This window comes from Agrobacterium sp. FDAARGOS_525, from assembly GCF_003938925.1.
GTDB lineage: Bacteria > Pseudomonadota > Alphaproteobacteria > Rhizobiales > Rhizobiaceae > Agrobacterium > Agrobacterium pusense.
Genome location: NZ_RKIU01000003.1, coordinates 712,672 through 770,160, shown reverse-complemented (window position 1 = coordinate 770,160; position 57,489 = coordinate 712,672). Strand labels below are relative to the sequence as shown.

The following is a 57,489-nucleotide window of genomic DNA, read 5'->3' as shown; positions in this document are numbered from 1 at the left end:
CGCAGGCGGCGTTGCGGCCAATCAGCAAATCCGCCAGACGCTGCAGTCGCTTTGCGATACCCATGGCTTTCGTTTCGTTGCGCCGCCGCACCGGCTCTGCACCGATAATGCGGCCATGATCGCATGGGCCGGGCTGGAGCGAATGGCCGACGGCCGAGAAGCCGATCCGCTGGAAATCCCGCCGCGCTCGCGCTGGCCGCTCGACGGCAGTGCGGAGACATTGATCGGTTTCGGTAAAAGGGGAGCCAAGGCCTGATGCAGCGGGAGAAAATCGTCGTCATCGGCGCCGGCGCCTTCGGAACTGCGCTTGCCGTCGTCATCGCGCTGGAAAACCGGCACGACGTGATCCTGCTCGGCCGCGATCCATCCCTGATGGCCGACCTCAGGAGCGACCGCGTACATGAGGCGATGCTGCCTGGAGTCGAACTGCCGGATGTGCTTGAATTTTCCGCCGAGCCGGATGTTCTGACCAGTGCCGGCATCGTCCTCTTTGCGATGCCTTCGCAGGCTCATGCCGATGCGGCTCGTCATTATGGTCCTTATCTGGCTAATGACTCGATCGTCGTTACCTGCGCGAAGGGTATCGACCGGAGTTCCGGTCGGCTGCTCACGGAACTTCTGGAAGCGGAATTGCCCCGTCATCCGATCGCGGTTCTCTCCGGTCCGGGCTTCGCGGCCGATATTGCGCGAGGTCTACCGACGGCCATGGCGATTGCGGCGGAAGATGCAACAATAGCCGAGCGGCTTGCGACCACGATTTCCGGCAAGACCTTCCGGCTTTATGCCTCGACAGACCGCATCGGCGTGCAGCTTGGTGGCGCACTCAAAAATATCCTCGCCATTGCCGCCGGCATCGTTGAAGGCGCGGGCCTTGGTGATTCCGCCCGGGCGGCGCTGATATCGCGCGGGCTTGCCGAAATGTCGCGTCTCATCGTTGCCATGGGCGGCAAGGCCGATACGGTACGCGGCCTCTCCGGTCTTGGCGATCTGGTGCTGACCGCCACCAGCCACCAGTCGCGCAACCTGCGTTTCGGCATCGCGCTTGGCCGCGGTAACGGCAAGGACATGTCCGGCGGGCTGGTAGAGGGTGCCTTTGCGGCTGCCGTCGCCGCCCGGCTGGGAGAAAGTCACACCGTGGACATGCCGGTTACCGAAGCGGTGGCCGCTATCATCGACGGAAATCTGGATGTGGCGAGCGCCATGCAACAATTGATGACACGGCCCATCACAACCGAATAAGGCATAAGGAGACGAAAATGCTGTTCGCTTTTATCTGCAAGGACAAGCCCGGCCACCTGAACGTGCGCATGGAAACGCGCCCGGCGCATCTGGAGCATCTAAACAGGCTCAATTCCGAGGGCACGCTGAAGATCGCCGGGCCTTTTCTCGATGCCGAAGGCAAGCCGAATGGCAGCCTCGTCATCGTGGAAGCCGCCGATATCGATGCGGCCAAGGCTCTTGCCGAAGCCGATCCCTATGCAAAGGCTGGCCTGTTCGAAAGCGTGGACGTGAAGCCCTATAACTGGGTCTTCAACAATCCGGGAGCTTGAGCGGGCATGGCGAATTATTGGCTTTACAAGTCCGAGCCGTTCAAATGGTCGTGGGAGATGCAGAAGGCCAAGGGCGAGGCGGGCGAAGAGTGGACCGGCGTGCGCAATTATCAGGCGCGCAACAACATGCGCGCCATGAAGATTGGCGACAAGGGCTTCTTTTACCACTCCAATGAGGGACTGGATGTTGTCGGCATCGTCGAAGTCTGTGCGTTGTCGCATCCGGACTCGACCGCCGAAGGTGATCTGAAGTGGGATTGTGTCGACATCCGCGCCGTCTGCGATATGCCGCAGCCGGTTTCGCTAAAGGATGTTAAGGCCAATCCGAAGCTCGCGAATATGTCGCTTGTCACCTCCATGCGGCTTTCCGTGCAGCCGGTGACGGAAGAGGAGTATCTTGAAGTCTGCCGCATGGGCGGGCTCGCAAATCCTCCGAAATCCCCGGATTGAAGCGTCGGTGAGGACCGATCCCGAACGCTTCATCCTCGAAAATACCGGCATCATGCATCCGCCTCATGTGCCGGAACTCTCCCTTCATCTCGCGACCGAAGCGCATGAGCTCTGGCTGAAGACGGAAGAGGAACTGGAGCAGATTGGCCTGCCGCCGCCTTTCTGGGCTTTTGCCTGGGCCGGCGGGCAGGGTCTTGCCCGTTATGTGCTCGATCACACGGAAAGCGTAAGCGGCAAGCGTGTGGTGGATTTTGCCAGCGGCTCCGGGTTGGTTGCCATAGCTGCTGCAAAGGCCGGCGCTGCGACCGTGCTTGCCGCCGATATAGATCCGTGGACGGAAACGGCTGTTCGTATGAATGCAGGCCTGAATGGGGTTGATATCGGCTTTACCCACGCCGATCTGATCGGCCGTGCCATTGAGGCTGATGTCCTGCTGGCAGGAGATGTCTTTTACGACCGGGCCTTTGCGGATCTCCTCGTGCCATGGTTTATAAACCTGACTGACCGGGGCGTCAGCGTTCTCGTTGGAGATCCAGGCAGAGCCTATCTGCCGAAACAGCGTCTTGAGGCCCTCGCGACCTATCAGGTTACCGTCAGCCGTGCGCTGGAAGACAGTGAAGTGAAGAAGACCACCGTCTGGCGCTTCCTCTGATCAGGGGCGAATAATGCAGACACCATGCTGGTAAACGCAGGCATCATCCGCATTATCGGTATTCACGGTAATGATTTTTGCTCTGGGCGCCGGCAATAAACGGGGTCCGGTCGTGGCAATCTGCGGCGATATTCCGCTGCCGGTCGCGAAATAATTGCCGTTCCCTCGAACTCTCAGCGCGGAAATGCTTCCGACATAGGTGCCCCCAGGCAACGTGGACGGCAGGCCGTCGGTTGAAAAGCTGACTTGCGATTGACTGTGACGATAGGAATTCCGACTATGAAAATCGCCCGCCAAAGAGGGCAGCGCGTAAGTTGAAATTCCGCCTGAAACCATCATGACCAAGGCAACGATTCGGTGCTGTAACATGAGCTTCATGCTCCGGTTTTTTGAGTTAACCAATCGTAAATTACACCTTTTCGGAATTACGTAAACGTAAATATTTTGAGGGCGTAAATCTTGGAAACGCTCGATTTTTTATTTTCATGCAAAAAAATTCCAAAAAAAATTCGCGAACCAATCGATTAAATTGGAATCCGCCATGAAATGTGCTTGTGGTGATGCGCCCATGTGATTAAACGTCGCGGTTGGTGCAATGCACATTCTTTCGTCATGTGCTGTTGCTTGGGGGCGTCCTGTCTTGTGGACGCACGGGAAAACGCCGCGAGGTTCTGATGGCGAATGTGACAAATAACCGGCCTCTGTCGCCGCATCTTCAAATTTACAAGCCGATTCCGACGATGGTGGCCTCCATCATCCACCGCGTGACCGGTGGCGCGCTCTATTTCGGTACGCTCCTGGTCGCCTGGTGGCTTATCGCGCTGGCATCCGGTCCAGCTTATTATGACTGGGTCAGCTGGGCGATGGGCACCATCATCGGCAAGATCGTTCTCGTCGGCTACACCTGGGCGCTGGTTCACCACATGATCGGCGGCCTGCGCCACCTGATGTGGGACCTCGGGCACGGCTTCGAGAAGCACTTCACCACCAAGCTGGCAAAGGCCTCCTTCGTGGCGTCTATCTGTCTGACCGCGCTGATCTGGGTCATCGTCCTGATCGTGCGCTGAGGAGATACTTACATGGATATGCGTACACCTCTCGGGAAGGTTCGCGGTCTCGGCTCCGCCAAGGAAGGCACCGACCATTTCTGGCGTCAGCGCCTGACGGCCGTTTCGAACATTCCGTTGCTGACCTTTTTCGTTGTCTTCCTGATCAAATATGCCGGCGCGCCCTATCCGGAAGTCGTCGCTGCGCTTTCCAACCCGCTCGTCGCTGTCATCATGGCTCTGGTGCTGGTCTCCGGTCTCATCCACATGAAGCTCGGCATGCAGGTCATCATCGAAGACTACATTCACGCCGAAGTTCCGAAGCTCGTTCTTCTGATGCTGAATACATTTTTCGCGATCCTCATCGGTGGCCTGTCTGTCTTCGCCATCCTGAAAATCGCATTCGTAGGATAAGTTCGTCATGGCTTCGATCAGTTCACCTTCCCAGAATGGCAAGGCTTACACCTATGTCGATCACTCCTATGACGTGATCGTGGTGGGTGCCGGCGGCGCCGGTCTGCGCGCTACACTCGGCATGGCCGAACAGGGTTTCAAGACCGCCTGCATCACCAAGGTTTTCCCGACGCGCTCCCACACCGTCGCAGCACAGGGCGGCATCGCCGCATCGCTCACCAATATGACGCCCGACTGTTGGCAGTGGCACCTTTACGACACCGTAAAGGGCTCCGACTGGCTGGGCGATGTCGACGCGATGCAATATCTCGCCATGGAAGCGCCAAAGGCGGTCTATGAGCTGGAGCATTACGGCGTGCCTTTCTCGCGTAACGAAGAAGGCAAGATCTACCAGCGCCCCTTCGGCGGCCACATGCAGAATTACGGCGAAGGCCCACCGGTGCAGCGCACCTGTGCCGCCGCCGACCGTACCGGTCACGCCATTCTGCACACGCTTTATGGCCAGTCGCTGCGCAACAATGCGGAATTCTTCATCGAATATTTCGCGCTCGACCTCATCATGGCGCCGGATGGCCGCTGCACCGGCGTCGTTGCCTGGAACCTCGATGACGGCACGATCCACCGCTTCGCCGCCAAGATGGTGGTTCTGGCGACCGGCGGTTACGGCCGCGCCTATTTCTCGGCGACGTCTGCCCACACCTGCACCGGCGACGGCGGCGGCATGATCGCCCGTGCGGGCCTGCCGCTTCAGGACATGGAATTCGTGCAGTTCCACCCGACCGGTATTTATGGCGCGGGCTGCCTCATCACCGAAGGCGCGCGCGGCGAAGGCGGCTATCTCGTCAACTCCGAAGGCGAACGCTTCATGGAGCGTTATGCACCTTCGGCGAAAGACCTTGCCTCGCGTGACGTTGTCTCGCGCTGCATGACGATGGAAATCCGTGAAGGCCGCGGCGTCGGCAAGAACAAGGACCACATCTTCCTGCATCTCGATCATCTCGATCCGGCGATCCTGCATGAGCGTCTTCCGGGCATCTCCGAAAGCGCCAAGATCTTCGCCGGCGTTGACGTGACCCGCGAGCCGATCCCGGTCCTGCCGACGGTTCACTACAACATGGGCGGCATTCCGACCAACTATTGGGGTGAAGTGCTGAACGCCAATGCCGAAAACCCGGAGCGTATCGCGCCCGGCCTGATGGCGGTCGGCGAAGCCGGTTGCGCCTCGGTTCACGGCGCCAACCGTCTTGGCTCCAACTCGCTGATCGACCTTGTGGTCTTCGGTCGTGCCGCCGCGATCCGCGCCGCTCAGGTCATTAATCGTGACGAGGCGATTCCCGCTCTCGATACGGCTGCCTGCGACAGGATCATGGAACGCTTTGACAGCCTGCGTTATGCCAACGGCTCGACGCCGACGGCGGTGCTGCGTGATAAGATGCAGCGCGCCATGCAGGACGACGCGGCAGTGTTCCGCACACAGGAATCGCTCGAAAGCGGCTGCCGCCGTCTCTCGGCGATCTGGAAGGAACTGCCCGACGTCAAGGTCACCGACCGTTCGATGGTCTGGAATTCCGATCTGGTCGAAACGCTCGAGTTGCATAACCTCATGGCCAATGCCATCACCACGGTCTACGGCGCGGAAGCGCGCAAGGAAAGCCGTGGTTCGCATGCCCGCGAGGATTTCGTCGACGGTCCGTTCGGTGGTCGCGACGACGTGAACTGGCGCAAGCATACGCTTGCCTGGGTCAGTCCCGAAGGCGACGTGAAGCTCGACTATCGCCCGGTTCACACCGACCTGATCGCCGACGGCATCGATCCGAAAAAGATCGAGCCGAAGGCGCGTGTCTACTGATTTGAGGAACTGGATATGGTTGAACTTGCTCTCCCCAAGAATTCCCAGATCAACGAAGGCAAGGTCTGGCCGAAGCCGGATGGTGCCAAGAATGTGCGCGAATACCGCGTCTATCGCTGGAACCCGGATGACGGCCAGAACCCGCGCATCGACACTTTCTATATTGATGTCGATGATTGCGGACCGATGGTTCTCGATGCGCTTCTTTACATCAAGAACAACATCGACCCGACGCTGACGCTGCGCCGCTCCTGCCGCGAAGGCATCTGCGGTTCCTGCGCGATGAACATCGACGGCACCAATACGCTCGCCTGCACCAAGGGCATGGACGAGATCAACGGCACGGTGAAGGTTTATCCGCTGCCGCATATGCCTGTCGTGAAGGACCTTGTTCCTGACCTGTCGAACTTCTACGCCCAGCACCGCTCGATCGAGCCCTGGCTGAAGACGGTTTCGCCCACACCCGCCAAGGAATGGAAGCAGAGCCATGAGGATCGCCTGAAGCTGGACGGTCTTTATGAGTGCATTCTCTGCGCCTGCTGCTCCACGTCCTGTCCCAGCTACTGGTGGAATGGCGACCGTTATCTGGGTCCGGCCGTTCTGCTGCAGGCCTATCGCTGGCTGATCGACAGCCGCGATGAGGCGACCGGCGAGCGTCTCGACAATCTCGAGGACCCGTTCCGTCTCTATCGCTGCCATACGATCATGAACTGCGCGCAGGCTTGCCCGAAGGGCTTGAACCCGGCCAAGGCGATTGCGGAAATCAAGAAGATGATGGTTGAGCGCCGCGTCTGAGGACGAATCGCCGACCACAGAGATTTATCGGGCCGCGGTCTCGACCGTGGCCCTTTTTTCAACCCGGCGTGGGAAAATTCGGTAAAAATTGACCGAAATGGTAATTATCCCGGCCATCGCTTGCGCAAGATAAGGCTTTGGTAATAATTCAGCCTTCTTGTTTGATCATCGTCTTTCCGGAAGCGAGAGAATCGGGAGCTTGATATGCAATTCAGATATGTGGTGACGGGCCTTGCGGTTGTGATGAGCCTTGCCGGTTGCCAACGTACCTCCTACGATTACAACAACAACGCCAGCAACAATCCCGGTTATACGCCGCCCCTGCAGGCGCAGCCGGTGCCCTCCGTTCAGTCTGGCGCCCTGCCGCCGCCCGGTGGTGCCAATGGAAGCCAGTTCCCGTCGGCGCCTGCTTCGGCGACACCCGGCGGCACCAATGTTGCATCCGCTGCTCCACCGGCAACAGCTCTCGACGTGACCAAGGAATCCATGGTCGGCAACTGGCGCGTTTCTAATGGCGGGGCCAATTGCGATATGTTCCTGACGCTCACCAACCTGGGCAGCGGATCGCGTGGCGGCACGCGTGGTTGCTCCGGCGAGCTGACGGCGATGGGGTCCTGGGAAGTATCCGGCAAGATGGTCGTCTTCAAGAATCGCTCGGGTGACACTATCGGCCGCGTCTACAAGAGCGCAGACGCACGCTTCGACGGCACGACCAATAGCGGGCAGCCGCTCAGCCTCAGCCGATGAGTCGTTCCGGTGCAGCCGGAACGTTCATTCTGCTCTAAGCCATTCCATTCGTCGCGGGTTCCGTGCTGCATCCGCGACCGGGGCGTCTTTTCATGAAGCCATTGCCTGATTACAATCATAGTGTCGTTGAACAGCTCAACGCATTGACGGCAGCTGGCACCTTGCAGGCCGATGCCGCCCAGCTTGGTGTGGCGGCCCATCTCGACAGAATTCTCGCCGATCTGAAGGCCCGCAAGCCTGCCAAGAAGAAGAGCGCGCTCGGCTGGATGTTCGCACGCAAGGCCGGTCCAGCAACGACGGTGAAAGGGCTTTATGTCTATGGCAGTGTCGGCCGCGGCAAGACGATGCTGATGGACATGTTTTACGAAATGGCGCCCGTTTCTTCCAAGCGGCGTTGCCATTTTCATGAATTCATGGCGGATGTGCATAATCGTGTGCATGCGCACCGGCAGAAGCTGAAGAATGGCGAGACCAAACAGGCCGATCCGATTCCGCCTGTCGCCGCCCAGCTTCTGGCGGAGGCCGAACTCCTGTGTTTCGATGAATTTACCGTGACGGATATTGCTGATGCGATGATCCTCGCGCGGCTATTCAGCGAGCTCTTCGCCAATGGCTGCACATTGGTGACGACCTCCAATGTCGTTCCGGACAATCTCTACAAGGATGGTCTCAATCGCGGCCTGTTCCTGCCCTTTGTCGAGCTGCTGAAGAAGCATGTGGAGGTGGTGACGCTGGACAGTCCCACCGATTATCGGATGGAGAAGCTGGAAAGCCTGCCGGTCTATGTGACGCCGCTTGATGGCGCGGCCGATCAGGCGATGGATATGGCGTGGCGGCACATGACCGGCGGGCACCTTGTTGCACCAACCGAGATACCCATGAAGGGTCGTTCCATCCTGGTGCCGCGCGCCAGCGGCCGTGTGGCGCGTTTTTCCTTTTCCGACCTTTGCGAGAAGCCGCTCGGGGCTTCCGACTTCCTTGCCATCGCCAATCGTTTCGACACGGTCTTCATCGACCACATTCCATTTTTGAACGCGGACAAACGGAACGAAACCAAGCGTTTCATCATCCTCATCGACGCGCTTTATGATCACAGCGTCAGGCTGTTCGCGTCGGCAGCCGCTATGCCGGAAGACCTGCTCGGCAAACGCAAGGGAACGGAAGGTTTCGAGTTCGATCGCACCGCCTCGCGTCTGTTTGAAATGCGTAGCGCCGATTATCTGGCGCTTCATCAAGAAAAACGGCAGAAAGTTTGACACTTTCGTGACGCATTTTCTTACGTTTACGTAAGAAAATAATGATCTAAACGATTGAAAATACTCAGCAGAAAAGAATCTGTTGCCTATTTTGGCCAATGGGTCTAATCGGAGTGCGACAATTTGGCTGCCGGTTTGGCGCGGTGAAATTGAATTGAAGCTCAAGAGGAAGCATTCGATGGCTCGCAAAAAGATTGCACTTATTGGTTCTGGCATGATCGGCGGCACGCTGGCGCATCTGGCCAGCCTGAAGGAACTGGGCGATATCGTCCTCTTCGATATTGCTGACGGCATCCCGCAGGGCAAGGGCCTGGATATTGCCCAGTCCGGCCCGGTTGAAGGCTTCAATGCAAAGCTCACCGGCGCATCCGATTACGCTGCCATCGAAGGCGCTGACGTGTGCATCGTCACCGCTGGTGTTGCCCGCAAGCCCGGCATGAGCCGCGACGATCTTCTCGGCATCAACCTCAAGGTCATGGAACAGGTCGGCGCCGGCATCAAAAAATACGCGCCGAACGCTTTCGTCATCTGCATCACCAATCCGCTCGACGCCATGGTCTGGGCGCTGCAGAAGTTCTCCGGCCTGCCGAAGAACAAGGTCGTCGGCATGGCCGGCGTTCTCGACAGCGCGCGTTTCCGCCTCTTCCTCGCCGAAGAGTTCAACGTTTCGGTTGAAGACGTCACCGCCTTCGTTCTCGGCGGCCACGGCGACACCATGGTGCCGCTCGCCCGTTACTCCACCGTTGCCGGCGTTCCGCTGACCGATCTCGTAAAGATGGGCTGGCTGACCGCCGAGCGTCTCGAAGAGATCATCCAGCGCACCCGTGACGGCGGCGCCGAAATCGTTGGTCTCTTGAAGACCGGCTCGGCCTATTACGCCCCGGCTGCCTCGGCAATCGAGATGGCCGAATCCTACCTCAAGGACAAGAAGCGCGTTCTGCCCGCCGCTGCCCACCTTTCGGGCCAGTATGGCGTAGACGACATGTATGTCGGCGTTCCCACCATCATCGGTGCAGGCGGTATCGAGCGCATCATCGAGATCGAACTCAACAAGGAAGAAGAAGCTGCCTTCCAGAAGTCCGTCGGCGCTGTCGCTGGTCTCTGCGAAGCCTGCATCAACATCGCTCCGTCGCTGAAGTAACAACTTCAAGCGGTTCCAAACAGGGATTATTCCATGAATATTCACGAATATCAGGCCAAGGCTCTTCTGAAGGGCTACGGCGCGCCGGTTGCTGAAGGCGTTGCCATTCTCAAGGTCGAAGAAGCCGAAGCTGCTGCAAAGCAGCTTCCCGGCCCGCTCTACGTCGTCAAGAGCCAGATCCATGCTGGCGGCCGCGGCAAGGGCAAGTTTAAGGAGCTCGGCCCGGATGCCAAGGGCGGCGTTCGTCTGGCGAAGTCCATCGAAGAAGTCGTTTCCCATGCGAAGGACATGCTCGGCAACACGCTGGTAACGGCGCAGACGGGCGATGCCGGCAAGCAGGTTAACCGCCTCTACATCGAAGACGGCGCTGACATTGCCCGCGAACTCTACTGCTCGCTGCTGGTTGACCGTTCGGTCGGCCAGGTTGCTTTCGTGGTTTCCACTGAAGGCGGCATGGACATCGAAGCCGTGGCTCACGATACACCTGAGAAGATCCACACCATCGCCATCAACCCTGAAAAGGGCGTTTCCGATGCCGACGTTGCTGCGATCTCCAAGGCGCTTGAGCTCGACGGCATTGCTGCCGAAGATGCCAAGTCGCTCTTCCCGATCCTTTACAAGGCCTTCAGCGAGAAGGACATGGCTCTCCTCGAGATCAACCCGCTGATCGTCATGGAAAATGGCCATCTGCGCGTTCTCGACGCCAAGGTTTCCTTCGATGGCAACGCCATGTTCCGCCATGACGACGTCAAGGCGCTGCGCGACGAGACCGAAGAAGACGCCAAGGAAATCGAAGCCTCCAAGTGGGACCTCGCTTACGTCGCCCTCGACGGCAACATCGGCTGCATGGTCAACGGCGCAGGTCTTGCGATGGCCACCATGGACATCATCAAGCTTTACGGCAAGGAGCCGGCAAACTTCTGCGACGTCGGCGGCGGCGCCGGCAAGGAGAAGGTTGCGGCAGCTTTCAAGATCATCACTGCCGACCCGAAGGTCGAGGGCATCCTCGTCAACATCTTCGGTGGCATCATGAAGTGCGACGTTATCGCCGAGGGCGTTATCGCCGCGGTGAAGGAAGTCGGTCTGCAGGTTCCGCTCGTTGTTCGCCTTGAAGGCACCAATGTCGAACTTGGCAAGAAGCTTCTGAACGAATCGGGCCTTGCGATTACGGCTGCTGACGATCTGGACGACGCAGCCAAGAAGATCGTCGCGGCGATCAACGGCTAATTGAGGGACCGGAAATAATGTCTATTCTCGTTAATAAAGACACCAAGATCCTCGTTCAGGGTCTGACCGGCAAGACCGGTACCTTCCACACCGAACAGGCGCTTGCCTATTACGGCACGCAGATGGTCGGCGGCATTCATCCGAAGAAGGGTGGCGAAACCTGGACCGGTTCCAAGGGCGAAACCCTGCCGATCTTCGCAACGGTTGCCGAAGCCAAGGAAAAGACCGGTGCAGATGCATCCGTGATCTATGTTCCGCCGGCAGGTGCAGCAGACGCGATCATCGAAGCCATCGATGCGGAAATTCCGTTCATCACCTGCATCACCGAAGGCATCCCGGTCATGGACATGGTCCGCGTCAAGGCTCGCCTCGACCGTTCGAAGTCCCGCCTGCTCGGCCCGAACTGCCCCGGCATCCTGACGCCGGAAGAATGCAAGATCGGCATCATGCCGGGCTCCATTTTCCGCAAGGGTTCGGTCGGTATCGTATCGCGCTCCGGCACGCTGACCTATGAAGCCGTGTTCCAGACCTCCAACGAAGGCCTCGGCCAGACGACGGCTGTCGGCATCGGCGGCGACCCGGTCAAGGGCACCGAGTTCATCGACGTCTTGGAAATGTTCCTCGCTGACGACGCCACGCAGTCGATCATCATGATCGGCGAAATTGGCGGTTCGGCTGAAGAAGATGCGGCGCAGTTCCTGATCGACGAAGCCAAGAAGGGCCGCAAGAAGCCGATGGCCGGCTTCATCGCGGGTCGTACGGCTCCGAAGGGCCGCACCATGGGCCACGCCGGTGCTGTCGTTTCCGGCGGCAAGGGCGATGCGGAATCCAAGATCGCTGCCATGGAAGCAGCGGGCATCAAGGTTTCGCCTTCCCCGGCGCGCCTCGGCAAGACGCTGGTTGAAGTCCTCAAGGGCTGAGACCACATGAAACCGGTAACGGGCGGCGCGGCTTCAAGCTCGCGCTGCCCGATGCCGCAAGAAGACAAACAGACGGCATACCGCCCCGGCGGCAGACAGCAATAATCAAAGCGGCAGGCCGGTCGAACGGCCCTAACGGCATCGAGGAGGCGGACGGACAAGTCCGCAAGAACACAATGGCAAGGCAAGAAGCGAACGAGCAGTTTCAGATCACGTCGTTTCTGGACGGCGCGAATGCAGCCTATATCGAGCAGCTCTATGCCCGGTACGAAGAGGACCCCTCTTCCGTGTCGCCGGAGTGGCAGAGCTTCTTCAAGGCACTGTCCGATAATCCGGAAGATGTGAAGAAGGCGGCCAAGGGCGCCTCCTGGAAGCGTGCCAACTGGCCGATCCCGGCAAATGGCGACCTGGTTTCCGCACTTGATGGCAACTGGGCCACGGTCGAAAAGGCCATCGAAAAGAAGGTTCAGGCAAAGGCTGAGGCCAAGAGCGCCGATACCGGCAAGCCGGTCAGCGAAGCCGAAGTGCTGCAGGCGACCCGTGACAGCGTTCGCGCCATCATGATGATCCGCGCCTACCGCATGCGCGGCCACCTGCATGCCAAGCTCGATCCGCTCGGTATTGCCGTTGCCGTCGAGGACTATAACGAGCTTTCGCCGAAGTCCTACGGCTTTGAAGAAAGTGATTACGACCGCAAGATTTTCATCGATAACGTGCTCGGCCTCGAATATGCGACCGTGCGCGAGATGATCGATATTCTGGAGCGCACCTATTGCTCCACTATCGGCGTCGAATTCATGCACATGTCCAGCCCGGAAGAGAAGGCCTGGATTCAGGAGCGCATCGAAGGTCCGGACAAGGGCGTTGCCTTCACCGCCGAAGGCAAGAAGGCCATTCTGTCAAAGCTGGTCGAAGCCGAAGGTTATGAGCAGTTCCTCGACGTGCGTTTCAAGGGCACCAAGCGTTTCGGCCTCGATGGCGGTGAATCGCTGATCCCGGCGCTCGAGCAGATCATCAAGCGCGGCGGCCAGGAAGGTCTCGAAGAAGTCGTTCTCGGCATGGCCCACCGCGGCCGCCTGAACGTTCTGACCAACGTCATGGGCAAGCCGCACCGCGCCGTATTCCACGAGTTCAAGGGTGGTTCGTTCAAGCCAGACGACGTCGAAGGTTCGGGTGACGTGAAGTATCACCTTGGTGCCTCCTCCGACCGCGAGTTCGACGGCAACAAGGTTCACCTGTCGCTGACGGCCAACCCGTCGCATCTTGAAATCGTCAACCCTGTCGTCATGGGCAAGGCCCGTGCCAAGCAGGACCAGCTGGCCAAGGTGTGGGAAGGCGATGTCATTCCGCTTTCCGAGCGCGCCAAGGTTCTGCCGCTGCTTCTGCACGGCGATGCCGCTTTTGCGGGCCAGGGCGTGGTTGCTGAAATTCTCGGCCTCTCCGGCCTGCGCGGTCACCGTGTTGCCGGTACCATGCACTTCATCATCAACAACCAGATCGGCTTTACGACGAACCCGGCCTTCTCCCGTTCGTCGCCCTATCCGTCCGACGTCGCCAAGATGATCGAAGCGCCGATCTTCCACGTCAACGGTGACGATCCGGAAGCTGTGACCTATGCGGCCAAGGTTGCCACCGAATACCGCATGAAGTTCCACAAGCCCGTCGTCGTGGACATGTTCTGCTACCGCCGCTTCGGCCACAACGAAGGCGACGAGCCGGCGTTCACGCAGCCGAAGATGTACAAGGTCATCCGCGGCCACAAGACCGTCGCGCGCATCTATGCCGACCGTCTGATCGCCGAAGGCCTGCTCAGCGAAGGCGAATTCGAAAAGATGAAGGCCGACTGGCGCGCCCATCTCGAGCAGGAATTCGAGGCGGGGCAGTCCTACAAGCCGAACAAGGCCGACTGGCTGGACGGTCAGTGGTCCGGCCTGCGTGCCGCCGACAATGCGGATGAGCAGCGTCGCGGCAAGACCGGCGTGCCGATGAAGCAGCTGAAGGAAATCGGCAAGAAACTGTCGACCATTCCCGAGGGTTTCAACGCCCACCGCACGATCCAGCGTTTCATGGAAAACCGCTCGCAGATGGTCGAGACCGGCGAAGGCATCGATTGGGCGATGGCGGAAGCGCTTGCTTTCGGTTCGCTCGCCGTCGAAGGCCACAAGATCCGCCTCTCCGGTCAGGATTGCGAACGCGGCACCTTCTCGCAGCGCCATTCGGTTCTCTACGATCAGGAAACTGAAGAGCGTTACATCCCGCTCGCGAACCTCGCGCCGACGCAGGCCCGTTACGAAGTCATCAACTCGATGCTTTCGGAAGAAGCCGTCCTTGGTTTCGAATATGGCTACTCGCTCGCCCGTCCGAATGCGCTGACGCTCTGGGAAGCCCAGTTCGGCGACTTCGCCAACGGCGCACAGGTGGTGTTCGACCAGTTCATCTCGTCGGGTGAACGCAAGTGGCTGCGCATGTCCGGTCTCGTCTGCCTTCTGCCGCATGGTTACGAAGGCCAGGGTCCGGAACATTCGTCCGCCCGTCTGGAGCGCTGGCTGCAGATGTGCGCGGAAGACAACATGCAGGTTGCCAACTGCACGACGCCGGCAAACTATTTCCACATCCTGCGCCGCCAGGTGAAGCGCGACTTCCGCAAGCCGCTGATCCTGATGACGCCGAAGTCGCTGCTGCGTCACAAGCGCGCCACCTCTTCGCTGGCCGAGCTTGCAGGCGAGTCCTCCTTCCACCGTCTCCTGTGGGACGATGCTGAAGTCATCAAGGACGGCCCGATCAAGCTGCAGAAGGATTCGAAAATCCGCCGTGTCGTCATGTGCACGGGCAAGGTCTATTATGATCTGCTGGAAGAACGTGAGAAGCGCGGCATCGACGATATCTATCTGCTGCGTATCGAACAGCTCTATCCGTTCCCGGCCAAGGCGCTCATCAACGAGCTGTCGCGCTTCCGCAATGCGGAGATGGTCTGGTGCCAGGAAGAGCCGAAGAACATGGGTGCGTGGTCGTTTATCGACCCTTACCTGGAATGGGTCCTGGCGCATATCGACGCCAAGTACCAGAAGGTCCGTTACACGGGCCGTCCGGCTGCCGCCTCTCCGGCGACCGGCCTGATGTCCAAGCATCTGGCGCAGCTTGCTGCGTTCCTGGAAGACGCGCTGGGAGAGTGAGAACTCTCCCGCATCGCCCCGCAAAGAAGACACCTGAATAACGGAACTAGATCATGGCCACTGAAATCCGCGTACCAACCCTCGGCGAATCCGTCAGCGAAGCGACCGTCGGCACCTGGTTCAAGAAGGTCGGCGACACCGTCAAGGCCGACGAACCTCTCGTTGAACTGGAAACCGACAAGGTTACCGTCGAAGTCCCGGCGCCTGCCTCTGGCGTTCTGACTGAAATCGTTGCGCAGAACGGCGAGACCGTTGGGCTCGACGCGCTTCTCGGCCAGATCGCCGAAGGTGCTGCCGGCGCTGCGACCTCCGCACCGGCTGCCGAACCGGCAAAGCCTGCTGCTGCCGCGGCCGCCGCTCCGCCTCCCGCTGCTTCTGCCGCAAGCGCCATGCCGCCGGCACCTGCCGCTGGCAAGCTGCTTGCTGAAAACAACCTGTCTGCCGATCAGGTCGACGGTTCCGGCAAGCGTGGCCAGGTGCTGAAGGGCGATGTGCTCGCTGCTGTCGCCAAGGGCGTTTCGGCTCCGGCCGCTCCGGCTCCTGCTGCTGCACCGCGTCCGGTTTCCGCCGAACAGGATCAGGTTCGCGAAGAGCGTGTGAAGATGACGCGCCTGCGTCAGACCATCGCCAAGCGCCTCAAGGACGCGCAGAACACCGCCGCCATGCTCACCACTTATAACGAAGTGGACATGAGCGCGGTTATGGATCTGCGTAACCGTTACAAGGACGTTTTCGAGAAAAAGCATGGCGTCAAGCTCGGCTTCATGGGCTTCTTCACCAAGGCCGTGACCCACGCGCTGAAGGAACTGCCTGCCGTCAACGCCGAAATCGACGGCACGGACATCATCTACAAGAACTATTGTCACGTCGGCATGGCTGTCGGCACGGACAAGGGTCTTGTCGTTCCGGTCATCCGCGATGCCGACCAGCTTTCCATCGCCGGCGTCGAAAAGGAACTCGGCCGTCTTGCGAAGGCGGCGCGCGATGGTTCGCTCGGCATGGCCGACATGCAGGGCGGCACCTTCACCATCACCAATGGTGGCGTTTACGGCTCGCTGATGTCTTCGCCGATCCTCAATGCACCGCAGTCGGGTATTCTCGGCATGCACAAGATCCAGGAGCGTCCGGTCGCCATCGGCGGTCAGGTCGTCATTCGCCCGATGATGTATCTGGCGCTCTCCTACGATCACCGTATCGTTGACGGCAAGGAAGCCGTGACCTTCCTCGTTCGCGTCAAGGAAAGCCTCGAGGATCCGGAACGTCTGGTTCTTGATCTCTAATCGCTCTTGCTTTTCGTTTCAGCGGGGCTTCAAGTGAAGCCCCGCTGAAAGACTAACAGGGAGAGCAGACGTGCAGCCGACATTTCTAGCCGCTTCGCCTTTTTTGCCGCTTGTCGGTCTGAGCGTTCTTCTCCTCGTCGTGCACGTCATGTTGCAGGGGATGACGGCGACCAAGGAATTCGGGCTTGAATGGAATGCCGGCCCGAGGGATGGCAGCCGAGAGCCGAAGGGCAGGCTTTCCGGCCGTGCCTCACGCGCGTCTGCGAATTTCCGGGAAACATATCCGGCTTTTCTGGCGCTCGCTTTCGGGGTCATCATGGCGGGTGATCCTGCCGGTCTGGCGCTCACTGGCGCCTGGATCTGGCTGATCTGCCGGGTGATCTACATTCCGCTCTATCTGGCGGGCGTCCCCTATATACGGTCTTTCGTCTGGCTGGGGTCGATGCTCGGCCTGGCGCTCATGTTTGTCGTGCTGATGTTCTGAAGGCTGCTTTACGATGCATCAATATCTCATCGAACTTGCATCCCTGATGGCGATTTTCTCCTTCGCGATCGTGTCGCCTGGCGCCGATCTCGCCATGGTCATGCGTCAGGCGATGGTGCATGGGCGCAAGCAGGCCATTATCACCAGCTTCGGCGTCGGGACATCGCTGATGTTCCATGTCACCTATACGATCCTCGGCCTTGGCCTGATCATTTCCCAGTCGATCTATCTCTTCAACATCGTCAAATGGCTGGGTGTCGCCTATCTGATCTATATCGGCATCAAGGCGCTGCGCGCTGGCAAGACCGAATTGCCCGCTGCCGAAGGTGAAGACGTTCAGGCGAAAAGCAGTCAGACGGCGCTGAAGGCGTTTACGCTCGGTTTTGCGGCCAACGCGCTCAACCCCAAGCCGGTGTTTTTCTTTCTGTCGATCTTTTCGACGGTGGTTCACGCCCACACGCCGGTGGCCGTCAAATTCGGATACGGTCTCGTCATGGCAAGCTGCCTCATCCTTTGGTTCGTCGGCGTCAGCCTGTTCATGACGACACCACGGATGCGCGCCGCGTTTCAGCGCGCCAGCCAATGGATCGACCGCACCAGCGGGGTGGTTTTCATCGCCCTCGGTATAAAACTCGCAACGGAAAAAGCGGCCTGAGTTTCAGGTCAAATGGAAGCTGGGCAATGATCCGATATCTTGCCCCTATAAAGCAGGAACCAGAACATGGCATATGATGTAGTTGTAATCGGCACCGGCCCCGGCGGTTATGTTTGCGCGGTCAAGGCGGCGCAGCTGGGCCTCAAGGTCGCTGTCATCGAAAAGCGCGCGACCTATGGCGGCACCTGCCTTAATGTCGGCTGCATTCCCTCCAAGGCGCTGCTGCACGCGTCCGAAACCTTCGCACATGTTGCCCATGGTGTCGACTCGCTCGGCATCGAAGTTGCAGCGCCCAAGCTGAACCTTGAAAAGATGATGGGTCACAAGGACGGCGTGGTGAAGGCCAATGTCGATGGCGTTGCCTTCCTGTTCAAGAAGAACAAGATCGATGCTTTCCAGGGCACCGGCAAGGTTGTGTCTGCCGGCAAGGTTTCCGTCACCAACGACAAGGGCGAGACACAGGAAATCGAAGCAAAGAATATCGTCATCGCCACGGGTTCTGACGTTGCCGGCATTCCGGGTGTTCAGGTTGATATCGATGAAAGCGTCATCGTGTCCTCCACCGGCGCAATCGCTCTCTCCAAGGTTCCGGAAAAGCTGATCGTTGTCGGCGGCGGCGTCATCGGCCTTGAACTCGGTTCGGTCTGGTCGCGTCTCGGCGCCAAGGTTACCGTCGTCGAATATCTCGACAACATTCTCGGCGGCATGGATGCCGAAGTTTCCAAGCAGGCGCAGCGTCTGCTCGCCAAGCAGGGCCTCGATTTCAAGCTCGGCGCAAAGGTAACGGCTGTTGAAAAAACCGCTGCCGGCGCCAAGGTCGTGTTCGAGCCGGTCAAGGGCGGCGCTGCCGAAACGCTGGAAGCAAACGTCGTGCTGATCTCCACCGGCCGCAAGCCCTACACCGAAGGTCTCGGCCTTGCCGAAGCTGGTGTCGTGCTCGACAGCCGTGGCCGCGTTGAAATCGACGGCCACTACAAGACCAATGTCGATGGCATCTATGCGATCGGCGACGTGGTGAAGGGCCCGATGCTGGCGCACAAGGCGGAAGACGAGGGCGTTGCCCTTGCGGAAATCCTTGCCGGCCAGCGCGGTCACGTGAATTACGACGTCATTCCGGCAGTCGTTTACACGCAGCCGGAAGTGGCTTCCGTCGGCAAGACCGAAGAGGAACTCAAGGCCGCCGGCGTCGCTTACAAGGTTGGCAAGTTCCCCTTCACCGCCAATGGCCGCGCCCGCGCCATGCAGGTGACGGATGGATTCGTGAAGATCCTTGCCGACAAGGAAACCGACCGGGTTCTCGGCGGTCACATTGTCGGCTTCGGCGCTGGCGAAATGATCCACGAGATCACCGTACTGATGGAATTTGGCGGTTCCTCGGAAGATCTCGGCCGCACCTGCCATGCGCACCCGACCATGTCGGAAGCCGTGAAGGAAGCGGCGCTGGCAACGTTCTTCAAGCCGATCCACATGTGATCGGCATTTGAGCCCGACGCTCGAATATTAAATTTCCGTCATCTGCTGAACCCCGGCTTGCCATGCAGGCCGGGGTTTCTCATACTCGCGCTAAAGCCTGTCTAACCTTTTGATAAAAGGCAATAAAATGGCGCATTCCACTCAAGTTTCCTTCTCCATTCCGCAGCGTGTCATCCATTGGACAATGGCGCTTCTGATTTTCTTCAACCTCTTGTTTCCCGATGCCATGGCCCATGCCTACCGGCTGATGCGGCGGGGTGAAACACTGACGCCAGATCAGATTTCTTCTGCCAACATCCATGCCTATGTCGGCTTCGCCGTGCTGTTTCTTGCGGTACTGCGCTTCTGTCTGCGGCTGATCCAGGGCGTTCCGCCACATCCGCGTGAAGAGCCGCGTGTCGCGCAGATTGCCGCCAAGGTGGCGCATTTTACGCTTTACGCGCTGTTCTTCATCCTGCCACTCTCCGGCATCGCCGCCTATTACTTGGGCGTAGGCGCGGCAGGGGAGCTACACTCCGGCCCGTTCAAGGTGCTGATGTGGGTTTTGATCGCGGGCCATGTCGCGGCTGTCCTTGTTCACCAGTTCTATTGGCGCACCAATCTCCTCCGGCGCATGACACACGGCTGAGCGGCGGTTTGTCACGTTCCCCCTGCCGCGTAAAAACGGCATGTTTCCCTTGCTGCAAAGGAGCGGCTGGGGATCAAAGATGCCAAATATTGAAGATATATTGCCGGGTGCCGATTGGTACGATTGCTTTCAGGGTGAATTGACAACGCCGGTAACGTCCTCGCTCGATGTGAGCAGGCTTTTCCTCGAGCATCCTCCGGCATGGATCAGCGGCCTGATGTCGCTTCGAAACGGTATCGTTTCGATGGTCGGTTTAAAAACGGTCGAGCTGGCGGCGGGCAGTTCGGCGGGCGGGTTCCCGGTCATCACCTCCACGCCAGAGCGAACAGTCCTCGGCTTTGATGACCACCACCTCGATTTTCGCATCGTCATCGATCTCGAAGATGCGGCAGACCGCCAGCTGGCGAGCGTCACCACCATTGTCCGGCGCAAGAACCTGTTCGGTCGGTTTTATCTTCTTCTCGTTGGTCCGTTTCACCGCCGCATCGTGCCTGCGACGATGCGACCGTTCTGCGCCTCTATCCGGCCCGTCGAAACAGGAACTGTCCCGGTCACTCTACCCGCGTCAGTGTGAAGCCTTTCGCGCGAAGCAGTTCCACGAGGCCTCCTTCGCCCGGCAGGTGCAGCGCGCCGACGGCCATGAAGACATTACCCTTGGCAAGCTCATTGGTGGAGCGGTCCGCCATTACATGGTTGCGATCGGTGATGATGCGCTGTTCGAAAGCGGCGTAGCCTTTATCGTTGTCGGCGGCCTTCTTGGGATCCAGACTTTTCAGCATCGGCATGGTCATGCCGATGTCGCCCGCGACGTAAAGATCGGTCATGGTCGTCATCACGTCATCCATGCGGTCGCCAAGCTCAAGCGTTTCGATAAGCGCCTGCAGATGAAATTCCATCGGCAGTTCGGACATGGCGGTCAGTTGTTCGACCATGGTCTCCAGCCCGACGAGGCGCTTTCCGTTCGCAACCGCGTCTTCGGCAAGCTTCTTGTCGAGAAAGGAAAGGCCCGTTGCCTTGCGGGCAAACTCGCAGGCGGGAAGGGCAACGAAGCTCGAGAGCATCCAGGGCTTCATGCGCGACACGGCATTAAGTGGAATGCCGCGCTCCTTCAGGCCCTTTTCGAGGCGCGCGACATTGTCGGGCGGCAGGATGTCGGTGATCGATTTGCCGTCCAGAAACATGGTGAGTTCGGGCTTGCCCAGCAGGGATGCCGCTATTTTCTTGTCATCAAGGATCTCGTCCGATTCCACGATGACAGTCGCTGCCTTCTCAAAGGCGGGGCTGGCGGTGGCCGGCATCTCTAGAACGCGCGGATCCGTCACATGCATGGTGCCGAGAAGATAGGATGGGGCCGTATCTGCCTTTTCGATGCGCCAGAAATTGCCCTTGCCGTTCGGGATCGCTGCCGCTTCCTGTTCGATCTTGGCGAAGGCTTCAGGATCGGTCTTGCGCATCTCAACGAGAATGTCGCTGCCCGCGCAGGTGATCGTCTGCTCGGCGGCTTCCGCCTGGCTGAGCGACAGTAGAGTCACGAGCAGGATGGCAACGGCGGTGACATGCAGGGCGGCCAGCAGCCAGAGCAGCGCGTCGCCAGTCTTGCCCATCAGGGTGGCGGTGAGATTTTGAGGCTTTATCAGGCTGTGCATCGGTCCAATCCGGTTCTTGTTCGCTTATAGAACGGCGGTTTGGACGTCTGGTTAATGCCTATGGTTAACCATTTTTCTGCTTCATGCGCGAGGGTGCGCGTTGTCGTAGATTTCAAGCAATCTTGCCGTATCCACCCCGGTATAGACCTGTGTGGTGGAGAGGCTGGCATGGCCGAGCAGTTCCTGAATGGTGCGCAGATCCCCACCGCCGGCCAGAAGATGGGTGGCGAAGGAATGGCGCAACGCATGCGGGGTGGCGTTTTCCGGCAGGCCGAAAGCGCCGCGCAGCTTCTGCATTTCACGCTGGATGATGGCAGGCTGAAGCTTGCCGCCGCGTGCCCCGAGGAACATCGGTTCGTCCGCCGACATGGCATAGGGGCAGAGCTTTTTGTATGTATCGACCGCTTCCGTCACCACTGCGAGCAGCGGCACGATCCGCGTCTTGTTGCCCTTGCCGGTGATGCGCAGGCTGCGCGCGCCGGGTGGGAAATCGGCGGGAGTAAGACCCAGTGCCTCGGAAATGCGCAGGCCACAGCCGTAAAGCAGCGACAGGACCGCAGCGTTGCGGGCGGCAATCCAGGGTTCTTCGTTCAACTGTGCCTCGGCCGTGGTGATCTTCAGCGCCTGACGGTCGGTCAGCGGCTTCGGCAGCGATTTCGGCTGTTTTGGCGCGCGCATTGCGGTGGCGCCGGCCGCATTGACGAGTCCCTTTTTCTGAAGGTGGTGCAGTAGCGAGCGCAGGCCCGCCAGATGCCGCCCAAGCGACCGCGCGCCGGCGCCCTCCTTGCGTCTATTGGCCAGAAAGGCGCGAAGATCAACCGGGCGCAGATCGGCAATATCGCTTATGGAGGCTGGTTTGCCGATGTAGCCGGTCAGGAACGCCAGGAACTGACGCGTATCGCGCTCATAGGCCTCGACGGTGTTGTCGGAGAGGCGGCGCTCGCCTGCAAGCGCCGTCAGCCAGGCTTGGCGCTCGGCGAGCAGATCGGGTTCGGCAAATGTCAGGATTTCGGTCACGCGGCGCTCCATTCCACAATTCGAAACTATGCGCTTATGGTCAGCATTTAGTTAAGAGGTGGACTTTGCGTGGTGCGCCCACTACATCCGGGCGGTTTCCTTTTTCCTGTCGCCGGGGCATGGTCGCCACATCATGGCAAAAGATTCGTCCGATCTGTTTGGGGCTCTGTTCGACCCGCCGTCGCCCACGCGCACGGTGCCCGTTCTTGTGCCCATGCCGGCGCCCGGGCCCTATAGCTACGCTGTGCCTGAAGATATGGTGGTGGAAACTGGTTCCGTCGTTCAGGTGCCGCTTGGCCCCCGGCAGGTGTTCGGCGTGGTGTGGGACGAAACCGGAGAGAAAGCTGTCGATCCGAAGAAGTTGCGGCCCATTACCAAGAGTTTCGAGTGCCCGCCCATGAAGACGGAAATGCGCCGCTTCGTGGACTGGGTCGCCGCCTATACGCTTTCTCCGCCCGGCCTCGTGGCACGCATGGCGTTGCGTGCGCCCGCCGCTTTCGATCCCGAACCGATGATCGAGGGGCTGCGGCTGACCGAAGGTAGGCCGGAGCGCCTGACCCCCGCCCGCGAACGGGTGATGGAGCTGGCGGCCGAAGCGCACGGCTGGACGAAGAGCGGGCTTGCCCACGCTGCAGGTGTTTCGACAAGCGTCATCGACGGGCTTGTCAAACAGGGCGTGTTCGAGACGATATTCCTGCCCGCGCCGCCAGTGGTGCCCGAGCCTGACCCCGATTATGTCGAGCCGCGTCTGGAAGGCCCTCAGAGACAGGCGGCATCGGAGATTCTCGAGGATGTGCGCAAGGGTGGATTTCATGTTTCCCTGATCGATGGCGTGACCGGCTCCGGCAAGACCGAGGTCTATTTCGAGGCCGTGGCCGAGACGCTCAGGCAAGGCAAGCAGGTCCTCATCCTGCTGCCCGAAATCGCGTTGACGGCGGCGTTTCTGGAGCGTTTCCAGGATCGTTTCGGCGCCAAGCCGGCCGAATGGCATTCGGACCTGTCGCCGCGTATGCGCGAAAAGGTCTGGCGGCAGGCGGTGACCGGCGAGGTGAAGGTGGTGGCTGGGGCACGTTCGGCGCTTTTCCTGCCGTTCGACAATCTTGGTCTCATCATTGTCGATGAAGAGCACGACCCCGCTTACAAGCAGGAAGATCGCGTCTTCTATAATGCCCGCGACATGGCGGTGGTAAGAGCGCGGATAGCCGAATTCCCGGTCGTGCTGGTTTCGGCCACGCCTTCGGTGGAAAGCCAGGTCAACGGCAGCTCGGGGCGTTACAACACCATTCACCTGCATACGCGTTTCGGCGATGCGGCAATGCCCGATCTGCATCTTGTCGATATGCGCCGCCATCCGCCGGAAAGGGGAGGGTTTCTGTCACCCGTTCTGCTGCGCGGAATCGGCAAGACGATCGAGAAGGGCGAGCAGGCGCTGCTGTTCCTCAATCGACGCGGTTATGCGCCGCTGACGCTGTGCCGCGTCTGCGGCCATCGTTTTCAGTGCCCACAATGTTCCAGCTGGCTGGTGGAGCATCGTTTCCGCAATCAGTTGCAGTGCCATCAGTGCGGCCATAACGAGCCGACGCCCGACCATTGCCCGGAATGCGGCACCTTCGATCATCTCGTGGCCTGCGGGCCGGGGGTTGAGCGCATCGCCGAAGAGGTGGAGAAACATTTCCCCGATGCCCGCACCATCGTGCTCTCTTCCGATCTCATGGGCGTCAAGCGGTTGCGGTTGGAGCTGGAGGCGATCGTCAAAGGCGAGGCGGATATCGTCATCGGCACGCAACTCGTCGCCAAGGGGCATAACTTCCCGCTGATGACGCTCGTTGGCATCGTCGATGCCGATCTCGGCCTTGCCAATGGCGACCCGCGTGCGGCGGAGCGAACCTTCCAGCTGCTTTCGCAGGTGACGGGTCGCGCCGGACGGACGGGGCGCAAGAGTCATGGCCTGCTCCAGACCTATCAGCCGCAGCATCCGGTTATGCAGGCGATCGTCTCCGGTGACGCCTCGGCCTTTTACGAGAGGGAGATCGTGGAGCGCGAAAAGGCTGTCCTGCCGCCCTTCGGACGGCTTGCCTCGATCATCGTCTCAGCCGATACGCGCGCAGAGGCGGAGACACATGCGCGTGGATTGCGGGCTGCGGCCCCGCAGGTAACCGGCATCATGCTGCTTGGCCCGGCGGAAGCGCCGCTCGCGCTCATCCGCGGCCGCCATCGCTTCCGGTTGCTGGTGCACGGGCGACGCAACTCCGACATGCAATCGTTCCTGCGAACGCTTCTGGCAAATGGCCCTAAAGAGCGCGGCAGCGTGCATGTTCAGCTGGATATCGATCCGCAAAGTTTCCTTTGAACTTTAGCAAAGAAGGGCTTTTTCCTGCTGTCATGACCGTGTCATAAGGCCAGCGGGAAACAGAATGATTTGGGGAACGATATGGAGTTTTATTTTCCGACCGAGTTCGGCGAACAATTGGCCTTCGGCGCGGCGGTGGTATCAGCCATCATCGGGCTGTTTTTCATGTTCGCACCCGGCTTGACGCTTCGCGCTTTCGGTCTGCTGCCCGCCGGCGAACGCCGGGATGGCTATGCGCTGGTGCGCTCGTCGCTTGCCGGCTTTTATCTGGGCCTCGGCGCCGCCGCCCTGCTCCTCGCTCAGCCCATGGTCTATCTCGCCTTCGGTGCGGCATTCGGCCTCAGCGTGTTCGGCGGGATACTCTCCATCCTCTCGGATGGTGGCGCAAGCATGCGGAATCTCTTACTTCTGGTTGTGCACTTTCTGCTCGCCGCACTCTCGTTGAGCTACGTGTTCGGGCTGGTGTGAAGCCGGGTTTTTGCCTTTTGTGCCGCACAGGCACCGCATCCTGAGCGAAATCGGAAAATTTAACGCATTCCCCCTTGCCCAAACGGCGCTTTCCGCTATTACGCGTGTTGCGAGTCCCGGCATCCTATGCTAGACGGACCGCGAAATTGGGAAAAGGCAGGGGGGAATTCCGGTCTTTTTCGGGGAAATTGAAACGATTTCAAGAATTTGATGCGGTGGAGCCCCATCGCTGATGGTCTTGGACGATTAGCAGGGAAAAAGTGCCCGTGGCAGAGACCTCCCAGGGAACATCCGGTGTAGCGGAAAGGTATGCGTCGTCGCTTTTCGAGCTTGCTTTGGAAGCGGGTACGGTCGAAGCGGTTCAGGCCGAACTGGACAAGTTTGGCGCACTTCTCGATGAAAGTGACGATTTGAAGCGTCTGGTTGCGAGCCCGGTGTTCTCCGCCGAGGACCAGTTCAAGGCAATCACCGCTATTTGCGAAAAGGCCGGCATCACCGGTCTTGCCCTGAATTTCCTCAAGGTTGTTGCGAATAACCGCCGTCTCTTCGCCGTTCCCGGCATGATCCGCGCCTACCGCACCATTGCTGCCGCCCACCGCGGCGAAATTACCGCCGAGGTCACCTCGGCACATGCGCTCGACGAGGCGCAGGAAACTGAACTGAAGGCGGCGCTGAAGAGCGTTACCGGCAAGGATGTGGCGGTTTCCGTTGCCGTCGATCCCTCGATCCTCGGTGGTCTGATCGTCAAGGTCGGCTCCCGCCAGATCGATACGTCTCTTCGCACCAAACTTTCCACCCTTAAGCTTGCACTGAAAGAGGTTGGCTGATGGATATCCGCGCCGCGGAAATTTCCGCAATTCTGAAAGATCAAATCAAAAATTTCGGCAACGAGGCGGAAGTCTCGGAAGTCGGCCAGGTGCTTTCCGTCGGTGACGGTATTGCTCGCGTTTACGGTCTCGACAATGTTCAGGCTGGTGAAATGGTCGAGTTTCCGGGCGGCATCCGCGGTATGGCGCTCAACCTCGAAGCCGACAATGTCGGTGTGGTTATCTTCGGTTCCGACCGTGACATCAAGGAAGGCGACACCGTAAAGCGGACTGGCGCTATCGTTGACGTTCCCGTTGGTCCGGAACTGCTGGGCCGCGTCGTTGACGCGCTCGGTAATCCGATCGACGGCAAGGGCCCGATCAACGCCGCCAAGCGTTCGCGCGTTGACGTCAAGGCTCCCGGCATCATTCCGCGCAAGTCGGTTCACGAGCCGATGTCGACCGGCCTCAAGGCCATCGATGCGCTCATCCCGGTTGGTCGCGGCCAGCGCGAGCTTGTCATCGGCGACCGCCAGACCGGCAAGACCGCAATCATTCTCGACACGATCCTGAACCAGAAGGCCATTCACGACAATGGTCCTGACGGCGACAAGCTCTATTGCGTCTACGTCGCTATCGGTCAGAAGCGTTCGACCGTCGCCCAGTTCGTGAAGGTTCTGGAAGAGCGCGGCGCGCTGCAGTACTCGATCATCGTTGCTGCGACCGCTTCCGATCCGGCTCCGATGCAGTACCTGGCACCGTTTGCCGGTTGCGCCATGGGCGAATACTTCCGCGACAACGGCAAGCACGCCCTCATCGGTTACGACGACCTTTCCAAGCAGGCCGTTGCTTACCGTCAGATGTCGCTTCTGCTGCGCCGTCCTCCGGGCCGCGAAGCTTATCCGGGCGACGTTTTCTACCTCCACTCCCGTCTTCTCGAGCGCGCTGCAAAGCTCTCCGACGAAATGGGCGCCGGCTCGCTGACAGCTCTGCCTGTCATCGAAACCCAGGGTAACGACGTTTCGGCCTTTATTCCGACTAACGTGATCTCGATCACCGACGGCCAGATCTTCCTTGAAACCGACCTGTTCTATCAGGGTATCCGTCCGGCTGTTAACGTCGGTCTGTCGGTTTCGCGCGTTGGCTCTGCCGCCCAGATCAAGGCGATGAAGCAGGTTGCCGGCTCGATCAAGGGTGAACTCGCCCAGTATCGCGAAATGGCCGCCTTCGCCCAGTTCGGTTCGGACCTCGATGCCTCGACGCAGCGCCTGCTGAACCGCGGTGCACGCCTGACCGAACTTCTGAAGCAGCCGCAGTTCTCGCCGCTCAAGACGGAAGAACAGGTTGCGGTGATCTTCGCCGGCGTCAACGGTTACCTCGACAAGGTTCCGGTCGCACAGGTCGGCAAGTTCGAGCAGGGTCTGCTCTCCTACCTCCGGTCGGAAGGCAAGGCGATCCTCGACACCATCCGCACGGAAAAGGCTATCAGCGACGATACCAAGGGCAAGCTCAAGGGCGCTCTTGATAGTTTCGCCAAGTCTTTCTCTTAAATCAGGGCTCTTTTACTCGGACGGATAACGGATGCCTTCACTAAAGGATCTGAAAAACCGCATTGCCTCCGTAAAGGCGACGCAGAAGATTACCAAGGCGATGAAAATGGTCGCCGCGGCGAAGCTTCGGCGCGCCCAGGAAGCTGCGGAGGCCGCCCGGCCTTTTTCTCAGCGCATGAGCGCCGTTCTTGCCAACATCGCGAATGCGGTCGAGGCGGACGTTGCTCCGGCGCTGATGACCGGCACCGGCAAGAACGACGTGCATCTGCTCGTCGTCTGCACGGCTGAGCGTGGTCTTTGCGGCGGTTTCAACTCGCAAATCGCCCGTTTTGCCCGCGATCACGCCCGCAAGCTGATTTCGGAAGGCAAGACGGTCAAGATCATCACGGTCGGCAAGAAGGGTTACGACGCCCTGCGTCGCGAATTTGCAGCCAACATCATCGAGCGCATCGAGCTGCGCGACGTGAAGAAGGTTGGTTTCGAAAATGCCGACCAGATCGCCAAGAAGGTGATCTCGCTCTTCAACGCCGGTGAGTTCGATGTCTGCACGCTGATTTATTCGGAATTCAAGTCCGTCATCAGCCAGATCCCGACCGGCCTGCAGCTCATTCCGGCCGCAACGCCCGTTGTGGAAGAGGATGCCGCGACGCAGAGCGCCGTCTATGAATATGAGCCGGATGCGGCTTCTATTCTGGAAGACCTTATTCCGCGCAACATTTCGGTTCAGGTTTTCCGGGCTCTGCTCGAAAACGTTGCCGGTGAAATGGGCGCCAAGATGAGCGCGATGGATAACGCAACGCGCAATGCCGGTGAGATGATCAACAAGCTGACGCTGTCCTACAACCGTCAGCGTCAGGCTCAGATCACCAAGGAACTCATTGAAATCATTTCGGGCGCGGAAGCGCTCTGAGGTAAGGAAAGAGGGTAAGGATAATGGCTAAGGCAGCTACCCCCAAGAAAACCGCAGCGGTGAACGGCGCGGGCAAGGTTACCCAGGTTATCGGCGCTGTTGTCGACGTGGCGTTCGAAGGCGAACTGCCTCCGATCCTGAACGCGCTCGAAACCGAGAACAACGGCAACCGCCTGGTTCTGGAAGTCGCGCAGCACCTCGGTGAAAACGTCGTTCGCACGATCGCCATGGACTCGACCGAAGGTCTCGTTCGCGGTCAGAGCGTTTCGAACACCGGCGCTCCGATCTCCGTTCCGGTTGGTCCGGAAACGCTCGGCCGTATCATGAACGTCATCGGCGAGCCGGTTGACGAAGCTGGTCCGATCGTGACCGCTTCCAAGCGCGCCATCCATCAGGACGCTCCTGCTTACGTCGAACAGTCGACCGAAGCACAGATCCTCGTCACCGGCATCAAGGTCGTCGACCTTCTGGCTCCTTACGCCAAGGGTGGTAAGATCGGCCTGTTCGGCGGCGCCGGCGTTGGCAAGACCGTTCTCATCATGGAACTCATCAACAACGTTGCCAAGGCACACGGCGGTTACTCGGTATTCGCTGGCGTTGGTGAGCGTACCCGTGAAGGTAACGACCTCTACCACGAAATGATCGAATCGAACGTCAACAAGCTCGGTGGTGGCGAAGGCTCCAAGGCTGCGCTGGTTTACGGCCAGATGAACGAACCGCCGGGCGCCCGCGCTCGCGTCGCTCTGACCGGTCTGACGATCGCTGAAAACTTCCGTGACGAAGGCCAGGACGTTCTGTTCTTCGTGGACAACATCTTCCGCTTCACTCAGGCTGGTTCGGAAGTGTCGGCTCTGCTCGGCCGTATTCCTTCGGCCGTGGGTTATCAGCCGACGCTGGCAACCGACATGGGCCAGATGCAGGAACGCATCACCACCACGACCAAGGGTTCGATCACCTCGGTTCAGGCCATTTACGTCCCCGCCGACGACTTGACCGACCCGGCTCCTGCTACCTCGTTCGCCCACCTGGACGCCACGACGGTTCTGTCGCGCTCGATCGCTGAAAAGGGTATCTACCCGGCCGTTGACCCGCTCGACTCCACCTCGCGCATGCTCGACCCGATGATCGTCGGCGAAGAACACTATGAAGTGGCTCGTAAGGTTCAGTCGACCCTGCAGCGCTACAAGGCTCTTCAGGACATCATCGCCATCCTCGGCATGGACGAACTGTCGGAAGAAGACAAGCTGACGGTTGCCCGCGCCCGTAAGATCGAGCGCTTCCTGTCGCAGCCGTTCTTCGTTGCCGAAGTCTTCACCGGTTCGCCGGGCAAGCTCGTTGCGCTCGAAGACACGATCAAGGGCTTCAAGGGCCTGGTCAACGGTGAATATGACAGCCTGCCGGAAGCTGCCTTCTACATGGTCGGTTCGATGGAAGAAGCCATTGAAAAGGCCAAGAAGCTGGCTGCCGAAGCTGCCTGATCATGAATTGGCGGGCGCGTGGTTCAGCCGCGCGCCTTGCCGACAATGGTGGCGAAACCGATAAGGCTTTGTCAGCGTTGTAACAGACAAGTCCGTGACGCCCGCGTAATTGAAAAGAAGTGAATAGCCATGGCTGACAGTTTCAAATTCGATCTCGTTTCCCCGGAGCGTCTGCTCGTTTCCGAAACGGTTACGGAAGTCGTCATCCCGGCCACGCTGGGTGAAATGACCGTTCTTGCCAACCATGCGCCGACGATGACCACGATCAAGCCGGGTTTGGTAACGGTGAAGTTCGCTTCTGGTGAAACGCATAAATATGTTGTCTTCGGTGGCTTCGCCGATATTCTCCCGACGGGCTGCACGCTTCTTGCCGAATCCGCGGTTTCGGCCGATGACATGTCTCCCGACACGTTGCAGCGTCGCATCGATGCGGCCAAGGCCGAAATCGAAGAAGGCAATCATCACCACGAGCATCTGACGAAGCTTGAAAAGCACCTTTACGAACTGACGAACCTGCATGAGGTTCTCGTCGCTGCTTGAAAGCACCGGGCGGGTTCGAAAGAATGACTGCCCACAAAAAATCCGATCCAGAAAGCGGCCGTCTCGGTCGCTTTTTTTGTTTTGACCTGCTGCTTAACGGGTCAGCGGGTACGATTGCCTTCGTCGTCCTCAGCCTGCCCACATAAGCTTCAAAATCACGTTGACCGGGTTGCATCAATTATCGCCTACGGAACATGAGTCTAGCAAAGGTGCGCTTCAACGATTGCGTTTCAACCGGGCAGCCTCGGAAACCGATTCCGATTTTCAGAGCTTTCGGTTAGATGTGATATCCCGAAGAAATGCTGCTCGGGTGCGCAACACGAAGCAGATTTGGTGATGGAGGAGTGATCGGCGTGTCGGCAAAAGCGAGCTACAGAGGGGTCGCGAGAACCGCGTTGCGGTCAGGGACCCTGATCGAGGGCGATAGAGCGGTGCCCGAGGAAGTGCCGGTTGCTTTTTCCTATGGTGGCAGCACCCATGCCGTGATGATGGCCAGCCCCGCAGATCTTGTCGATTTTGCAGTCGGATTTAGTCTGACGGAAGGCATCATATCCACAGGGGCGGAAATCCGGTCAATCGAGGTGATCGAGGCGGGGCAGGGCTTCGACGTTCAGGTGGATTTGCAGGATGCCAATGCGGATGCGCTCAGGGCGAGACGGCGGCATATGGCAGGCCCTGTCGGCTGCGGTCTTTGTGGCATCGAGTCGATAGAGCAGGCGGTCCGAGTGGTCCCGGTCCTGAGCGGCTCTGAACTCTCCGTCTACGGGGATGATATTGTTGCTGCGATGAAAGCACTAAATGAAGCGCAAAGCCTTAATCGCCAAACGAGAGCGGTTCACGGCGCGGGTTTCTACAATCCTCAAAAGGGGCTGCTTGCTGTTCGTGAAGACGTCGGTCGCCATAATGCGCTCGACAAGCTTGCAGGTGCAGTTGTCAATGCAGGCCTGCCGCCGAATGCCGGCATTGTGGTTGTGACCAGCCGCCTGTCGGTAGAAATGGTCCAAAAGACCGCCATCCTTGGCAGTCCCATTCTGGCGGCGATTTCCGCACCCACCGCGCTCGCCATCGAAACCGCTGAAAGCTCGGGTATCACCCTTGTCGCACTCGTGCGGGGTGAAGATTTTGAGATCTTCACCAGGGCGGATCGTATCATTTTATGACGTAGAGGCCGCCGTTCCCGACGGCCTTCAGACTTCAAAGAGACCCTTAGAACTCCGCCCATTCGGCTGCTGCGTTTCCATGAGACCTTGGTAAAGCAGCATATCGCGGTTGCGGCACCGGCAGCCTGGTGAGGACGGCTGGTTTCTTGTCGACGGGGCGTGCGGGTGACGTGTCGTGCGCGATTCTGAACTGCCGCAGCAATTCATGCAGATTTTCCGCTTCTGTAGCGAGCCCGTGGCTGGCGGCGGTGGTTTCTTCTACCATCGCGGCGTTTTTCTGGGTGGCCTGATCCATAACGTTGACGGCCTGATTGATCTCCCTGAGACCGTTCGCCTGTTCGCGGGATGCTTCAACGATGGCCGAGACATTAGTGTCGATCTCGCCCATCTGCGACTGGATGTCCCGTAGGGCGTCGCCGGTTCTGCCCACCAGATCCACGCCGTTGGAGACCTGCTCGCGAGAGGTGTTGATGAGGGATTTGATCTCCTTGGCGGCAACGGCGGATCGCTGTGCGAGTTCCCGGACCTCCTGTGCGACGACGGCGAACCCCTTGCCCGCTTCCCCGGCGCGCGCTGCTTCAACGCCCGCATTGAGGGCCAAGAGATTAGTCTGGAAAGCGATGTCGTCTATAACGCCAATGATATTGGTGATCTCGCCTGAGGACCTCGAAATCGCATCCATGGCGGAAATTGCCTGCTGAACGATGTCGCCGGAATGCTCGGCATGTTCTCTTGTCCGCAGCACCAGTTTACCGGCCTCACCTGCGCGGTGGCTTGCATCGGTTACGGTGGTGGTGATCTCCTCCAGCGCCGCAGCGGTCTCCTCCAGCGAGGCGGCTTGCTGTTCGGTGCGTTGCGAGAGCTGATCGGCGGCGATGCGGATTTCGCCGGATCCGGATGCGATTGTCGAGGCATTATGCGCGATCGTCTGCATCGTGGCCTGCAGCTTGGCGACGACCTCGTTGAAATCTGCCCGCAGTTTTTCCATGCTGGGCACGAAGCTATTGTCGATGCGTTGTACAAGGTCGCCTTCGGCCAGCGCCCGCAGGGCATCTGCAAGCATGCGAATGGCGCTCATGCGCGGTGTGACGTCGGTGGCAAATTTCACCACCTTCACCACTTTACCGGTTTCATCGACAACCGGATTATAGGCGGCCTGGATCCATATTTCCTTGCCGTTCTTCCCGTAGCGGACAAACTCGTCCGAGATGAATTCGCCTGATGCCAGTCGTTGCCAGAAATCTGCATAGGCGGACGAGGCGGCATAGGCAGGATCACAGAACATGCGGTGGTGCCTGCCCTCGATTTCCTTGAGGTCATAGTTCACCGCAGCGCAGAAGTTTGGATTGGCGGTGATGATCGTACCGTCAGGAAAGAACTCAATGGTGGCTTGCGAGCGGGAGAGCGCCTCCAGTTTGCCCGCATCTTCCGCGGCCGCGATCTTTTTTGCGGTGATATCTGTTGCGATCTTGACCACTTTATAGGGCTTGCCCGAACGGAAAACCGGGTTGTAGGAGGCCTCGATCCAGATCACCGAGCCGTCCTTGCGGATACGGCGAAATTCCCTGGCCTGAAACTCGCCACGGGCGAGAGAGTCCCAGAATTCCTGATAGGCGCGAGACGCGGCAAGCTCGCTGTCGCAGAATATGCGGTGGTGCTTACCGACGATCTCGGTGAGGTCATAACCCAGTGCCGCGCAGAAATTCTTATTTGCGGTGAGGATATTACCTTTGAGATCGAATTCGATGACCGCCTGCGATCTTGATATCGCATCGAGCATATTTCTACTGTCTGCGCTTTTTCCTAACCCCAGCATTACAAGTCCCCCAAAGTCAGCCCACGGCGCGGCAAGCCGCAAAGAAGATGCGGTCCACGCCATATCACGTTGAACAACGAACAGGTTTTGCCGCCGAAGGCAGCAATGCAGGCACTTCTCTATGTTGGCCCTGGGTCAGGTATCGGCCCGCGTAATAGGCTTACCGGCGCGGTACTGATCTATGGCGTTAATATTAGATATCTATAATATTAAAATGTTCTTATTTAATAAAATGCTTGAAAGAAAAAACAAAACCGCCGGCAGGTGCTCCGGCGGTCTGGATTGTTCCTTATCATTCTTCAGCGAGGCCTGCGCAGACCTTGTCAGGCCGCGAGATCTTCCGCCTCAGTGCCCTTGAACATTTTCGCAAGGTTCAGGAAGCAGATCATGCCATGTTCGTTGGCGATGATCCCTTCGGAATAGGACTTGTCGAAGGAGGCTGAAATTTCGGGAACCGGCTGGACCTGGTTTGCCGGGATCGTCAGAATGTCTGAAACGCGATCCACCAGCATGCCGATGACCATGTTATGCACTTCGGCCACTACGATTGCGCTGCGCTCATTGGCAACGGTGCTTTTCATGCCGAGTTTGTGAGCCAGATCGATGATCGGGATAACAGAGCCGCGCAGGTTCATGACGCCGATGACGTCTTTCGGTGCGTGGGGAATGGGCGTCGAAGGCGCCCAGCCGCGGATTTCGCGAATGGTCGTCGTCTTCACGCAGAATTCCTGATCATGCAGGCGGAATGCGATGATTTCGAGCGTCTCACCGCCAAAATTGGTAGAGTTAATCATTGCCATCAGAATTCTTCCCAATGCTCGCTGTGGAGGCCGGCGCAAGTGCACCGACACTTGCAATGCGAATTTGGCGTTCTGCCTGGTGCCTGAACAGCCGGAAACAATATTTCCGTCTTCAATGGAAGATTCCTAGCATGAGATGGTTTCGCAAACCTAAATGCGAACCATCTCAATACTCTTTCTCGTAAAATATGCCTGCTGCGCCTTCGCCATCGCCGCCCGCTTCCCCGCGCAGCTTCACACCGCGTCCTACGTCGAGATTTATGATGGCTTTTGCGCCGGATTCGCCGCTTTGCTGCAGCTCCAGATAGGTTCTTTCGTTCAGGTATTTACCGGCGGAAACACGGGCCTGTCCTTCGGAATCGGTCGAAATATCAAGATCATCGACGCCGAGATTGCTTCTGAGCTTGTCGAACAGCGATGTGGAACGCCCGCCGGCCAGTTGAGCGGCGGCATCCGCCAACCGTGCGATCTGCAGCGCGGATAGTTTTGACATGGACTGGCCGAAGATCAGCTGTGCCATCACCTCATCCTGTGGCAGAGCGGGAGCCGAGGAGAACGCAAAGGTCGGATCGTTGGCAGTACCGGAAACAGATACGGTGATGGTCGTTGAACCAACCGTTGAGTCCGCCTTCATGTCGAGGACCGGAACGAGGCCGCCACCGAAACTGATATTTCCTGTCGTGAAATCAAGGCGGCGAGTGAGGATTTCAAGCCTGCCCCGACGCATTTCGAAGCCGCCGGAAATGACCGGAACCGCTGCGGTGCCACGGATCGTCAGATTGCCGGTCAGTTCTGCATCGATACCCCGACCGCGCACGAATATACCGCTCGGTGCATTGACCTGCAGATCGAGATTGATGGTGGACGAGCTGCCGCTTCCGCCCTGATCGGCTCCAAGCGCCTTGGCCTGCGCGCGCACCTTGGGTGGCGCGTTCTTGTGCTTGACGTCGATCTCCGTCAGCGAGGCCGGCAGCTTCTCCGGAATGGTGATGGCGCTTCTGTCCAGCGTCAGGTTGCCGCCCAGCACGGGGGAATTCAGCAACGGGCCTTTCAGCGTCAGCGTGCCGCTCACCACTGTCGTTACCAGCGTGCCGTCGTTGTAACCGGCGCGATTAAGCGTAATCGATATATCGGCAGGAAAACCCGAACCACCGGTTATGCCGACGCTGCCGGTTCCCGAGATCGTTCCACCGCCTGCCAGCCTGCCGGTCAATCGGGAGATGACGGCACGATCACGGTCGAAGGTGATGGTGGCGCCCAGATCGTTGATGGTGAGGTTTCGGCGCACGTCGGTCAGGCGCGTGCCATCAGTGGTGATGCTGCCGCTAATGACAGGTGCGGAAGCGCTGCCGGAAATCTTCACGTCGATGGCGGCGGTGCCATTCACATCAAGGCCCTGCGCTGCTGTTTGTGCCGCGACGGCTGAGAAAGGCAGTCTGCCGGAAAACGCCATCGAAAGCGGACGATTGCCGGCGATACCGAGCGAGCCGCCGCCTGAAAGCGCCATGCCGCCCTGACCGGAGACATTCGTGTCGATCTGAAGGGTACCACCGGAAAATTGACCGTTCGCCTTGATGCCGAGGGCGGCGAGACCCGCGGCGCGCGTCTGCGCGACCTCGGCATTTACCCAGTTGAGATTATAGTCGACCGCAGGGTTCGATGCCGCACCCTTGGCCTTCACCGTGCCGGAGATGCTGCCCGCCGCATCCAGTCCGGTGGCAAAGGCATTTGCGAGACTTGCGGGCAGCGAACGGATATCGGCATTGATATCAAGCGTCGACCCGGCGGTGCCGTTGACCTCGACACGTCCTTCGCCCGTGATGATGGTCAAATCGGAGATCCGGGCCGTACCGTTCTGGATGGCAATGGTGGTGGGTTTTTCAAGGCGCACGGCAATGCCCTTGGGCGCGGCGGAAAAGGCGTCGAGTCTTACCGTCATGGGCGATCCGCCCGTCTCGGCGCTGCCATTCACCACCAGCGGTGCGTTGTCGTAACGCGCGTTGACGTCGAACTGCGTCGTTGTGCCGGAATGACCGATTGTGGCTTTCAGGTCAGATATCGCAGCCGCGCCGGCATTGACGGTATCGGCGTTGACCTTGCCGTTGATGGCGATTGCCTGAAGGTCGTCTATTGAAATATCGGCCGCCAACCCTGAGATCGTTGTCGTGCCTTGACGGATGCTGCTGCCATTGGCTTTGATCGTCGCGGCGATCCGGCCATTGGCGTTGCTAAGGGCGATGTCGCCGGCAATATCGCCATCCGCCTGCTGCGCAGCGAGAGCGGCGAGTAGCGCAAGGTCGGGAAAGTTGAAGGAAAGATTGCCGGATGGCAGAAACTGCTGCGAGAATTGCAGTTGCCCGTTCAAGATATTCCGGCCTACCGCCACGCGCAGCTCGGGAATCGCAGTGCCGTTTTCGGTTTGCACCAATTCGGCGTTGGCATCGATCTTCTGTCGGTCAAGGCTGCCGCTGGCGGTAAGTTTCGCCTGAGGAGCGGCGGGATCGGCCTTGCCTGTCGCATTGACTTGCAATGATTCAAGCGTACGTCCGGCAAGGATTGCGCTCTCGGAAGTCAGGGTCACGTTGAAATCCGGCGCTGCCAGCGCGCCGGTGGCCTCGATCGCAAAATCGGCGACGCCCTTTGCCTGTGGCGTCAACTTTTCAAGAGCGAGAAATTTACCCGTCAGGCTGGCGCTCAATGCATCGTTTTCGAGACCGGCATTGCCTGTCGCCTCGATCGTTCCCGACTTGACGACGAGGTTTTCAACGCTGGTGCGTCCACCGATGGTCACGTCGACATCACCCTGGAGGGCGATGGTGGTGTCGAACTTTTCCGCGAGAGCCGGTGGAAGGGTGGCGGGCAGCGCGAAGAGCTGCACGCTGGAGGTGAGGCGGTTGCCGGTAAGGTCGAAACTGCCGTTCAGTGTTCCGCCAACGCTGGCGCTTTCAAGCGTCGCGCTGTCAAAGCCGATGGCGGATGGGCTCAGGCGTAGTGGTGCCTTGATGGTGAGCGGCGCACGCACCAGCCGATCAATATCCGGGCTGACAAAGGACGATTGCGCTACGGAGAGAGCGGTGGCGATTGTGCCGCTCCGGTCGGCGATATTGAGATCAGCGCTTTGCGCCGTCAGTTTGACGTCGTCCAGCCTGCCTTGCGGCAAAGAGAGGCTGCGCAGGGAAACGGTCGTGTCAAGATGTGCGGCGTCTGCCCCACCCTTTAACGAAAGATCAAGGCCGTTGATGAGGGCCTGCACCTCCCCATCGCTCAGCGGCCAGCGAAAATCGACGGGCCCGGCTGTGCCGATGAGGTTGGCGGCAAGGTCGTTCTGGCCGTTCGGATCAATGGTGCCGGAGGCCGTCAGCAGCAGGGTGCCGGTTTCCAGTGTACTGCTGCCGATTTCGATGCGCCCCTGTGGGGAAAGGGTGGCGTTTGCGTCGAGCTTTGTCTCACCGGCAAAAAGCTGCCGGAAGGCGGGCGGCAGAAGCAGATCGGGCTGGCCGCCACCCGCAACTTCGATGCGGCGGGTGCCATCCTCCGCGAGGAGGTGCCGACCGGTGACGTTGACAACAGGGTTACCAGCGACGTTGCCGCGCATGCTGCCGGTCCAGTTTGAAAGCGGTCCTTCGCCGTTAAGGTCGATGGCGACCGCAGGTGTGCCGGGCAGAGACAGCAGCGTGGCAAGAAGTCCGCCCTCAGGCTCCCGCATCTCCGCTTTCAGCTTCAGGACATTTTCGTTGGGAAGAAATGCGATGTCGGCGTTAACGGCCGCATCCGGGGCATTCAGCCGGTGGGCCGTGAGCGACAGTCTGATATCGTCGCTGGCGGCCTTGAGGTTGCCTTCGGCCGTCAGTTCAAAGGGGCGGCCGAGAAGGGGCTGGCCGAGACGAATATCGGGAAAGCTGAAATTGTCGATCGCTATTTCAATCGGCAGAGAGGAACTGCCGGAGCTTTTGCTCGTCGTTTCCTCCACCGGAACCGGTTGGCGCTGGACATCGATCGATCCCGCCGATACCCGGTCCGCATGGAAGGTGCCGGCAAGAAGCGAGAAGGGTGACCAGTCGACGGCGATCTGGTTCACGCGGGCATAAGGGCCCTGCCGATCCGAAAGAGTGACGTTGTCGAGCCTCAGATGCCCCGTCAAAAGCCCGCTGGGCGGAGAAATCTCGATTATCTGATCGGGTGTCGATACAAGCGATGAAATCTGCTTTGCGGCTATTCTCGCGCCCATCGGCGTAAAACCGACGAAAAAGGCTGCAAGCAACAGAAGTACCACGCCGCACAAGGCAGCGTAGCCCAGCCATTTCAGCAATCGAATCAACGTTTTCATAAAGGGTAATCTACACTCTGTTGCAAGGGTGTTCGACTGCGGCGTTTAAAAAGACTGACCGATGCCAGCATAAATGCCGAAACTGTTGCCGCCATCGTATTTGTCTAGCGGCGTGGCGACATCCAGACGCAGAGGCCCGAAGGGTGTCGCGTAACGCAGCCCGATACCGGCGCCAGCGCGAATGTCGGAAAAGTCCGGGGTCACGTCTTCCGAGACCACACCCGCATCGATAAAAGGTACGATACCGATCGTGTCGGTGACCTTGATGCGGGCTTCAATGGAGCCAACGACATAGGAGCGACCGCCGGTCGCGTCGCCTGCCGCATTATAAGGCGATATTTCCTGATAGCTATAGCCGCGCACCGACCCGCCGCCCCCGGCATAAAAGCGGCGGGTGGTGGGGATGTCCTGCAGGTCACTTCCGCCGACGAGCACGCCGCCCGACAGTTTTCCGGCCATGATCAGCCTGTCTTCGGCGCCCAGCCCCTTGTACCCGGTAATCGAACCTTCGAAAGAGGAGAAGAAGGTCCCGTTCAGGGCCTCATAGCTGGGCTTGGCGGCCACCGATGCACGAAAGCCTTCGGTCGGGTTGAGCTTGTCGTCGCGGGTATCGCGAACGAATTCCAGCGGAATGGACGTGGTAAGATATTCGTTCTTTCCGAAGGCGTCGTCTGTATCGGCCCACTGCACCTCCAGGCCCGCGGCAGCCGTGTCGGTATCGTTTAGTTCATAACTGAAACCGGCAGTCCCAGTCAGCGTCTTGGCTTCGTAGGTGTCCGGATGCTCGGTCTTGGCAATCAGGCTGGTCTTGAATGTCGTGCGGGGATTGAACATTCCGGGCTTCGTAAAGGTAATGCCCGCCGAATAGTCCATGCCTTCCACGCTCGATGCCTCTGCAATGCGCGAGACCGATCCCTCGATGCGCAGAGATTCGGCCTGGCCGAACAGGTTTCTGTGGCCCCAGTAGCCCTGAAGACCAATGCCTTCGGTGGTGGAATATTGTGCGCCGACGCCGAAATAGCGGTGCTTGCCTTCGGACACTTCGATGGTCAACGGAATGGTGCCGTCGCGGGCGAGCGTTCCTGCCTCCTTGATCGTCAGGCTGGAAAAAACACCGAGCTGGCGCAGGCGATCGGCGGCCTTGCGCAGTTTTTCCGGCGAATAGGGCTCGCCGCCATTGAGGCGCGAATAGCGGCGGATGAAATCCCCATCGACGGTTTTTTCACCGGTGACGGTGACCGTGCCGAGTGGGGCGACGGGGCCGCCTTCGGCCGCCATGGTGATGTCGACAGTGTTTGTCGCGTGGTTTGCAACGGCCTCGCGTTTCGTCAGCTTGGCAAGCGGGCGGCCTTCGGCCTTCAGATCATCGATCAGCTTGTTGCCGGCGCGGATGATCGCCAGGGAGCCCGCATCGCCGCCCGTCGTCAGGCCGTATTCCTCGAGATTGCGGCCTGTGACGTCGCCTTCGAGACGGATATTGCCGAGTGTGAATTTGGGACCGGGCGTAACGGTTATGACCACGGGAACGGGCGCGCTATGGTCGAAAACCGGGTTGGGCGGCAGGTCGTCGACATTCCTCCCGGCCACGGTGACATTGACAATACCGCCATAGCGGGCGTTTTCATAAAGCGCTGCAATCAGCCTGTCCCTGTCGTCCCTTGCCTTTATCAGGAGTCCGAGATCGCCTGAGGCAGGCTTGTCTTTGTCGGCCAAAAGAAGGGAACTGTTTTCGAGGCTGTCCGTCAGGGATTTGTCGGCGTCGGGAGCGTTGAGCGTGACGGCATATTTGACGGGGTTGATAACCTCGACCTCCGGTTCTTCCGAACCCCACAGGCGCATGCCGAACAGTTTAAAGGCGAAGGCATCACGCGCAAAAGCCGGATACAGGGCGAACGTCACAGCAACCGCAAGCGCGGTGCCAGCTTTCCGATACGCAATACCTGTCTTCGGGTTAGTTCGTGTTCTTCGCATAAGCTGCTTTATGGTTGAGCCTTTATTGTCGCCCTAACCCGTTTCCTCTCCGTTAACATTGCAATTTAATCATAAATAAACGGCTTTGAGGACCCTCGGCACATGTTTTGCAGCCCATAACGCAAAAAGCCCCGGATGACCGGGGCTTCTGTGCAACGGTATTTCGCGAAGCGATTAGCGGCAACGTGCCGTGTAACGCTGGCCGTACTGGTCGCGGTAATAGCAATAGCCCGGCTCGGAAGCGTTGCCAATCAAAGCACCACCGACGCCACCGATCGCTGCGCCAACAGCTGCGCCACGAACGTTGCCAGTGACCGCGCCACCGATAACGGCGCCGGAAACGGCACCAATCGAAGCACCCTTTTCAGTCTGCGTGCAGCTTGCAAGCGACAGGCCGACCAGCGCAAATATGATTGCCTTTTTCATGAAACTCTCTCCAACGTTACAATGAGCTCTTTGGCTCGGTAGGCGTCCCATATTTATCTGCGGCGACTGCTACCTCCGACCGCCACAGATAACTAACAATTCGATGTCGTTTAGGGAAGCCTCCACTTAAGTATTCCTCCGAGCGTAAATCGATTGTGCCCCAAACAACGGCGCGGCGCAAAAAAGGTTCCAAAAATCCGCTTTTTTGATGTGAATCAATTTTGCGCTTTTCATGAGCGGCTATAAACGGTTTATTGGAATGGTTCAAAACAACGGCGAATTGACGCAGTGGCGGCTAAAATAGCCCGGAAGGGTTGACGGTCCCGGCAACGAGGCAGAGAACGAGCTGGTCAATTCTGGAGCATGGCATGGACTTCGAGGCATTTTTCACGACGGAACTGCAAAGCCTGCATTCTGAGGGACGCTATCGCGTTTTTGCGGATATCGAACGCCAGCAGGGCAATTTCCCCCGCGCGACCCGGTATAACGCCAATGGTGAACGCAAGGACGTTACTGTCTGGTGTTCCAACGACTATCTCGGCATGGGCCAGAACCCGAAGGTTGTCGAAGCCATGAAAGCCGCCATTGATCACTGTGGCGCGGGTGCGGGAGGCACCCGGAATATTTCTGGCACCAACCACTATCACGTCCTGCTCGAGCGCGAACTTGCTGACCTCCATGGCAAGGAATCGGCGCTGATCTTCACCTCAGGCTATGTGTCCAACTGGGCTACCCTCGGCACGCTCGGCGAGAAGATACCTGGCCTGATCATCTTTTCGGACGCGCTCAACCATGCCTCAATGATCGAGGGCATCCGTTATGGCCGTTGTGAGCGGGTGATCTGGAAGCACAATGATCTCGAGGACCTCGAGGCCAAGCTCCAGGCCGCTGATCCGAACGCGCCGAAGCTCATCGCTTTCGAATCCGTTTATTCCATGGACGGCGATATCGCGCCGATCAGGGACATCTGCGATCTTGCCGATCGTTATGGCGCCATGACCTATCTCGATGAAGTCCACGCTGTGGGCATGTACGGCCCGCGCGGCGGCGGCATTGCCGAGCGCGAAGGCCTGATGGATCGCCTGACGATCATCGAGGGAACGCTCGGCAAGGCCTTCGGCGTCATGGGCGGTTACATTACCGGCTCCACCGCGGTCTGCGATTTCATCCGCTCCTTCGCTTCTGGCTTCATCTTCACCACGGCATTGCCGCCGTCGCTCGCCGCCGGGGCGATTGCTTCGATCCAGCATCTGAAGGCAAGCCCTTTCGAGCGGGCCCGTCATCAGGACCGCGTGCGGAAGCTGCGTGGACTTCTCGATGCGCGCGGCATTCCGCATATGGATAATCCAAGCCACATCGTGCCGGTCATGGTGGGCGATGCTGCCAAGTGCAAATGGATATCTGATATCCTGCTCGACAGTCACGGCGTCTATGTGCAGCCGATCAATTATCCGACGGTGCCGCGTAAGACCGAGCGTCTGCGCATCACCCCGACCCCGCTGCATAGCGACGCGGACATCGAGCATCTGGTCGGCGCGCTGCATCAACTCTGGTCGCATTGTGCGCTGGCGCGTGCGGTGGCGTAAGGAAACTCTTCGGATAGGGAAATCGGGCCGCGTTTACGCGGCCTTTTCTTTGGTGGAGATGAGTTCGCCGGCATGGCGGCGAGCTTCCTCATCTGCCGCGAATACATCTTCGATCGTGCCAGCGCTGCGGCCGTCATCCATCCGGTCCATGACCGTTTCCACGATGTCCGCCATATCGAGGAAACCGATGGCGCCGTCGACGAAGGCGTGAAAGGCGGTCTCCTCGGCGGCGTTCAGGGCGGCACCCTGTAAGCCACCGCGCTCCAGCGCGGTTCGCGCCAGCCGAAGTGCCGGGAACCGTGCCTCATCCGGCGCCTCAAAATCGAGCCTCGCCAGTTTTGCGAAATCCAGCCGTTCGACGTTCAGCTGTCCGCGCTCAGGATAGGTAAGGGCGTAAGAAATGGCGGTGCGCATATCGGGAGATCCGATCTGCGCGATATAAGAGCCGTCGCTGTAGCCAACCATCGAATGCACGATCGACTGCGGATGGACTATTACCTCAACCTGATCGGGCCTGAGATCGAAGAGATATTTCGCCTCGATCATCTCCAGTCCCTTGTTGAACATGGAGGCGCTGCCGATGGAAACCTTCAACCCCATTGACCAGTTGGGATGGGCGCGGGCGACGTCCGCCGTGACATTGGCCATTTCTTCGCGCGACCATGTGCGGAACGGGCCGCCGGAAGCCGTCAGGATGATGCGTTCCACAGCCTCTCTGTGATCGCCCGTGAGGCACTGGAAGATTGCGCTGTGCTCGCTGTCGACCGGGATCAGCCTGCCGCCACCCTGCTTGACCGTGCGTATAAAAACATCGCCCGCCGAAACGAGGCACTCCTTGTTGGCGAGGGCGATATCTGCGCCACGCCTGGCCGCAGTCACCGTGGGGGCCAGACCGGGGGTTCCGGCAATGGCCGCCATCACCCAGCCGGCATCCATCGAAGCCGCCTCTTCAAGACCGGATTTGCCTGCCGCGGTCTTTATGCCCGTTCCTGCGAGAGCGGACTTGAGGTCTTCGTATTTGTCGTCCTCGGCGGTGACGGCAAGCTCCGCGCCGAATTGTCGCGCCTGCTCCGCCAGAAGGGCGATATTCCCGGCGCCGGTCAAAGCCACGATCTCGAATTGGCCCCTGCCGCCCAGTTGACGGACCACATCCAGCGTATTGGAGCCGATCGAACCCGTCGAACCCAAGATCGTCAGCTTGCGGGGCATTTCACTGGCATTCGTCATTTTCAGTCCGTCGGTCCGTTGCTGGTCGCAATTCTTCGGGCGTGCCGTTCTCCCGAAGGTACTGCACGTTTTCGGGCTATATGCTTTAGCCTCTACCCGCGAAAACAAGCCATAACAAGGACAAAGCCAGCCTATTGTTTTTGCGGATGGCAAAGCCATATGCAAGAAAAACGATGAGAGGATATTGATGCGGCGTTTTCTCGTTTCCAGCGGATGGATTTTTGCGGCGAGCCTTGTGCTGGTTGCGGCCTTTATCCCTTTTGATCCGCGCCTCTCGGAAAGCGCGCAGGCGTTGCCCGGTGCAGTGGTATCCTTTAATCGTGCGATTACCGATTTCGGAACTTTCCGCTGGATGCTTTATTCCGCCGGCGCGCTGGCCATTCTTGCCTATGTCGCGGCGCGGGTTGTCAGCGCGCAGACCTATCATGGCCGGTTGCGGACAGCGTGGCGGCTTCTCTCCTATTTCTTTCTGACAATCGGGACCGCGAGCATTCTCGTTCATACGCTAAAGTTCCTGATCGGCCGGGCGCGACCGGAGCTCCTTCTGGAAATGGGGGCGTATAGCCTCACACCCTTCACCGGAGACAATCTTTATGAAAGCTTTCCCTCCGGCCATTCCACGGCTGCCGGGGCGTTTTTCGGTGTCTTTGCCATGCTTATGCCGCGCTTTCGCTGGGCGTTTCTTCTGCTTGCCCTTGTGATCGGCGTCTCACGTGTCATTGTCGGCGCGCATTATCCGAGCGATGTGGCGGCCGGGCTGCTGCTCGGCATGTGGACGGCCATGGCCTTCGCCTTTATCTTCGCCAGGTTCGACATGTTGTTCCGGTTCGACGCACAGGGGTGGCCGCAACCGAAAAACGTGGCCTTACCTGCGCAAAAGACTTGATGGTGGTGGGGGATCGTATGGTTGCCGGGAGCCTTGACGCCGAAATGCCAGAGCGGAAGCGGATCATCACAAGGGTTGCCATTGCCGGAGCTGGCCCTGCCGGGCTCATGCTCGGGCTCCTCCTTGCGAGAGCAGGTATCGATGTCACCATCGTTGAAAAGCATGGCGATTTCCTGCGCGATTTTCGGGGCGATACCATTCATCCTTCCACTCTCGATATTGTCGAGCAGCTAGGCTTCATTCGGGAGTTTCTGGCGCTGCCGCATACGAGAGCGCAGAAACTTCATGCCGAGATTGCGGGTCAGACGGTCACCATCGCCGATTTTTCCCGGCTGCCTGCGAGAAACCGTTTCATCGCCTTCATGCCGCAATGGGATTTCCTAAGCTTTATTGCCGGCAAGGCAGGGCAATATGAGAATTTCACGCTGCTCATGAATGCAGGTGTCTCCGGTCTGCGCGAGCGCGATGGCGTTGTTGCGGGTCTCGTGGTGGATACGCCCGACGGGCCGCTGGAGATCGATGCCGAGCTCGTGATCGGGGCGGATGGCCGCAATTCAATCGTGCGGGACAAGGCAGGTCTGTTGGTGGAAAGCTTCGGGCAGCCGACGGAGGTTCTCTGGATGAAACTATCCAGGCAGCCGGGCGATCCGGCGGAAACCATGGGGCATGCCGGCCCCCAGCAGGGTTTCGTCCTGATAGATCGCGGCGATTATTGGCAGTGCGGTTTTGTGGTCCGCCGCGGAACCTTCGCCGAGATGAAGGTTCAGGGTATCGCAGCGTTCCGCGATGCGGTGGCGAAAGTGTGCCCGCTGCCGCAGGAACGGCTTCTCGAACTTCAGACCTTTGAGGATGTGCATCTGCTGACGGTCAGGATCGACCGGCTGAAGCGGTGGTGGAAGCCTGGCCTCATCTGCATCGGTGACGCGGCTCACGCCATGTCGCCCATTGGCGGCGTCGGTGTCAATCTTGCTATTCAGGATGCCGTTGCCGCCGCAAATATTCTCATTCCCGTTCTTGCGCGGGGCGAAAAGCCAGGCGAGCGGGAATTGATGGCCATCGAAGCGCGGCGCTCATTTCCGACAAAGGCGACACAAAAGCTGCAATTGATGATGCGCAGCAGCCGGAAGAAGGATCAGGGCAATAGCCGCAAGGCGAAAGGGCCCCCCGCTTTCGTGCGCATGATTGCCCGCGTTCCGCTTCTCGCCCATCTCGCCGGCCGTTTGATCGGCCTCGGTTTCCGACGGGAGAAGTTGACCCGTTGATCCTTCGGTGGCGTGCAAGCGTCCGCTCAGGCCTCTTCGATCACCCGTGCATGTTTAAGCCCGAGAACGGCCGAGCCGATCAGTCCCGGTTCAATCCTGCAGATGGCAGGCACGACCAGCGGCCGGGCGAAGCGACGGAGAATTCGGGCTCTGACCGCTTCATCCAGTGTGGCAAGCAGTTCCCTGGAGTTTGACAGGCCGCCGCCGACCGGCACGATGGTTGCGCCGGTGACGTTTATCACCATCGCCAGCGGCGAAGCGAGAATATCGACAAGGATATCGATGGTTCTTGCGGCGTCCGGGTTGCCGCCCAACCAGGCTGCGATGATCTCCTCGCTGGTCATGTCCTGCCGGTGGAGATGCATATGAAGCTTTTCCATGCCGCGGGCGCTGCCAATGGCATCGACACAACCCGTGAGGCCACAGCCGCATTCGAACCGAGGCAACTCGACCGGCGGGTTGCCGGCCCGCGTTGCAGCCACGGGTCCGTGGCCCCATTCGCCGGCGAAGCCACCCTCGCTGTTGATGAGCCGGCCGTCGATCACCAGACCTCCGCCGACACCGGTTCCGAGGATGACGCCAAAAACCACGCGATGGCCCCGCCCGGAACCGATCTCCGATTCAGCCATCACGAAACAGTCGGCATCGTTGGAGACGATGACAGGAAGGCCCAGCGCCTGTTCCAGTTCGTCCTTCAGCGCGCGGCCATGAATACTTGGAATATTGGCGACAGTGGCCCTGCCCGTGTCGGCATCGATGACGCCGGCAATCGACAGCGACACGCAGGCAGGTGTGCCGCCACTGTTGTCGATGACGGATTTCAGGCCGGCAGCAAAGTCTTCAAAGCTGGTCTTTGGCGTCGGGATGCGCGGCACGGGGCGAATATCGTCAGGAGCGTAAGCAATCGCGCCCTTGATGGTCGTTCCGCCTATATCGAAACAAACGATCATGATTCAGTCTCCGGAGCGTGCGGCATCGTGGATCTTATCTCCGCCGATCCATGTCGAATGCATCTGAAGTTCAGATGTAAGCATGACAAAATCCGCATCGAAACCAGGCAGAAGCCTGCCTTTGCCAGAAGCGCCGATTGCCTCGGCAGGATAGGCGGACGCCATTCTCAAGGCCTCTTCCAGCGGCGTGTCCAGCTTTTCGTGCATGAAGCGAATGCAGGAGAGCATATCGATATCCGCCCCCGCCAGCGTACCGTCTTCAAGCGTCAGCCGGCCGCCGTTGCGATAGACACGCCTGCCATTCAGCTCAAAACCATCATCGTCGGTGCCGATAGTCGACATGGCATCAGTGACGAGGAAGATGTGGGCCGGGCCATTCTTTGCGCGCAGCGCAATGCCCATCGCGGCCGGATCGACATGGAAACCGTCGGCGATCAATCCACAATCGAGCTTACCGTTTGAAAGTGCCGCCCCCACGAGCCCCGGCTCGCGATGACCGAGCGGGCTCATGGCATTGAAAAGATGTGTGACCATCGAAGCACCTGCTTCGGCATAGGCAGTCGCCATGTCGAGTCCTGTGTCCGTGTGGCCGAGACTGACGACGATGCCGGCTTCTGCCAGCGCCTTGACCTGTTCCAAGGTTACATTCTCTGGGGCAACGGTCGTCATCACGAAGGGGAGTTTTGCCTTGCATCCGGTCAGCACCGCCAGATCAGGCGCTTCCATTTTGCGGATCAGTGCCGGATCATGTGTGCCCTTGCGGGCAACCGAAAGATGCGGGCCCTCGAAATGCAGGCCGAGAAAGCCGGGCACCCTTTCTCTTTGGGCGTCAATGCCCGCTTCAGCGGCTCGCAATGTGATATCCGGCCGGTCGGTGATGAGCGTGACCATCAGCGCCGTGGTGCCGAATTTCGCATGGGCGGAGCAGATCCGGGCTATTCCTTTCGCATCCGGCTGGTTATTGAACATCACCCCACCGCCGCCGTTGACCTGAAGGTCAATGAAGCCAGGCGTGATCAGCAATCCTGGCGCGTCGATGATCTCGGCTTCTGCCGGTGCGGACATGCGGCCACTGATGTCGCCGACACGGCCATCCACGGTCACGAGCACCCTGTCGTCGTGCCATGCGGCACCATCGAAAATGCGGGCGCCGACAAATGCCTTGATGCCGCTCATTGAGTTTCCGTCACCTTCTTCAACGCCACCGGCGCATCCGGGTTGAAGCCGCGCAGACGCGACAATTGCTCGATGAAGCCGTAAAACGGCGCGATCAACAACAATGCATCGGTCAGCGGATGGTTGGTTTCCACGAAGGGCAGGGACTTGGCGGGGCTGCCTTTTGAGGATGTAACGAAAACATTGGCGCCCTTGCGGGAGAGATTTGCGGCAATTTCCGTCACGGAGGTCTCGGCGCGGTCACGGGCGGCAAAGGCGATCACCGGAAATCTCGGCGCGACCAGCGAAACCGGGCCATGCATGACTTCCGCCGACGAATAGGCTTCCGCGTGCAGTTCGCAGGTTTCCTTGCATTTCAGCGCGGCTTCCGCGGCGATGGCGAGAGCAGGACCACGGCCAAGCATATAAAGCGATTCCTCACCCTTGACCGCCTCGCCGATGTGGCTCCAGTCAAGGGCGACGGCCCGGGCGAAATTCTGCGGCAGGGCGCTGATCGCCTTGGCAAGCAGGCTGTCTTCCGTCCATTCGGCAAGGATCGCGAGACCGGCAACGATGGAGTTGACGAAGGATTTGGTGGCAGCCACGGCTTTTTCCGGGCCAGCCTGTATATCGATCGCGTGATCGGCGGCATCGCCAAGCGCAGATGGCAGGGTGTTGACGAGCGAGAAAGTGAGCGCACCGCCATCGCGCGCACTTTGCGCCAAGGCGACGATATCCGGGCTCTTGCCCGATTGCGAAACGGCAATGGCCGCCGCCCGTTCCAGCCGCAGCTTCGTCTGGTAGATCGAGGCGAGCGACGGGCCGAGCGAGGCGACCGGAAGCCCGGTCTGCAGTTCGATGGCATATTTCAGGAAATGGGCGGCGTGATCGGAAGATCCACGGGCGATGGTGACGATAACGGCCGGATCACGGGCCTTCAGCTTGGCGCCGGCTTCCTGGAAGTCCGAATTGGCATTGTCGAGCAGGCGGGCGACTGCATCGGGAATCTCATCGATTTCCTGGCGCATCAGGGTTGTCATTGTTCTGTCCTTGATCACTGGTGGTCACTCGGGCCCATCGTCAGTTCGGCGACGAGGTCATAGGCGTCGCTGCGGTACAGCGCACGGGATATTTCCATAAGGCGCCCGCTTTCCAGATAGGCCATTCGCTGAACGGAAAGCGCTGCCGAGCCCGGCGGAACGCCAAGCAGCAGGGTTTCTTCATCGGTAAGGTTACGGGCAGAGATGCGCTGGATGGCGCGCACCGGGCGAATGCCACTTTTCTCAAGCTCAAGATAGAGCGAATTTTCGACCAGTTGCGGGTCGGGCAGAATATCGCCTGGCAGGCTCGTGACTTCAAGCGCGATCGGCTGGTCATTGGCAAGGCGCAGACGGGTGAGCCGCGCCACCATGGCCGATTGTGAAAGGCCAAGCGCCATCATTTCGTCGCCGGTGGGGTGAAAGAGGCCTCTGTCCAGCCAGCGGGTGCTCGCCGTCATGCCACGCCGGCGCATGTCCTCCGTAAACGAAGTGAGCTTGGTCAGAGGCTGTTGCATGCGGGTGATCGGCTTGACGACAAAGGTACCGGAACCGTGCCGCCGGACGAGGAGGCCGTCGCGCACGAGGTCATCCACAGCCTTGCGCACCGTGACGCGGCTGACGCAGGCACTTTCCGCAATGTCGCGCTCTGGCGGCAAGGCATCGCCATGTTTCAGGCGGCCACCATTGATGGCGTCTTCAATCGTCTGGCGCAGCTTTAGGTAAAGCGGGCCGCCACCCGATTGCAGATCCTCCAGATTAAGCGCTGCCCCGTTCATTCATAACCTCTGTTACAATACGATATGGCTGCTTCTGGCTATACCACACAAGTCGCGATCAGCAATACCAAAATAGAACCATTGGCGAACTTGTATTATTAATCGGAGCTTTTTTCGTTCTAATGCCTCAATTTAAGGCCTTATGATCGAAATTTCCGCATTAACCAAAAAAATTTTCTGAGCATTGTAATTGCTCTAGACGATTGGCATTTTTTTGGTATTGTTTTGGCATCGGTTGCCGGTGAATAGCTGTTGCGCGTCCTGCTGGCCTGGAAGAATCGGTTTCATATCCGCGACTTGCCAGAGTAAATCGAATTTTGCTTGACCGTTTTGAAAACTAATTTCATCATGGTTGGAAATTATCGCAGATAACTGAATAGCCAGCGGAGAATTGGCTGAATCTGCGAAAATTATTTACGAATGAGCAGGGAACAAAGTTCATGAAGGTGGGAATTATCGGACTCGGATTCCGTCTCGGTTATCTGGGCTACGTTTTTCATGAGATCGACAAGGATTTCGAGATCGTCGGTTATGTCGATCCGGCGCCGGCGGGCTTGCCGGGTCTCAAGGAAAAGGGGATTTCGGCCGGCAAGGCTTACGACAGCCCCGAGGCCTTGATCGCCAATGAAAAATTCGATCTCCTGATGATCGGTTCGCCGAACCACATGCATCTCGACCATATCCGCATTGGTCTTGAGGCGGGTTGCACCATCTTCTCCGAAAAGCCGATCGTCGTCAGCATCGAGGAAAGCCTCGAACTTGCCCGGCTCCTCAACAAGCATGGTCACGAGCGGTTGCTGGTGGGACTCGTTCTGCGATATTCGCCGCTTTACCGCGATCTGCGCGCCGCACAGGCTGAAGGTAAGCTTGGCGATGTCGTTTCCATCGAGGCTTCCGAGCATATTCCGCCCTATCACGGCGCATTCTTCATGCGCGACTGGCGGCGTTACGAGCACTATTCCGGCTCCTTCATGCTCGAAAAATGCTGCCACGATCTCGATCTCTACAATGGTGTTGTCGGCGCGCGACCCCGTTTCGTATCGAGCTTTGGCGGGCGCAAAAGTTTCACGCCGGCCAATGCGCCGCAGAATGATGGCATCAACGACATGGAGGTTTACCATCGCAAGCCGAGCGGCTGGATGGGATCCGACAAGGTTTTCGACAGCGACGGCGACATCATCGATTACCAGACGGCGATCGTCGAATATGAAAACGGCGCTTCGCTTGCTTTCCATACCAATCTCAACGTTCCCGATGATTTCCGCCGTTTCTGCGTCATCGGCGCCAAGGGCATGGCGGAGGGCGATTTCGTGCGCGGTTTTCTCAACGTGCACAATGCCCGCACCAATGAAAAGACCCTGGCCAAGACCTATTCGGCGGCAACCACGCTCTCGCAGCATTATGGTGCGGACGAGCAGATGGCGGAGGACGTCATCGCCCATGTCGTCAGGGGCGCGTCGCTTCCGGTTTCCGCGCTCGACGCAATCGAGGCCGGTATTCTGGCGCTTGCGATGGATGAAGCGCGTCATGGCCGCAAGGTGGTCGATCTGAAGCCGGTTTGGGAGGCATATGATCTGGCCCTGCATGGGCAGCCGAAATCCCCCGCCGTGAAAACGGCTTGAGGGGCGGCGCGATGGAAGCGAAACGCAGCGCTGTCGTCTTTGCCTGGCTCCTTCTTCTGCCGGCGCTTTTATACATCACGGTTATCGTTGCTTATCCGCTTGTCGATACCTTCATCCTGTCCTTTACCGATGCGTCGCTCAGGAAAACGACAAATTGGGTCGGCTTCATCAATTACGAGAAGATCTTCAACGCGACTTTTGCCGATGTCATCACGCGGACCTTTATCTGGACGTTTTTTTCCGTCTCGATAAAGATGATCATCGGCACCTTTGGTGCAGTGCTGCTGAACTCCGCCGTTCCCGGCCGGGCGCTGTTTCGCATCCTGACAATGCCGCCGTGGATCGTACCGATGGCTATCGGCATCTTCATGTGGGGCTGGATGTATAACGGCCAGTTCGGCATGATTTCCGGCGTGCTGCAGAACCTCGGTCTGGTGGATGGTCCGGTCGCATTCCTCGCCTATGGCAGAACGGCATTTTGGGCAACGATCGTCACTGACGTCTGGATCGGCGTGCCGATGGTGACGCTCTATCTGCTGGCGGCCATCCAGGCCATTCCGCAGGATCTCTACGAGGCCGCTTGGACAGACGGGGCAAGCCGCCTCTACCGCTTCCGCCGCATCACGCTACCGCTGATGCTGCCCGCGATGATTACCATGTCGATGATCTCGCTGATATCGACCTTTAATTCCTTCGATATCATCTGGATCCTGACGCAGGGCGGACCGACCGGCCAGACCACGACCATGATCATCGACACGTACAAGACGGCGATCGGCTCTTACAAATATGGTGAGGGTGCCGCGCGCGCCGTGCTGATCTGCATCTTCCTGTCGATCTTCACCTATTTCTACTTCCGCATTACCAGCCGCATCTCGCAGGAGGCCAGCCGATGACCGACAAGAATGCGATGATCAACCGCTACAGGTGGTATGAAATTGTCGGGATTTATTGCGGTATCGCCGTGTTCCTGACCTTCGTGCTGGCGCCCTTCGTCGAAGGATTCCTGGTTTCGCTGAAACCGCTCAGCCTGCTGTTTTCCTCGCCTTACAAGTTCTGGCCGACAAACGGTTCCTTCGAGGCCTACCGCACCATGTGGGTCAGCGTTCCGGGCTTCGCCCGCTACGTTTTCAACTCGTTCTTCATTTCGACGATCTCCACGATCATCGTTCTGCTTCTGGTGGTTCCGGCGTCATATGCCTTCGCCCGGTTCCAGTTTCGCGGCCGCGGGCAATTGCTCGGTGCATTTCTGGCGATCAACATGTTCTCCGGCGCCGTGCTCCTGATCCCGCTTTACCGGCTGATGCGCAATATGGGTGTGCTGAACACCTATCTGGCGATGATCATTCCCGGAGCCGCTTTCCTGATCCCGACCGCGATCTGGCTTTTGCGCACCTATATGCTGCGTATCCCGCGGGAACTGGAAGAGGCGGCCTATGTGGATGGCGCAAGCTACTTCTACACCTTCCGTCGGGTGATCCTGCCGCTTGCGATGCCGGGTATCGCCGTGGTCTCCATCACAACCTTCATCGGCGCTTATGCGCAGCAGTTCATCTTCGCGCTCACTTTCAATTCCAAGACCGAATATATGCCGCTGCCCATCGGCCTCTTCGCCTATTTCGGTCGTCAGGAAGTCATCTGGAATGAGTTGATGGCGGCCAGCTTCGTCGGCATTGCGCCGGCCATGGTCGTGATCTTCTTCATGCAACGATATCTCGTCAGCGGGCTGACCGCCGGCGCGGTGAAATAAACAACAACCGGAACGACCACCAAAACGGGAGACTACATATGGCACTGAAACATTACGGATTGGCGCTCTGCGCTTTCGCATTTGCCGGTTCCACTGCCCTTACCACGGTGACTGCGCACGCGGCCGACAAGGAGATCAGCTGGATCTATTGCGGCGACAAGATGGACCCGATCCACGAAAAATACATCAAGGAATGGGAAGGCAAGAACGAGGGCTGGAAGGTTGTGCCCGAGGTCGTCGGCTGGGCGCAGTGCCAGGACAAGGCGACAACGCTTGCCGCCGCCGGCACGCCCGTCGCCATGGCCTATGTCGGTTCGCGCACGCTGAAGCAGTTCGCGCAGAACGATCTGATCGTTCCGGTGCCGATGACCGAAGACGAAAAGAAGAGCTATTACCCCAACATCGTCGACACGGTGACGTTCGAGGACACGCAGTGGGGCGTTCCCGTCGCATTCTCGACCAAGGCGCTATACTGGAACAAGGACCTGTTCAAGCAGGCTGGTCTCGATCCCGAAGTGCCGCCGAAGACATGGGCTGAAGAAATAGCCTTCGCCAAGCAGATCAAGGAAAAGACGGGTATTGCCGGTTACGGCCTCCCCGCCAAGACCTTCGACAACACCATGCACCAGTTCATGCATTGGGTTTATACCAACAACGGCAAGGTGATCGACGGCGACAAGATCACGGTCGACAGCCCGCAGGTTGTCGCGGCGCTGAAGGCCTACAAGGACATCACGCCCTATTCCGTGGAAGGCCCAACGGCCTATGAGCAGAATGAAATCCGCGCCATCTTCCTCGATGGTAAGGTCGGCATGATCCAGGCCGGCTCGGGCGCCGCAACACGCCTGCAGGAAACCAAGATCAACTGGGGTATCGCGACCCTGCCGCTCGGCCCGGAAGCCAAGGGTCCCGGCACGCTGCTCATCACCGACAGCCTGGCGATCTTCAAGGGAACCGGGGTTGAAGAAAAGGCGACCGAATTTGCAAAGTTCATCACGTCGCCCGGCCCTCAGGGCGAATATGAGCTGCAGGGCGGTGCGGGCCTCACCCCGCTGCGTCCGTCTGCCAAGGTAGACGAATTCGTTGCGAAGGATCCCTTCTGGAAGCCGCTGATCGACGGTATCGCCTATGGTGGGCCGGAGCCGCTCTTCACGGACTACAAGGGTTTCCAGGACGTGATGATCGAGATGGTTCAGTCTGTCGTTACCGGCAAGGCAACGCCGGAAGATGCGGCAAAGAAGGCTTCTGGCGCTCTCGAGCAATATAAATAATCCGATTGCGACGGTTGCGGGCGTAATGCCCGCAACCGGTCCGTTTCGCCGTGAGATTGGTCGCCGCCCCCTGTGGCTGCTCTTTCTCGTGTTTTTCAACGGTTCCGGTCTGACGCGGTTTCCGCATCATTGTCCGGAACGTCTCTGAATGCGGCCAGATTTCGGCCGCTGACGGGAGAGGCAAGTCTTGGGTCAGCTTTATCTCAACAACGTCCGCAAGAACTATGGACATTTCGAAGTCATCAAGGGCGTTCAGCTCGACATCAGGGATGGCGAGTTCGTCGTTTTTGTCGGCCCCTCGGGATGCGGCAAATCCACTTTGCTGCGCATGATCGCCGGCCTTGAGGATATTTCCGGCGGCGACGTCGTCATCAACGGCGTGAAGGTCAATGAACTGCCGCCGGTCAAGCGTGGTATCGCCATGGTCTTCCAGTCCTATGCGCTCTATCCGCATATGACTGTTTTCGAAAACATCGCTTTTCCTTTGCGCGTCGAAAAGATGGAAGAGGGCAAGATCAAGGACAAGGTGGAGAGCGTTGCGAAGATTCTTCAGCTCGACCAGCGCCTGCAGCAGCGCCCCGGCATGTTGTCCGGCGGACAGCGCCAGCGCGTTGCCATCGGCCGCGCCATCGTTCGTGAACCGAAGATATTCCTGTTCGACGAACCGCTTTCCAATCTTGATGCCGCCCTTCGCGCCGATATGCGCATCGAGCTCACTAATCTTCACAAGACGCTCAAGGCAACGATGATCTATGTCACACACGATCAGGTGGAGGCCATGACCATGGCGGACCGCATCGTTGTGCTGAATGCCGGCGAAATCGCCCAAGTGGGCGCGCCGCTCGAACTTTATCACAAGCCGGCGAACCTGTTCGTCGCGGGGTTCATCGGTAATCCGAAAATGAACTTCCTGAAGGTCACCTGCAAATCCGTCGGTCCCGAGGGTGTAACGGTGGCTTATGAGGGCCAGACGATCACTGTGCCGGTGGAACCTCGCGCTGCTCTGGAAGGCGCGCAGCTAACGCTTGGCATTCGCCCCGAACATACCGGCCTCGAGCCGGCGGACCTCAACATCAAGGTGGCTCCCAGTGTCATCGAGCGGCTCGGTGTGAACACGATCGCCTATGGCGTCGCGCCGACAGGTGAAAATTATTGCGCGCTGCTTTCCGGCTCCGCACCCGTGGTGGTGGACGAGCCCATCGTCACCGGCATCAAGGCATCGGATTGTCACCTGTTCGACGAAAGCGGCATTGCTCTCGAGCGGCGCGTCGATCTTTCCGTCCTCAAGCTGATACAATAACGGCTGGGAGTCGGGCCATGCACTCTGTCCTAACGCGCCCGGCTTTTCCTGATGCGATCGGTGTCCGGCGATTTTTGCCCGTCACCGGGCGAAAAAATAACGCCGGGCTTTTGGCCCGGCGTTCACTGAACTCCAGCATCTCCGTTGGATCACGGCATGGGGTTGGGCATGTAGCCGGTAAAACCGCTGATCTTCCAGCGTCCTTCATGCAGCCGGCAGTAATAAAGCGTCTGCCACTTCATGACGTCGAAACCGCCATCGGCCCTGCGAATTCCGCCGTCGAATTTCTTGCGAACCAGCGCGGTTTCGCCTTCCACTTCGATTTCCTCAAGCGTGGTGGTGGTGAAGATCGCATGGCGTGGGTCTTCAGCAAATTGCTGGGTTTGGAAATCCTTCGCCTGCCGCAGCCATTCGTCGCGATAGGCGGCAAGGGAGGGGAAAGACAGGCGCCAGTTGTCAGGATTTGCATCCCGACTGGCATTGATGCCGAGGAAGCCGTCTTCAACGAAATCATCCGCTACCCTGGACCAGTCGGCTGCAAGGAAAGCGTCGATGTCCCGCGTTACCAGCATCTCCCAGATGGAATGGCGGGCGCTGTCGGTTTCGGCGAAGGGGTTTTGGAAGGGATCGCGCATGATTCTGGTCCGTTGTTGAAATTATTTTCAGGAATTGGAAATTTCTCTGGTGATTATTGTTGGCATATGCTCATCTTCCAATCAACAGAGAAAACTGTTTTCATATTGAGGATGTCAGGCGTGTCTTCGGGAGGACGGAACAACGGCGGCTCCCGGCTTTATTCGGTTGACGGGCGGCCTGGATTAGGGTGCATCGGAAACGGGGCCAAGCCTTAAGTTTTGGCGGAACGGAGACCGGTGAGCATGGATATTTTCGCAAGAATACAAGAAGACAGGGGACAATTCTCGCAATCGGAGCGGCGGATTGCCGATATTCTGGTTTCGGATTTCGAATTCGCCGTCAATGCGTCGATCATTGAACTTGCCGCCCGCGCCGAAGTGTCTCCGCCGACGGTGACGCGGTTCTGCCGCCGGCTGGGCTGCCAGAGCTTTTCGGATTTCAAGGTCAGTCTCGCCAAGACGGCTTATGTCGGTATCCGATACCTCACCTCCGAACCGTCCAGCACCGGCCCCTCGGACGTCGCGGAAGAGGTGCTTGCCAAGGCTCAGGAAGCACTTTTCCTGTTGCACAGGACGCTCGATCCTGCCCTTGCCGATGAAGCGGCGATCAAGATCGCCAATAGCGGCATGATCTATGCCTTCGGCGCGGGCGGCAATTCCTCAATGATCGCTTCGGAAATCCAGAACCGGCTTTTTCGCCTGGGTTTGCGTGTCTCCACCAGCGCCGATCACAGCATGCAGCTGATGATGACCGCCGCGGCGCGAAAGGAGGACGTGATTATCGGCTCCTCCTTTTCCGGCCGCAACATGGAGCTGGTGAAGTGTTTCAGGCTGGCTCGCGACATGGGGGTTACCACCATCGCGCTTACCCAGAGCGACACGCCGCTTGCCGCGGCCGCGGATATGGTGGTGGGTGTCAACGTGCCCGAGGGAAACAATATCTTCCGCCCGACTTCATCGCGCTACGCCTATCTGGCCGCCGTCGATGTTCTGGCGACGCTTGCTGCTTATCACCACCGGCAAA

Annotated in this window: 52 protein-coding genes (2 of these 52 cut by a window edge); 38 read left to right on the top strand and 14 right to left on the bottom strand. The window is 59.0% G+C overall.

Annotated elements, in window-relative coordinates:
• The 5 genes in view from tsaD to EGT36_RS04945 are tightly spaced (at most 17 nt apart) and all read left to right on the top strand, a layout consistent with a single transcriptional unit that may run on beyond the window.
• Positions 1–256 carry the final stretch of a tRNA (adenosine(37)-N6)-threonylcarbamoyltransferase complex transferase subunit TsaD gene (gene tsaD / locus EGT36_RS04965; protein ID WP_037090213.1) on the top strand. 842 nt of this gene lie to the left of the window's left edge, so only the last 256 of its 1,098 coding nucleotides appear in the window; its start codon lies beyond the left edge, outside the window; it ends in the stop codon at positions 254–256.
• Positions 256–1,239 (top strand): NAD(P)H-dependent glycerol-3-phosphate dehydrogenase, encoded by a 984-nt coding sequence (locus EGT36_RS04960; protein ID WP_037090216.1) that lies wholly within the window; start codon positions 256–258, stop codon positions 1,237–1,239. Before tsaD ends, EGT36_RS04960 begins: the two co-directional genes overlap by 1 nt.
• Positions 1,240–1,256: 17 nt before the next feature.
• Positions 1,257–1,550, top strand: coding sequence for a YciI-like protein (locus EGT36_RS04955; RefSeq protein WP_004443827.1), 294 nt, complete (start codon positions 1,257–1,259; stop codon positions 1,548–1,550).
• Positions 1,551–1,556: 6 nt separating this feature from the next.
• On the top strand, positions 1,557–2,000 hold the full coding sequence (locus EGT36_RS04950) for an EVE domain-containing protein (RefSeq protein ID WP_004443825.1): 444 nt from the start codon (positions 1,557–1,559) through the stop codon (positions 1,998–2,000).
• A gap of 7 nt (positions 2,001–2,007) precedes the next feature.
• Complete coding sequence (locus EGT36_RS04945; protein ID WP_037090218.1) at positions 2,008–2,652, top strand: class I SAM-dependent methyltransferase; 645 nt, start codon at positions 2,008–2,010, stop codon at positions 2,650–2,652.
• Here EGT36_RS04945 and EGT36_RS04940 read toward each other — a convergent pair whose 3' ends face one another.
• Positions 2,653–3,021, bottom strand: coding sequence for a hypothetical protein (locus EGT36_RS04940; RefSeq protein WP_162471998.1), 369 nt, complete (start codon positions 3,019–3,021; stop codon positions 2,653–2,655).
• 305 nt (positions 3,022–3,326) lie between these two features.
• Between EGT36_RS04940 and sdhC the strand changes: the two genes are divergently transcribed.
• The 16 genes from sdhC to EGT36_RS04860 all read left to right on the top strand — a co-directional run bounded on the left by sdhC (position 3,327) and on the right by EGT36_RS04860 (position 20,314).
• Positions 3,327–3,719 carry a succinate dehydrogenase, cytochrome b556 subunit gene (sdhC, locus tag EGT36_RS04935; protein WP_004443817.1) on the top strand — a complete coding sequence of 131 codons (393 nt, stop codon included), beginning with the start codon at positions 3,327–3,329 and terminating at the stop codon, positions 3,717–3,719.
• 12 nt (positions 3,720–3,731) lie between these two features.
• Positions 3,732–4,112, top strand: a complete 381-nt coding sequence (sdhD, locus tag EGT36_RS04930) for a succinate dehydrogenase, hydrophobic membrane anchor protein (protein ID WP_004443814.1) — start codon at positions 3,732–3,734, stop codon at positions 4,110–4,112.
• A 7-nt stretch (positions 4,113–4,119) separates the two neighbouring features.
• On the top strand, positions 4,120–5,961 hold the full coding sequence (gene sdhA, locus EGT36_RS04925) for a succinate dehydrogenase flavoprotein subunit (RefSeq protein WP_037090220.1): 1,842 nt from the start codon (positions 4,120–4,122) through the stop codon (positions 5,959–5,961).
• Between the two features lie 15 nt (positions 5,962–5,976).
• The gene (locus EGT36_RS04920) at positions 5,977–6,756 is read left to right on the top strand and encodes a succinate dehydrogenase iron-sulfur subunit (RefSeq protein WP_004443810.1); all 780 of its coding nucleotides are present in this window, start codon (positions 5,977–5,979) and stop codon (positions 6,754–6,756) included.
• 204 nt (positions 6,757–6,960) lie between these two features.
• Positions 6,961–7,503 carry a protease inhibitor Inh/omp19 family protein gene (locus tag EGT36_RS04915; protein ID WP_004443808.1) on the top strand — a complete coding sequence of 181 codons (543 nt, stop codon included), beginning with the start codon at positions 6,961–6,963 and terminating at the stop codon, positions 7,501–7,503.
• 92 nt (positions 7,504–7,595) lie between these two features.
• A complete protein-coding gene (gene zapE / locus EGT36_RS04910) occupies positions 7,596–8,759 on the top strand; it encodes a cell division protein ZapE (protein ID WP_004443806.1) in 1,164 nt (387 codons plus the stop codon).
• 178 nt (positions 8,760–8,937) lie between these two features.
• A complete protein-coding gene (gene mdh / locus EGT36_RS04905) occupies positions 8,938–9,900 on the top strand; it encodes a malate dehydrogenase (RefSeq protein ID WP_004443804.1) in 963 nt (320 codons plus the stop codon).
• Positions 9,901–9,933: 33 nt separating this feature from the next.
• The gene (sucC, locus tag EGT36_RS04900; protein WP_006698232.1) at positions 9,934–11,127 is read left to right on the top strand and encodes an ADP-forming succinate--CoA ligase subunit beta; all 1,194 of its coding nucleotides are present in this window, start codon (positions 9,934–9,936) and stop codon (positions 11,125–11,127) included.
• A 17-nt stretch (positions 11,128–11,144) separates the two neighbouring features.
• On the top strand, positions 11,145–12,047 hold the full coding sequence (gene sucD / locus EGT36_RS04895) for a succinate--CoA ligase subunit alpha (protein WP_006698231.1): 903 nt from the start codon (positions 11,145–11,147) through the stop codon (positions 12,045–12,047).
• A gap of 176 nt (positions 12,048–12,223) precedes the next feature.
• The gene (locus EGT36_RS04890; RefSeq protein WP_004443801.1) at positions 12,224–15,220 is read left to right on the top strand and encodes a 2-oxoglutarate dehydrogenase E1 component; all 2,997 of its coding nucleotides are present in this window, start codon (positions 12,224–12,226) and stop codon (positions 15,218–15,220) included.
• A 53-nt stretch (positions 15,221–15,273) separates the two neighbouring features.
• Complete coding sequence (gene odhB / locus EGT36_RS04885) at positions 15,274–16,500, top strand: 2-oxoglutarate dehydrogenase complex dihydrolipoyllysine-residue succinyltransferase (RefSeq protein WP_037090222.1); 1,227 nt, start codon at positions 15,274–15,276, stop codon at positions 16,498–16,500.
• 70 nt (positions 16,501–16,570) lie between these two features.
• Positions 16,571–16,984, top strand: a complete 414-nt coding sequence (locus tag EGT36_RS04880) for an MAPEG family protein (protein ID WP_037090223.1) — start codon at positions 16,571–16,573, stop codon at positions 16,982–16,984.
• Between the two features lie 13 nt (positions 16,985–16,997).
• Positions 16,998–17,639, top strand: coding sequence for a LysE family translocator (locus EGT36_RS04875; protein WP_006698228.1), 642 nt, complete (start codon positions 16,998–17,000; stop codon positions 17,637–17,639).
• 66 nt (positions 17,640–17,705) lie between these two features.
• Positions 17,706–19,112, top strand: coding sequence for a dihydrolipoyl dehydrogenase (gene lpdA, locus EGT36_RS04870; RefSeq protein ID WP_004443790.1), 1,407 nt, complete (start codon positions 17,706–17,708; stop codon positions 19,110–19,112).
• A gap of 127 nt (positions 19,113–19,239) precedes the next feature.
• The gene (locus EGT36_RS04865; protein WP_037090225.1) at positions 19,240–19,740 is read left to right on the top strand and encodes a cytochrome b; all 501 of its coding nucleotides are present in this window, start codon (positions 19,240–19,242) and stop codon (positions 19,738–19,740) included.
• 79 nt (positions 19,741–19,819) lie between these two features.
• Positions 19,820–20,314 carry a DUF2867 domain-containing protein gene (locus tag EGT36_RS04860; RefSeq protein WP_037090226.1) on the top strand — a complete coding sequence of 165 codons (495 nt, stop codon included), beginning with the start codon at positions 19,820–19,822 and terminating at the stop codon, positions 20,312–20,314.
• On the opposite strand, the gene EGT36_RS04855 is transcribed toward EGT36_RS04860, so the two are convergent.
• On the bottom strand, positions 20,292–21,386 hold the full coding sequence (locus tag EGT36_RS04855; protein ID WP_037090228.1) for a TraB/GumN family protein: 1,095 nt from the start codon (positions 21,384–21,386) through the stop codon (positions 20,292–20,294). The two genes, EGT36_RS04860 and EGT36_RS04855, sit on opposite strands and share 23 nt — an antisense overlap.
• 81 nt (positions 21,387–21,467) lie before the next feature.
• Positions 21,468–22,415, bottom strand: coding sequence for a tyrosine recombinase XerC (locus tag EGT36_RS04850; protein ID WP_081950522.1), 948 nt, complete (start codon positions 22,413–22,415; stop codon positions 21,468–21,470).
• 121 nt (positions 22,416–22,536) lie between these two features.
• On the opposite strand from EGT36_RS04850, the gene EGT36_RS04845 reads away from it, so the two are divergent.
• The 8 genes from EGT36_RS04845 to fdhD all read left to right on the top strand — a co-directional run bounded on the left by EGT36_RS04845 (position 22,537) and on the right by fdhD (position 31,665).
• Positions 22,537–24,753 (top strand): primosomal protein N', encoded by a 2,217-nt coding sequence (locus tag EGT36_RS04845; protein ID WP_037090323.1) that lies wholly within the window; start codon positions 22,537–22,539, stop codon positions 24,751–24,753.
• Between the two features lie 81 nt (positions 24,754–24,834).
• Complete coding sequence (locus tag EGT36_RS04840; protein ID WP_035210277.1) at positions 24,835–25,221, top strand: AGROH133_08824 family phage infection protein; 387 nt, start codon at positions 24,835–24,837, stop codon at positions 25,219–25,221.
• Positions 25,222–25,481: 260 nt separating this feature from the next.
• Entirely contained in the window at positions 25,482–26,048 is a 567-nt protein-coding gene (locus tag EGT36_RS04835; protein WP_172965624.1) for a F0F1 ATP synthase subunit delta, read from the top strand.
• Positions 26,048–27,577 (top strand): F0F1 ATP synthase subunit alpha, encoded by a 1,530-nt coding sequence (gene atpA, locus EGT36_RS04830; RefSeq protein WP_004443771.1) that lies wholly within the window; start codon positions 26,048–26,050, stop codon positions 27,575–27,577. The genes EGT36_RS04835 and atpA overlap by 1 nt, the downstream gene beginning before the upstream one ends.
• Before the next feature lie 31 nt (positions 27,578–27,608).
• Entirely contained in the window at positions 27,609–28,487 is an 879-nt protein-coding gene (locus tag EGT36_RS04825) for a F0F1 ATP synthase subunit gamma (RefSeq protein WP_125270108.1), read from the top strand.
• Positions 28,488–28,510: 23 nt separating this feature from the next.
• Positions 28,511–29,965 (top strand): F0F1 ATP synthase subunit beta, encoded by a 1,455-nt coding sequence (atpD, locus tag EGT36_RS04820; protein WP_004443768.1) that lies wholly within the window; start codon positions 28,511–28,513, stop codon positions 29,963–29,965.
• A gap of 129 nt (positions 29,966–30,094) precedes the next feature.
• On the top strand, positions 30,095–30,505 hold the full coding sequence (locus EGT36_RS04815; protein ID WP_004443766.1) for a F0F1 ATP synthase subunit epsilon: 411 nt from the start codon (positions 30,095–30,097) through the stop codon (positions 30,503–30,505).
• A gap of 344 nt (positions 30,506–30,849) precedes the next feature.
• The gene (gene fdhD / locus EGT36_RS04810) at positions 30,850–31,665 is read left to right on the top strand and encodes a formate dehydrogenase accessory sulfurtransferase FdhD (protein ID WP_081950524.1); all 816 of its coding nucleotides are present in this window, start codon (positions 30,850–30,852) and stop codon (positions 31,663–31,665) included.
• A gap of 46 nt (positions 31,666–31,711) precedes the next feature.
• On the opposite strand, the gene EGT36_RS04805 is transcribed toward fdhD, so the two are convergent.
• From EGT36_RS04805 to EGT36_RS04785, 5 genes are all read right to left on the bottom strand, one after another.
• Positions 31,712–33,481: a methyl-accepting chemotaxis protein gene (locus EGT36_RS04805; protein WP_037090234.1), complete on the bottom strand. Its 1,770-nt coding sequence runs from the start codon at positions 33,479–33,481 to the stop codon at positions 31,712–31,714.
• A 323-nt stretch (positions 33,482–33,804) separates the two neighbouring features.
• Positions 33,805–34,281 carry a chemotaxis protein CheW gene (locus tag EGT36_RS04800; protein WP_003504949.1) on the bottom strand — a complete coding sequence of 159 codons (477 nt, stop codon included), beginning with the start codon at positions 34,279–34,281 and terminating at the stop codon, positions 33,805–33,807.
• A 166-nt stretch (positions 34,282–34,447) separates the two neighbouring features.
• Positions 34,448–38,608: a translocation/assembly module TamB domain-containing protein gene (locus EGT36_RS04795; protein ID WP_037090236.1), complete on the bottom strand. Its 4,161-nt coding sequence runs from the start codon at positions 38,606–38,608 to the stop codon at positions 34,448–34,450.
• 45 nt (positions 38,609–38,653) lie between these two features.
• Entirely contained in the window at positions 38,654–40,579 is a 1,926-nt protein-coding gene (locus EGT36_RS04790; protein ID WP_052114193.1) for an autotransporter assembly complex protein TamA, read from the bottom strand.
• A 174-nt stretch (positions 40,580–40,753) separates the two neighbouring features.
• Positions 40,754–41,005 carry a YMGG-like glycine zipper-containing protein gene (locus tag EGT36_RS04785; protein ID WP_004443753.1) on the bottom strand — a complete coding sequence of 84 codons (252 nt, stop codon included), beginning with the start codon at positions 41,003–41,005 and terminating at the stop codon, positions 40,754–40,756.
• Between the two features lie 368 nt (positions 41,006–41,373).
• On the opposite strand from EGT36_RS04785, the gene hemA reads away from it, so the two are divergent.
• On the top strand, positions 41,374–42,591 hold the full coding sequence (hemA, locus tag EGT36_RS04780) for a 5-aminolevulinate synthase (protein WP_125270107.1): 1,218 nt from the start codon (positions 41,374–41,376) through the stop codon (positions 42,589–42,591).
• Between the two features lie 33 nt (positions 42,592–42,624).
• Here hemA and dxr read toward each other — a convergent pair whose 3' ends face one another.
• The gene (gene dxr / locus EGT36_RS04775; protein ID WP_037090241.1) at positions 42,625–43,818 is read right to left on the bottom strand and encodes a 1-deoxy-D-xylulose-5-phosphate reductoisomerase; all 1,194 of its coding nucleotides are present in this window, start codon (positions 43,816–43,818) and stop codon (positions 42,625–42,627) included.
• A gap of 187 nt (positions 43,819–44,005) precedes the next feature.
• On the opposite strand from dxr, the gene EGT36_RS04770 reads away from it, so the two are divergent.
• Positions 44,006–44,704 carry a phosphatase PAP2 family protein gene (locus tag EGT36_RS04770; RefSeq protein WP_125270106.1) on the top strand — a complete coding sequence of 233 codons (699 nt, stop codon included), beginning with the start codon at positions 44,006–44,008 and terminating at the stop codon, positions 44,702–44,704.
• Between the two features lie 44 nt (positions 44,705–44,748).
• A complete protein-coding gene (locus EGT36_RS04765; RefSeq protein WP_234882065.1) occupies positions 44,749–45,966 on the top strand; it encodes an FAD-dependent oxidoreductase in 1,218 nt (405 codons plus the stop codon).
• A gap of 26 nt (positions 45,967–45,992) precedes the next feature.
• Here EGT36_RS04765 and EGT36_RS04760 read toward each other — a convergent pair whose 3' ends face one another.
• From EGT36_RS04760 to EGT36_RS04745, 4 genes are read right to left on the bottom strand one after another with little or no spacing between them, the layout of a single operon-like run.
• On the bottom strand, positions 45,993–46,916 hold the full coding sequence (locus EGT36_RS04760; protein ID WP_006698215.1) for an ROK family protein: 924 nt from the start codon (positions 46,914–46,916) through the stop codon (positions 45,993–45,995).
• 3 nt (positions 46,917–46,919) lie between these two features.
• Entirely contained in the window at positions 46,920–48,092 is a 1,173-nt protein-coding gene (nagA, locus tag EGT36_RS04755) for an N-acetylglucosamine-6-phosphate deacetylase (RefSeq protein ID WP_037090245.1), read from the bottom strand.
• Positions 48,089–49,111: an SIS domain-containing protein gene (locus EGT36_RS04750; RefSeq protein ID WP_037090246.1), complete on the bottom strand. Its 1,023-nt coding sequence runs from the start codon at positions 49,109–49,111 to the stop codon at positions 48,089–48,091. The genes nagA and EGT36_RS04750 overlap by 4 nt, the downstream gene beginning before the upstream one ends.
• Positions 49,112–49,125: 14 nt before the next feature.
• Complete coding sequence (locus tag EGT36_RS04745) at positions 49,126–49,887, bottom strand: GntR family transcriptional regulator (protein ID WP_037090248.1); 762 nt, start codon at positions 49,885–49,887, stop codon at positions 49,126–49,128.
• 440 nt (positions 49,888–50,327) lie between these two features.
• Here EGT36_RS04745 and EGT36_RS04735 point away from each other — a divergent pair, with 440 nt between their 5' ends.
• The 5 genes from EGT36_RS04735 to EGT36_RS04715 all read left to right on the top strand — a co-directional run bounded on the left by EGT36_RS04735 (position 50,328) and on the right by EGT36_RS04715 (position 55,830).
• The gene (locus tag EGT36_RS04735; protein WP_125270104.1) at positions 50,328–51,509 is read left to right on the top strand and encodes a Gfo/Idh/MocA family protein; all 1,182 of its coding nucleotides are present in this window, start codon (positions 50,328–50,330) and stop codon (positions 51,507–51,509) included.
• Between the two features lie 11 nt (positions 51,510–51,520).
• Positions 51,521–52,405, top strand: a complete 885-nt coding sequence (locus EGT36_RS04730; RefSeq protein WP_004443728.1) for a carbohydrate ABC transporter permease — start codon at positions 51,521–51,523, stop codon at positions 52,403–52,405.
• Positions 52,402–53,259 (top strand): carbohydrate ABC transporter permease, encoded by an 858-nt coding sequence (locus tag EGT36_RS04725; protein ID WP_004443724.1) that lies wholly within the window; start codon positions 52,402–52,404, stop codon positions 53,257–53,259. Before EGT36_RS04730 ends, EGT36_RS04725 begins: the two co-directional genes overlap by 4 nt.
• Positions 53,260–53,297: 38 nt before the next feature.
• Complete coding sequence (locus tag EGT36_RS04720) at positions 53,298–54,530, top strand: ABC transporter substrate-binding protein (RefSeq protein ID WP_037090252.1); 1,233 nt, start codon at positions 53,298–53,300, stop codon at positions 54,528–54,530.
• A 187-nt stretch (positions 54,531–54,717) separates the two neighbouring features.
• The gene (locus EGT36_RS04715) at positions 54,718–55,830 is read left to right on the top strand and encodes an ABC transporter ATP-binding protein (protein ID WP_022556917.1); all 1,113 of its coding nucleotides are present in this window, start codon (positions 54,718–54,720) and stop codon (positions 55,828–55,830) included.
• A gap of 149 nt (positions 55,831–55,979) precedes the next feature.
• Here the strand turns inward: EGT36_RS04715 and EGT36_RS04710 are convergent, their stop codons facing one another.
• Positions 55,980–56,465 carry a hypothetical protein gene (locus EGT36_RS04710; RefSeq protein ID WP_004443720.1) on the bottom strand — a complete coding sequence of 162 codons (486 nt, stop codon included), beginning with the start codon at positions 56,463–56,465 and terminating at the stop codon, positions 55,980–55,982.
• Between the two features lie 243 nt (positions 56,466–56,708).
• Between EGT36_RS04710 and EGT36_RS04705 the strand changes: the two genes are divergently transcribed.
• On the top strand, positions 56,709–57,489 hold the 5' portion of the coding sequence (locus EGT36_RS04705; protein ID WP_006698207.1) for a MurR/RpiR family transcriptional regulator. It continues 83 nt past the right edge of the window; 781 of the gene's 864 nt are visible here — the first part of the coding sequence; its start codon is at positions 56,709–56,711; the stop codon falls past the right edge of the window.

Excerpts from the sequence above, each read along its gene's own strand:
- EGT36_RS04800 (WP_003504949.1), bottom strand. The coding sequence starts at position 34,281 with ATGGCAATGATTAACTCTACCAATTTTGGCGGTGAGACGCTCGAAATC.
- EGT36_RS04815 (WP_004443766.1), top strand. The coding sequence starts at position 30,095 with ATGGCTGACAGTTTCAAATTCGATCTCGTTTCCCCGGAGCGTCTGCTC.
- EGT36_RS04920 (WP_004443810.1), top strand. The coding sequence starts at position 5,977 with ATGGTTGAACTTGCTCTCCCCAAGAATTCCCAGATCAACGAAGGCAAG.
- EGT36_RS04825 (WP_125270108.1), top strand. The coding sequence starts at position 27,609 with ATGCCTTCACTAAAGGATCTGAAAAACCGCATTGCCTCCGTAAAGGCG.
- sdhA (WP_037090220.1), top strand. The coding sequence starts at position 4,120 with ATGGCTTCGATCAGTTCACCTTCCCAGAATGGCAAGGCTTACACCTAT.
- EGT36_RS04720 (WP_037090252.1), top strand. The coding sequence starts at position 53,298 with ATGGCACTGAAACATTACGGATTGGCGCTCTGCGCTTTCGCATTTGCC.
- EGT36_RS04760 (WP_006698215.1), bottom strand. The coding sequence starts at position 46,916 with ATGATCGTTTGTTTCGATATAGGCGGAACGACCATCAAGGGCGCGATT.
- hemA (WP_125270107.1), top strand. The coding sequence starts at position 41,374 with ATGGACTTCGAGGCATTTTTCACGACGGAACTGCAAAGCCTGCATTCT.
- EGT36_RS04790 (WP_052114193.1), bottom strand. The coding sequence starts at position 40,579 with ATGCGAAGAACACGAACTAACCCGAAGACAGGTATTGCGTATCGGAAA.
- EGT36_RS04875 (WP_006698228.1), top strand. The coding sequence starts at position 16,998 with ATGCATCAATATCTCATCGAACTTGCATCCCTGATGGCGATTTTCTCC.
- EGT36_RS04940 (WP_162471998.1), bottom strand. The coding sequence starts at position 3,021 with ATGTTACAGCACCGAATCGTTGCCTTGGTCATGATGGTTTCAGGCGGA.
- EGT36_RS04765 (WP_234882065.1), top strand. The coding sequence starts at position 44,749 with ATGCCAGAGCGGAAGCGGATCATCACAAGGGTTGCCATTGCCGGAGCT.
- dxr (WP_037090241.1), bottom strand. The coding sequence starts at position 43,818 with ATGACGAATGCCAGTGAAATGCCCCGCAAGCTGACGATCTTGGGTTCG.
- EGT36_RS04855 (WP_037090228.1), bottom strand. The coding sequence starts at position 21,386 with ATGCACAGCCTGATAAAGCCTCAAAATCTCACCGCCACCCTGATGGGC.
- atpA (WP_004443771.1), top strand. The coding sequence starts at position 26,048 with ATGGATATCCGCGCCGCGGAAATTTCCGCAATTCTGAAAGATCAAATC.
- EGT36_RS04735 (WP_125270104.1), top strand. The coding sequence starts at position 50,328 with ATGAAGGTGGGAATTATCGGACTCGGATTCCGTCTCGGTTATCTGGGC.
- EGT36_RS04865 (WP_037090225.1), top strand. The coding sequence starts at position 19,240 with ATGGCGCATTCCACTCAAGTTTCCTTCTCCATTCCGCAGCGTGTCATC.
- EGT36_RS04805 (WP_037090234.1), bottom strand. The coding sequence starts at position 33,481 with ATGCTGGGGTTAGGAAAAAGCGCAGACAGTAGAAATATGCTCGATGCG.
- atpD (WP_004443768.1), top strand. The coding sequence starts at position 28,511 with ATGGCTAAGGCAGCTACCCCCAAGAAAACCGCAGCGGTGAACGGCGCG.
- nagA (WP_037090245.1), bottom strand. The coding sequence starts at position 48,092 with ATGAGCGGCATCAAGGCATTTGTCGGCGCCCGCATTTTCGATGGTGCC.
- sucC (WP_006698232.1), top strand. The coding sequence starts at position 9,934 with ATGAATATTCACGAATATCAGGCCAAGGCTCTTCTGAAGGGCTACGGC.
- EGT36_RS04725 (WP_004443724.1), top strand. The coding sequence starts at position 52,402 with ATGACCGACAAGAATGCGATGATCAACCGCTACAGGTGGTATGAAATT.
- zapE (WP_004443806.1), top strand. The coding sequence starts at position 7,596 with ATGAAGCCATTGCCTGATTACAATCATAGTGTCGTTGAACAGCTCAAC.
- EGT36_RS04785 (WP_004443753.1), bottom strand. The coding sequence starts at position 41,005 with ATGAAAAAGGCAATCATATTTGCGCTGGTCGGCCTGTCGCTTGCAAGC.
- EGT36_RS04960 (WP_037090216.1), top strand. The coding sequence starts at position 256 with ATGCAGCGGGAGAAAATCGTCGTCATCGGCGCCGGCGCCTTCGGAACT.
- EGT36_RS04750 (WP_037090246.1), bottom strand. The coding sequence starts at position 49,111 with ATGACAACCCTGATGCGCCAGGAAATCGATGAGATTCCCGATGCAGTC.
- EGT36_RS04745 (WP_037090248.1), bottom strand. The coding sequence starts at position 49,887 with ATGAACGGGGCAGCGCTTAATCTGGAGGATCTGCAATCGGGTGGCGGC.
- sdhD (WP_004443814.1), top strand. The coding sequence starts at position 3,732 with ATGGATATGCGTACACCTCTCGGGAAGGTTCGCGGTCTCGGCTCCGCC.
- EGT36_RS04710 (WP_004443720.1), bottom strand. The coding sequence starts at position 56,465 with ATGCGCGATCCCTTCCAAAACCCCTTCGCCGAAACCGACAGCGCCCGC.
- EGT36_RS04950 (WP_004443825.1), top strand. The coding sequence starts at position 1,557 with ATGGCGAATTATTGGCTTTACAAGTCCGAGCCGTTCAAATGGTCGTGG.
- EGT36_RS04795 (WP_037090236.1), bottom strand. The coding sequence starts at position 38,608 with ATGAAAACGTTGATTCGATTGCTGAAATGGCTGGGCTACGCTGCCTTG.
- sucD (WP_006698231.1), top strand. The coding sequence starts at position 11,145 with ATGTCTATTCTCGTTAATAAAGACACCAAGATCCTCGTTCAGGGTCTG.
- odhB (WP_037090222.1), top strand. The coding sequence starts at position 15,274 with ATGGCCACTGAAATCCGCGTACCAACCCTCGGCGAATCCGTCAGCGAA.
- EGT36_RS04955 (WP_004443827.1), top strand. The coding sequence starts at position 1,257 with ATGCTGTTCGCTTTTATCTGCAAGGACAAGCCCGGCCACCTGAACGTG.
- EGT36_RS04730 (WP_004443728.1), top strand. The coding sequence starts at position 51,521 with ATGGAAGCGAAACGCAGCGCTGTCGTCTTTGCCTGGCTCCTTCTTCTG.
- EGT36_RS04850 (WP_081950522.1), bottom strand. The coding sequence starts at position 22,415 with ATGGAGCGCCGCGTGACCGAAATCCTGACATTTGCCGAACCCGATCTG.
- mdh (WP_004443804.1), top strand. The coding sequence starts at position 8,938 with ATGGCTCGCAAAAAGATTGCACTTATTGGTTCTGGCATGATCGGCGGC.
- EGT36_RS04915 (WP_004443808.1), top strand. The coding sequence starts at position 6,961 with ATGCAATTCAGATATGTGGTGACGGGCCTTGCGGTTGTGATGAGCCTT.
- lpdA (WP_004443790.1), top strand. The coding sequence starts at position 17,706 with ATGGCATATGATGTAGTTGTAATCGGCACCGGCCCCGGCGGTTATGTT.
- EGT36_RS04840 (WP_035210277.1), top strand. The coding sequence starts at position 24,835 with ATGGAGTTTTATTTTCCGACCGAGTTCGGCGAACAATTGGCCTTCGGC.
- sdhC (WP_004443817.1), top strand. The coding sequence starts at position 3,327 with ATGGCGAATGTGACAAATAACCGGCCTCTGTCGCCGCATCTTCAAATT.
- EGT36_RS04890 (WP_004443801.1), top strand. The coding sequence starts at position 12,224 with ATGGCAAGGCAAGAAGCGAACGAGCAGTTTCAGATCACGTCGTTTCTG.
- EGT36_RS04845 (WP_037090323.1), top strand. The coding sequence starts at position 22,537 with ATGGCAAAAGATTCGTCCGATCTGTTTGGGGCTCTGTTCGACCCGCCG.
- EGT36_RS04860 (WP_037090226.1), top strand. The coding sequence starts at position 19,820 with ATGCCAAATATTGAAGATATATTGCCGGGTGCCGATTGGTACGATTGC.
- EGT36_RS04770 (WP_125270106.1), top strand. The coding sequence starts at position 44,006 with ATGCGGCGTTTTCTCGTTTCCAGCGGATGGATTTTTGCGGCGAGCCTT.